Here is a 57,671-nt window from a genome sequence, read left to right as displayed (position 1 = left end):
CCGCTCCGGGCGCGGGTGTCATGACCGGTTGGCTGTCTTCGGGAGCGAGCTGTGCGGACAAGCGGTAGTTGTAGTGGGGGTCGGTCTTGTTGAGGGCTGCGACGATGCCGCGGATGCTGGCTAAGGCAGTGGCTGGCTGCAGGACTGTGCTGGGTTCGGTCTCGCCGGTGGCGTTAAGGGCTTGCATCAGTGTTCGTGCGGTATCGAGGACGTACTGTTGGCCGTTGTTGAAGTAGTAGTCGACGACCTGGGGATAGTCGGCTGCCCAGTTGTCGACTGTGGTCAGACCGATCCAGTCGCTGGGAATCCCTGAGTCCGCAGTGAGCTCGGCGAGCCATTCGCGATCTTCCCGTGTTGGGTCGATCGGGCGCACCACGTGCCATGCGGAGACGCGGATGTGTTCCTCCTTGGTAAAGGCGAGAAGGCTGTTCCACGACTTGGTGATCTGGCGCTCCTGGGAGCGATCGCGCGTGGTGGTGAACTTCTTGATCTGGAAAACTTCCCACCGGTGCGGCGCGTGCGGAACGAGGACGTCGATTCCGCCGTCGCCGCGGGAGGGCCGGATGCGCTGGCCTCGCGGATGCTGGCGCAGCACCATCATCGCGATGACGGCTTCGATGTCGTCTCCGCTGTAGCGCTCCCAGGGCACTCGACCCGGCATGACTGGTGCCTTTCTCGATCGGGCATTGCGGCCGGTGGCCGGGTTAGTCGGTGCTGGCCGGCTGGTTTGTGGTCGTGCCGAACAGCGTGTCGAACACGTCGAGGGTCATGCGGGTCGGCCGGATGCTGCCGTCGTCACCGTGAAGATGAAGCGCATAGAGGCTGACGTGTTCGTCGTAGGGCAGGTCCATCCAGCGCGCGAGGAGCTTTTGGCCGTAGAGTGGATGGTCCTGGTTCGCCGGCCGGAACGGGTTCGCCGTCTCCGCCTCGCCGCTGCCCGCTCCGCCGGCCAGGTCCGGCTGGCCGTACCAGCGGTCAGTCTCGTCTTTGACGGCGACTACCACGGGGCCGTGTTTGTCGGCAGCGTTGGCGATCTGCTGCACACGAGTCTTGGTGACACCGAGCTTGCCGGCGATCGTGCCGTACCCTGTGGTCCGGTCCCGCAGCTCGTTGACCGTTGCTTTTTTGATCATCGTGACCGCGCTGCGAGCGGCCACCAGCGCCTGGTCGAGCTCATCGGCGTCGCGCAGCCGCTGGTAGGGGTCGGCGGTAGTGCGGAGCTGGCGAAGCACTTGGTCAAGTGAGACGCGCATAGTTACCTCCTGTAGGTACAGGGGCAACTGTACCCTTTGGGTGGCGTGTGGGCTAGTTTGATCTGGGACTCAATGACTCGGCTGGCCCAGCTCTGCTGTGTTTGAGCTGGTCAACACCCTGATCGGTGACGGTGGGTATGGGGTGAGCGCCCTACGTTGCGGCGGCGTCACGGCTGGGGTGAGGTTGTCCGGCTGCTGGTGCAGTGCACGTATTTGACCGTGCGATATTCGGCGGCGACCTGCCGGCCGTCTGGCCGGTGTCGACTGGCCTGCAGCTGTCCGGTGCACCGCGTCTGACCGAGTCCTTACTCCTCTCCGGGCGGCCGTGTTGTGAGTCGTGCGTGTGCTGCGACTGTGGGGGCATGGAAATCGAGTTGGCGGACGTGGTGGCCTCGGTGCGGGACGAGCTGGTGGCGGCTGCGGCGCGGGGAGCCGGCAGTGATGTCGAGTTTGTGGTGGGGCCCATCGAGCTGGAGTTCGCGGTGGAGATGCGCCGGGACGCCAAGGTGAAAGCAGGGTTCCCGGGTGCCAAGGCGACCCGAACGTGCCGTTCTCGCGTGAGGCCACCCGGACGCCTCTCCAAGGTCGCCGTGATGCGCCGATTGGCTATGTGTTGGATAGGGGCCCGTCATTCGATGCGTCAGCGGTAACGGCGACGCCGAGGCGCGAATTCATGAGGAAGACTGCTTCGGTGAGGATTGTGTTGATGAGCCCTTCTTCGCCGCTGAAGCTGTTGCGGGGGAAGTTGATGCCGCCAACGATGACAACGTGGTCGAACTTTGCGCCGCCTGTGAACGCCGCGCAGTCGAACCTCGCGCCGCCAACGAAAGTCGCGCGTTCGAACTGGACCGAGCCCGCGAATGCAGCGTACTCGAACTCAGCGGGGCCGATGAACTCCGCATAGCGAAAATGAGCGGAGCCAGCGAAATTTGCACGGCCGAACCTGGCGCCGCCTACGAAGGTCGCGCGGGTGAACTGGGCATTGCGCTTGAAGGTCGCGCCGCGGAACCCTAGGGTGCCGACGAACCGGCCGACTCCAATGAAGATCGCGCCGTCGAACTGGGCGGTACCGACGAAGGTTGTTCCCTCGAAAGAATGGCCGCCGGTGAAGGTCACGCCGAGGAACTGGGCGGGGCCGATGAAGGTTGCGTGATCGAACTGGGCGAGGCCTCCGCACTTTGCGCCTTCGAATCGCGCGCCTTTAGCGAAGGTTGCATTGCCGAACTGGACGAGGCCGACGAAGGACGCGCGGCCGAACTGCGAAGCGCTGGCGAACGTCGAGGCCACGAATTGCGCACCCTTAGCGAAAATCGCGCGGTCGAACCAAGCGGTACCGGTAAAGGTCGCGTGACCGAACTCGGCACGCCCGGCGAAGGTCACGCCGCGAAATACGGCATCGCAGGTGAAGGTCGCGTGGTTAAACCAAGCGGGGCCGGTGAAGGTCGCGTGATCGAACTGGGCGAGGTCGGTGAAGGCCACGCCACCGAACCGTGTGGGGCCGACGAAGGTTGCGCCGTCGAACCGCGCTTCACGTACCTGGCAGTCTCCCAGGGAGAAGCTGACCAGATGGGTGTCGGTGAGGTCGAGGTCGATGTCCGCCCAGAACGCCCGGCGGACCGCGGGCTGAAGGTGCTCGCGAAGGATGCGCTGGGCCGTAAGCCGGACTTCTCGTTCCTGCATCCTGCTGTGGTGCGCATCGAGTTGAGCGTCGTCCGCAGCGGTTGGAGGCTGGACGTCGAATGATGTGAAGGGCATCCGCAGGTAGGCGCAGAGGACGTTGACGATGCTCTGGCGCTGGCCGGGGTTGTTGTGGGCCAGGCGCTCTAGGGCGTAGAGCCCGGCCAGTCGGACCGGAGCCTCGGTCGAGCCGAGCTGGTCGGCTGCCTTGGTGTATAGCTCAGTGACGTTCTTCTCCGTCGCGTCACTCTCGCTGTGCTGCTGGCGCCGCACCGCCAAGAGCAACGCGAAGATCCCGGTCGTCCCAGCGCCGATCCCCAGCCCGGTCTTGATTGCCTCGACTCTCGCCGATGCCCTCTTGTCCGCGTCCCTAGTTTGGTCGGCCTCGTCGATCAGCCAACTGGTCGCCCCCCACCCCGCCGCGGCTACTACGACCGCGGCAGCGAACACGACCCACCAGCTCATCCCTGAGGCCCGAGTCCGCGGCGGCCGCTCCCCCCGCCGACGCACCAGGGCGACCGCAAGCCCACCGCTGGCCGCGGCAAACAGAGCCAGCGGCACAGCGAGCGGGCGCGCCCACCGCCCCAGCCCCGCCCAGTCCACCCAGCCGAACAGCACCACCATCCCGACCAGCAGCGCCACCCCACTCAGCGCCAGGGCCCCGCGCGCCTGCGCCCAGCATTCGCGGAGCCACCCTGGCAACGTCAGCTTCCAGAACGTCACGGACGGTGCATCGCGCCAGCGCGAGCAAGCGCTACTTCAGGTGCTGCGCCCACTTCGATTGGCCGACGTCCCGCTGTGGTAAGTGCGGCTTCGCCCGGTCTCGACTTGACAGCGGCCGGGCGGTCTCGCAGTATCCGAACAAGTGTTCGATGTTTCGGGTTCGCTCGCGGCTTCCCCTCGTGGGCGTCTCCGGTGCGTGTTCGTGGTGCTGGAGGTGCGTAGTGGCGGTGCCGGACGTGGTGGCCGGCCTCGCGGCAATCCCCGGCGTCCGCACGGCCGCGCAGCTCGGCGAGCCGAGCCCGGAGCCTTCGGCGCCCGTCGGGTCGCTCCCGGTGACGCCAGCGTTGGCCAAGCTAGTGCCCGACGGCCTGCGGCGCGGCGCGGCGGTGTTGGTCTCGGGCTCGACCGCGCTGGTGCTGGCGTTGCTTGCCGAGGCGACCCGGGAGGGCTCGTGGGCAGCGATCGCTGGCATGCCCGAGGTGGGAGTGGCGGCCGCCGCCGAGCTGGGCGTCGAGCTGGAGCGGCTCGCCCTCATCTCCGCCCCGGGGGCCGAGGTCGCCGCGGTGCTGTCGGCGTTGATCGACGGGTTCGACCTGGTCGTGCTCGGCCCAGCCGTCACCCGAGTGATGCAAGCGCCGCTGGCGCGCCGACTGGGCGGACGGGTCCGCAACCGGGGCGCCGTTCTGCTTGCCGCCGGCCCGTGGCCGGGCGCGGATCTCCAACTGAGGGTGTCGAACCGCCGGTGGCGCGGTCTGACCGGCGACGGCTTCGGCCACCTGGAGTTCCGTGACGTCGTCGCGACCCGCCGTGGCCGCGGCGCCGCTGCGCGTCCGCGCACCGTCGCGCTGCAGCTGCCGGGCCCCGGCGGTGCTGTCGCCGCTGGCGAGGAATCTGCTGGCCGCGGCGTGCGTGAGGTCGCCGGATGATCCGCACGTCGCAGCGGCGTTCGAGCGGGTCGGGACCGTCGCGAGGTGCCAGGTGATCGGCGAGGCCGTCCGCTCGGGTGCGCGCGGCGAGTTCGGTGCGCTGGTCCCAGTCCGGCCGGCGGTTAAGGAGGTCGAGAGGTGCTTGCGTGGGCACTGGTTGACCCTGGACCTCTACGACAAGCTCGCGCCGTTCAGCCAGCGCTACCGGCTGCACGGCTGGCTGTGCGAGGTCTGTCGCGGTCTTGAAGCGTGCGAGCCGGAGGCTCGGCGCCTCGCCGAGTGGGCGCGCCTCGACGTCACCGTCCAGCACTCGCCCGACGCGGCGCCGACCGGCGGGCTCGTCCTGGTGGCCCATCCGCCGGTCGCGGGAACGCTGGCAGGTCGGATCACACTGCACCTGGACGGCACTGAGGTAGGCGCGGTGACGGCGAGCCCGTGCGGGAGATGTCGGACGGCCACCCTCGACTATGTCCATGTCGCCGCCGAGTACCGGCGCCTGGGCTTCGGTCGCACGCTGGTGGCGGCCGCGGTGGCTCGGGCGCCGTCGTACCGATGGACGGCTCCGTTGCCGGACGGCCCGGCGGCGCAGTCGTTCCGTGCTCGGATCGCCATGCGCCGGGCCGGTCCGCCTTGTCCCCACGTCGGAGGCGCGGAGTTCAGGCGATGAGGGCTAAGGGGAATGAGCGGGAATCGATCGTCGAGTAGCGCCTTGCAGTAGAGGCCGACCGCTCGGCGCGCAGGAGCTTGTCGTGAGACATCGCGACCGCGGTGGCCGACCACCAGGAGCGCTCAATTACGCCGCGATTCGCGTGACACTGCCGTAGACGAGGGGGTAGGGCTCGGCGGCACATCGGGGGGCGTTGTGCCGCCGAGCCAGGACTGGCGATGATCGGGACGGTCGGGGGGCGTGCCGGACCGATCACCTCAGCAACCAACAAGAGGGCGTTCGGCGGCCACAATGACGTCCGGCGATGGAGATCACCGAGACGGGTGACGCGCTGGTGTCCGGGTCGCGGAGGCGTGCTGGCGAGGAATCTCCCCGGCATCCGGCGTCACCCGGCACTTCGTGTCGCCATCGGTGGAGACGCGTCGGCGGACTTGAGTCTTCGGAAGCCGGATATGTCCGCGCGGCCGCACCGTATGCACGAGCGAGGTTCGGCGGGGTATCCACCATCAAAGCACTGCGACGGTCTTCGGGCGCAGCTCGTCTTGCGGTGATGTTGTGGGCGTGCCGGACAGACCACTTGGTCGGCCCGAGCGTAACGTCTGCCCAGGCCCAGCCCTGGTCAACGGGGCGCGGGTTGATCGTGGAAATCGGTGAAGGGGTTCGGTGATGGCGCAGAAGGTGCGTGTCGAGGTGCTCGACGATCTGGACGGCGGCGAGGCGGCGGAGACTGTCGCGTTCGGTCTGGATGGGGTGTCGTACGAGATCGACTTGTCGGCGGAGAATGCCGAGGCGTTGCGTGGTGAGTTCGAGCGCTTCGTCCAAGCTGCGCGGCGAGTCGGCGGCCGGCGGATGAAAGTCGCGCTCGGCCAGTCCACCAGCGAGGCCACCAGGTCATCGGGAACCGGCAAGGTTAACTCTCGCGAGTACAACCAGCAGGTGCGCGAGTGGGCCGCGGCGAACGGGTACGAAGTTGCTGAGCGTGGTCGGTTGTCGAGCGAGCTGATCGAAGCCTACGAGACCGCTCGCACAGCGCCTGCCGAGGTTGAGGCGGAACCGGCTGAGAAGCCGGCGCGGAAGCGGGCACCGCGGAAGAGGGCAGCGGTCTGAGGCGGCACGCCGGACCGCGATGACGTCTCGTGCTGGCGGGGCACCAGAGTCAGGTAGCGCGCCGGTGCCCGGGGCCTGGCAGGGCATCGGCCCCCCGAACCTGCCGGGCAGCCGGGCACCGACCGGGACACTTGTATCGGTATTGGACCGTCGAGACGAGTTGCCGGGCGCAGGTGTCCCTCGTACGTGGCTCTATTCCGCGTGCGCCGTGTGATCGGCGAGTTGCTGATTAGCCGCCGCCGTAGTGACGGGAGACGGCGACGCTCGGGCTGGGTGGGTCGGGTGTCGTCAGGTCCTCGCGGTGGTCGTCGAGAAGCTGCTTGATCTGCGAGATCAGGCGATCGGCGTGGTCAAGTGCGGTTAGCTGCTCGGAGGTGTCCTGGTCGTAGCCGGCCTGGCGAAGTTCGGTCAGCAGTGTCCGGTCGAGGTCAGCGAGTGCGCCTTTGAGGTCGCGGAAGTCCAGCGTCACGATGTCGAGGATGCGCGAGCCGCGGTGTCGAGTAAAACAGTCCGCCGCGATCTGGTGACACGCGTTTGGGCGGTTTTCGACGGTGATGATCTGGCCTGCAAGGCTGCGGATTCGCGTCAAATTCTTAGCGGCCGGAGCGCTGTGGTAGTCGTGACGGGCGTGGATGCTGGGGTGGCACGCAATCGATCGCAGCCACTCGATCGGGGGCTTGGTGTCGCTTGTTGGGGACGGGCAGTGTCGAGCTTGTGGAATCGCGTGAGTTTCGGGTACAGCTTCCATCCGACGTGCCGCCGACCCAGTACGCGGTCATTGTGCACGCAGTTGCTGGGGTGCTCGATGCTGCTGGCTTAGTTGCCAGGTCGTCGATCTTCGTAGACGACGTGGCGCACGACGACGACTTGAACGAGGCGTTCGACCAGTTCAGTGCTCTGTATCCATGGAGCGACCGTTGACGTTGCCCCGAACATGGGCTGGCACGTCGAGGTTGAGGTAAAGCTACGCGCGAGCCGCAGGCTGCCACTGCTGTGGCCGTTGCTGAGGAATACCGGCCAGGGCTGCCGCGTGCTGGCGCGCGTTGTCACGCGAAGAGGACGTGGCGATGGTTCCAGGCGAGGTGGAGGGCCGCCGCTGCGCCCGGGGAGAGCCGACCTTCTTCACGTAGGTAGCGCAGCGTGTTTTCTTCGAACGGCAGAGCGCGGGCCGGGACGGTTCCTTCGGAGTTGGTGTTGACGGCGTCGGCGAAGAGGTGGTCGTAAAGGTCGGGGGCGATGACCGCGGCGGTGAGGATGTCGCCGCACAGGGTCAGGGCGTCGAGGGTGACTCCGAGGCACCAGATCTGGATGTCGCCGGCGTCGAGCGCGCGGTCGAGGGTGGCGAAGGGCTCGAGGTCGTCGTAGGCGATCGGGTGGCCGCTGCCGTCGTATTCGTCGTGGCCGAGAAGTTCTTCGGCGAGTTCGCGCTGTATGTTGCGCCAGAGGGAGAAGTCCGCGGCTATGGCCGCTGGGAGAACGCTGGAGGGTTGGAAGATCCCGGCGGGGAGGAGATGGGTCATGCCTCCGCCGCCGGCGACTTTGTTGCCGTCACGCTGATGCAGGACCACGCTGGGTGAGTCGCCTCCGCGGATGGTCAAGGTTCCGACTGCGCCCATCAGCGGGCGGCGGCTGAGGTCGAATGGGTCACCGATGAGGGTTCTGAAGGGGAGCCGCCGCCACGACGGTTTCATGGTGCACAGCTCGTCGTTGTGGTCACGCATCAGGTGCCGCAGCGCGGTTTCGTGAGCGAGGGCTTCGTTGGTGTCCATGGAGTCGAAGAAGCCCATGTGTCCGAAGTGCATCCCGATTTCTGGAGTTGTCCAATCGAGATGCGTCAGGCGGAAGCACAGTCGGTTCTCGAACAGCTTCGGTGGGGTCAGATCGCGGATGACATCGTGGTAGCGGCGGTAGCGATGGCCAGGCGTGGACCAGGGACGCACGGCCGCAGTCTCGGCCTCACCCCCGGTTATCTCCGGCGGTGGGGTGTCGGAGGCAAGAGTCAGCGTGATGTCCTGAAGTGACACCGGGCATCGAGGAAGCCAGCTCTGATGGGCGATGACTCCGGTGTTGTGCAGCCCAGGCAGGCGGAAGTCGGGGTAGAGGCCCTCGGCGGTGATCGCCAAGGCTCGCCGCGTGGTGCCGAGGGCGGCCCTGGTCTCGCGCCAGCGCTGCTGCTCGCGTTCGACTTCCGGGCTGGGGGAGACCGGTTCATCCGCTCCTGTCGGTGCCATGGGTGTGAGTGTGATGGCTGGAGACAGGTGCGGCCGTTTGAACCCCAGCTCAGCGATCGGGACGCCGAAAAATTCGGCAAGCAGCTGCTGGTAGAAACGTTTCGGGAACGTGGTTTCCCCGCACTCCCAGCGGTAGACCGACTTCTTGGTCAACGTCAGCTGAGCGCCATGGCTGGTCGTAGCCAGCCGGTTCAGTTCCTCGGCCAGCTCCTGCTGCGACAGGGCGCGGTTCTCGCGGAGCGCGATCAGCGTTTCGTTGGGTGTGCGGTACGAGGACGAGCCTGCCATGTCCCCACCGTAGGTGACTGACCCCGCTTCGTGACCGTCAACGTCCACGTGTCGTCCCCACCACGTCCACGATTCGGGTACCGCGCGTCCACGGCGCGGGGTCGATCCGTTCTTCGCGCGCTGTTGAACTGGATCTTGTCGTTCCACAGACCGAGGTAGAGCGCCGGGGAACCGGCCTCACGAGGAGGGGCAGTGATCGACTCCAGGCGAACAACACCCTTGGGAAAGCAGATCGTGGTCACCGGCGCCGCGGGTTTCATCGGCTCGCACCTGGTCGACGCGTTGACCGAACGAGGATGCCAGGTCGTCGGCGTGGACCGGCGGAACGTCACCGACGACCCGTTCGCTGCGATGAACCTCGCCGTCGCGGCCGAGAACCCGCAGGTCCGCATCGTTCACGCGGACCTTGCGGAGGCTGACCTGGCTGAGGTGGTGGCCGGCGCGGACACGGTGTTCCACCTGGCCGCTGTCCCGGGTGTGCGCACATCCTGGGGTGATCGGTTCCCCGACTACGTCCGCTCGAACATCACCGCCACCCACCGGCTGCTGACCGCCTGCGAGCAGCAGGGCGTCCGTCGGCTGGTGATCGCCTCATCATCGAGCGTGTACGGCACCTCGACCGCGCCCAGCCGGGAACAGGACCCGACCGGGCCGCTGTCGCCGTACGGTGTCACCAAGCTCGCCGCCGAACAGCTCTGCCTCGCGCACGCGAGCCGGGCCGACACCGCGCTGAGCGTCGTGGCACTGCGGTACTTCACCGTCTACGGCCCGCGCCAACGTCCCGGCATGGCGATCAACCAGCTGCTGCTGAGCGCTCTGACCGGCGCCGTCATTCCGCTCTACGGCGACGGCCGCCAGCGGCGCGAATTCACCTTCGTCTCCGACGTCGTCACCGCGACGCTGGCGGCAGCCGAGGCGGGCGTGAAGGCCGCCGTCGTCAACGTCGGCGGCGGGACCAGCATCACCATGCGGCAGGCAATCCAGCTGGCCGGCGAGGTCACCGGCCGCCCGGTGGCGGTCGCCGAACTCGACGACCAGGCCGGGGACGTGCGCGCCACCGAAGCCGACCTCACCCTGGCCGGCCGTGTCCTCGGCTACCGGCCCGCGGTCGAGCTGCACGACGGTATGGCCGCGCAGGCCGCGTGGCTGACCGCCCTCACCGACACCCAGCGGCACTCCCTGCTCCGCGACCAGCTGGCGGTGACCCGATGATCACCCTGACAGCCGACTCGGCCACCGACCTGTTCCTCGCCGCCAACCAGGCGGTCCGCCGCGACGGGATGATCGTCACCCCGCGCGGCATGGCCACCACCGAAGTCCTCGGCGCCCACCTCTGCCTGACCAACCCGCGGCGCCGCTTCGTCGACGCACCGCCGGCGCGGATCCTCAACCCGGCCTTCGCGGTCGCGGAGACGTTGTGGATCCTGTCCGGCTCGGACGGACCATGGATCTTCCAGTACAACCGCGCCTTGACCCGCTACACCGACGACGGACGTCTGCAAGGCGCCTACGGACCCCGCATGCGGAAGTGGCGCGGCCGTATCGACCAGCTCGACGGGGTCCGCCGCCTGCTGACCCGCGACCCGGACTCGCGGCAGGCCGTGATCCAGCTGTTCGACCCGGAACGCGACACCCGCGGCCATCGCGACGTGCCCTGCACGCTCGGCTACCGGTTCTTCCTGCGCGCCGGACGGCTGCACATGCACACCTCCATGCGCAGCCAAGACCTCTGGCTCGGGTTCCCGTACGACATCTTCGCCGCCACGGTCCTGCAGGAGCTGCTGGCCGGCTGGCTGGGCGCGGAACTGGGGGAGTACCACCACTTCGTCGACTCGCTACACCTCTACGACCAGCACCTCAGCCCCGCCTCGGAGCTGCCCGGTCCGAACGAAGGAAGCCCGCCGCCAAGCATGCCGCCCCTGGCCGTGGCCTGGGAACGAATGCCCGGCCTGCTGGCCGAGGTGATCGCCGGCCGCTGCCCCGACGAGGCCGGAGAGCCGTGGACCACGTTCGCCGCGCTGATGGCCAGCTACGGCACCTGGGCCCATGGCGACCGCGATCAGGCCCGGGCCAGCGCGCACGACGCGCCGGGTGACCTCGGACGGGCGCTGGAACGCTGGTACGACCACCTCACCGCGTCCGCCCGCCCGGCAGCGACGGTCGGGGGCGCATGATGCGGACTCGACACTCGACTTCGCCGGTCGTGCTGGGCGTGTGCGCCTACACCCACGACTCAGCGGCAGCCCTGATCATGGACGGCGAACTGGTCGGCTTCGCCGAGGAGGAGCGCCTCAACGGCCACAAGCACACCAAGGCCTACCCCGGGCGCGCCATCGCATGGCTGCTCGAGAGCAGCAACCTCGTGCCCGAGGACGTCGACCTCGTCGGCTACAACTTCCAGGCGCACCGCTACCTGGGCGCCCTCACCCAGGCGCCGGCCCAAATCCTCAGCCGCGACCGCCGCAGCCGGGTCCCGGCGCGGGCCCGCAGCTTCGCCACCGTCGCCGCCCGCACCCGCACCCGAACCCGGGAACTGGCCTACCGCTTCCCGCGCGCCCGCGTGGCCGCCGGCCAGCACCACCGCGCGCACGGCCTCTACGCCTTCGCCTCCGCCGGCTACGAGCACGCCGCGGTCCTGGTCGCCGACAGCCTCGGCGAGCTGCAGTCAACGACCATCGGCTACGCCCGCCGCACCGGCGCGGGAACGGACTACCGCATCATCGACACCATCGACGATCCCGCGTCCCTCGGCTACGCCTACGGCGCGGTCACCGAACATCTGGGATGGCGCCGGGGCGACGAAGAGGGCACCGTCATGGCCCTGGCCGCGCTCGGTGACCCGGCCCGCTTCCGCGACCTGTTCACCCGCGCGATCCCGCTCACCGACACCGGCTTCACCCTCGACCCGGCGCTGTTGCCGCTGCGGGTCCTCTCCCGCCGCCACCCCCGCATCGCCCCCGCGTTCGCCGCGCGCACCTGCCCGCCGCGGCACCCCGACAGCCCCGTCGAGCAGGTCCACCATGACCTGGCCGCCGCGCTGCAGGAACGCACCGAACAGGTCATGCTCCACCTCGCCCGCCGCGCCCGTGACCTCACCGGCTCCCGCTGGCTGTGCCTCGGCGGCGGTGTCGCGACCAACTGCGTCGCCGTCGGCAAGATCGTCGACGCCGACCTGTTCGACGAGGTCCACGTCCCGCCGGCCCCGGGAGACGCCGGCACCGCCATCGGCGCCGCGCTCGCTGCACACCTGTCCGCCACCGGCACACTCCCGACCGGGGTGGCCGAGCGCTGCTATCTCGGGCCCGCCCACCCGGGCCTGAGGCTGCCGGCCAGCCCCCGGCCCGGCCTGGCCGCGCACCAGCCGGAGGCCCCGGCCCGGTTCCTGGCCCGTCAGCTGGCCGACGGCCGGATCGCCGGTCTCTTCCACGGCCGGCTTGAAGCGGGCCCGCGAGCGCTCGGCAATCGCTCGATCCTCGCTTCCCCGCTGTTGCCCGACGTCGTCTCCCGGCTGAACGACACCGTCAAATTTCGGGAGCCCTTCCGACCATTCGCGCCCGTCGTCCTCGGCGACGCCGCCGCGGAGTACTTCACGGTGCCGCAGCCCACCCCCTACATGTCCATCGCCTCCGGGGTCACCGACCTGGCCCGCGACAAGATCCCCGCGATCGTGCACGCGAACGCCACCGCCCGGGTCCAGACGGTGACCCCGGAGCAGAACCCGTTCCTCGCCGAGGTCCTGTCCGAGTTCGCGGCGATCACCGGCGTGCCCGTCCTGATCAACACCTCGCTCAACGTCAAAGGCAAACCGATCTGCGGCACCCCGGAAATGGCGCTGGACTGCCTCGTCGACAGCGGCCTGGACGCCCTGATGCTGGAAGGCTGGTGGGTCACCAAGTGAAGATCGGCTACAGCTTCTGGGGCTTCCTCGGCCCCGGCATCCGCGACACCCCCGACGGAGGCCGCAGCCACCGCCGCGTCCTCATCGACGGACTCCGCGAGCGCGGTCACCAGCTGGTGTTCCTCCAACCCGACCGCGACTACCTGGAAGCCGGGCTCGACCTGTCCCCGCACTACCGCTGGGACGTTGGGCTCCCGGACATCGACATCCTGTTCCTCGAGTGGCGCTGGCCCATCCCCGGGCGCAACACCACCTGGTGCGGCGCGGTCGGGCACACCTGCGACCTGCACCGCCAGCAGCAGCTGCTCGACCACTACACCCGCGACCGCGGCATCCGCACGATCCTCTGGGACAAGGACCGCACCCTGCCCGCCGACGACCCGCTGCGCTCCACGCCAAACGTGATCGTCTGCGAGGCCGCGCTACACCCCACACCAGGCGCGGTGTCGCTGCTGTTCCCCGTCGCCGATCATGCCCTGGACACCGCCGACCCCGTCGCCCTGGCCAGCCGCGCCCGGGATCTGCCGCTGGTCTACGTCGGGAACCAGTACGACCGCGACGACGCCTTCACCGCCTTCTTCGCCCCCGCCGCCGCCCGGCATGACCACCTCGTCGCCGGCAAGTGGCCCCGCACCGACTCCTGGCCCGGCGTGCGGTTCGTCGGGCGCGTCCCGTTCGACGAGGTCGCCGAGATCCACGGGCGGGCGCTGTGCACGATGCTGCTGCTGCCCCAGCGCTATGCCCAGGCCGGACAGATGACCCAACGGCTCCCGGAAGCTGTACTCGCCGGATGTCTGCCGCTGACACCCGCCGCCATCCGCGATGCAGCACGCTTCACCCCGACCCAGCTTCACGTGCACGACGGCGCCTCCGCAGCCGCCACGATTACCCAGCTGGCCAGCCTCGCCGGCACGACCGAGCACGCCGAGCTGCTCGCCGACTGCCTCACGAGACTGGACCTGTTCCGGGTGTCCCGCCAGCTCGCCGTCCTCGACGCACTGCTGGCCGCGCAACCTACCCGGGGGACGGTCGCATCATGACCGGCCTGCCTCCGCACGGACCCAAATCGCCCCGGGTAGCCTCGCGCGACATGGACAGGATCGCCATCATCGGCTGCGGCGGGTCCGGCAAGACCCACCTGGCCAACCAGCTCGCCTCGCTGCTCAACCTGCCGCTGACCCACCTCGACGCCGTCTACTACGACGCCGACTGGAACACGCTCCCACAGGACGAATTCGCCGAGCTTCAGCGCACGCTCGTGGCCGGGCCACGGTGGCTGCTGGAAGGCAACTACGCCGGCACCCTCCCCATCCGGCTCGCCGCGGCCGACACCGTCATCTTCCTCGACCTGCCCGCGCTCACCTGCCTGGCCGGGATCCTGCAACGCCGGCGGCGCTACCGCGGCGGACAGCACGCCAACGACGGCGTCTATGACCGCATCACCTGGAACTTCGTCCGCTACATCTGGGGCTACCGCAAGACCATGCGCCCCAAGGTGCGCCAACTGCTGGCCGAGCACGGACCCCACGTGCGATTGATCACCCTGACCAGCCGACGCCAGGCCGCGCGCTTCATCGCGCACGTTCGCGCGGAGACCTCAACTCGGACCTAAACCACCCGCCAGGGAGGCGACCCGTCCATGCCCGCCACTCCCTTCACCGACCCCGACCAGATCGCCGGCCCCCTCTACGCAGACCCCACGCGGCTCGCCCGCCGCACCAGCGCCCTGCACGCCGCGAAGATCAGCGGCGACGACGCCACCGCCACCATCACCGCCCTCGCCACCACCACCTCCACCACGGCACCGGTGATCTGCGACATCGGCTGCGGCCGCGGCACCAGCACCCTGCACCTGGCCACCCAGCTGCGGCCACGCCGGCTCATCGCCGTCGACCAATCCGCGGCGCTGCTGGACACCGTGCGCGAACGCCTCACCGCCGCCGGGCACGACGTCGACACGATGTGCGCGGACTTCCACCACCTGCCGCTGCCGGACGGCAGCGTCGATGTCGCGATCGCAGCGTTCTGCCTCTACCACTCGCCGCAGCCGGGCGACGTGATCGCCGAGATCGCTCGATGCCTGGCAACCGGTGGCCGGGCCGTGCTGGTCACCAAGTCCGCGGACAGCTACCAGGAAATCGACCAGCTGATCGCCGAGTCCGGCCTCGACCTCGAGGCGGCCGACCGCCCCAGCCTCTACACGACCTTCCACAGCGGCAACGCCGCCGCCACGACCGCCACCGCCCTGCAGGTACTGCAGACCCAGCACCAGCAGCAGGTCTTCCGCTTCCAGCATCTGGACCACCTCGCCGACTACGTCGCGACCAGCCCCAAGTACACGCTGCCCGCCCACCTGGCCGGGCACCCTCGCCGGCTGGCCGCAGAGCTGCGCCGACGGCTACCCGACCGGCCGATCACCGCGACCTCCACCGTCACCTACGTCCAGGCGGCCCGCCGATGACCACCGAGACGTTCGTCAAGCGCTACTCCGACCAGCACACCGCAGAAGCCGCTGCGGCTCACCGGAGCTGGCTGGCCGGACTCAACTCCGGCGTGCGCATACCCCAGCTGCGCGCGGTCCGGCCCGGCCGGCTCGTGTTCGAGCACCTCGGCGACCGGCACCTCGGGCCCACCGACCTCGACGCAGCCGCTGAAGCACTGGGGAGGATTCACGCCGCCGCGCATACTCACGAACTGCATGCCGCGTCGCTCGACCAGCCGTACACCGCACCCGGCCTGGTGATCACCGACTTCGTCACGCCCCGCGCCGCGGCCCTGCAGCACCTTCCGCTCCCGATCGTGGGGCTGCCGGTCGCGTTCTACAAGGACGCCAACGTCCGCAACTTCCTGCGTACCGGCGACGGGATCGCGCTCGTCGACTTCGACGACCTCACCCTCGCGCCATTCGGCTACGACCTCGCCAAACTCATCATCAGCACCGCGATGACCTTCGGCCGGCTCACAATCGAGCAGATCGACCAAGCACGACAGGTCTACAACACCGAAGCCGGACGAGCCGACACCGCCGCGACCTGCACCGCGGACGCCCTGCGGCTCTACTGCGAATTCCACCACCACCTCACCGCGCGCTACCTGCACCGCAACGGCTACCAGCACCCGTGGCCTCACCTACGTCCCTGGCCCGTCCCGCAGGTGATTCCATGAGCACCCGCCGGCACTCCGACCAGCCCATCGACGCGCACAGCGGCCTGGCTCGCGTGCTGGGCGACGTCACCGCCGAACGAGAAGCCCAGCACGCCGCCCACGGCGTCCAACATCACCTCGCCGACGGCACCGGCGCGGAGTGGCGGGCCTTCGCCGAGCACATGCGCACCGAATGCCAACGGGCCGCCGCCGAAGGCCGCATGACCTGGCGGCACATCCTGCTCGAAGAAGTCGCCGAAGCACTCGCCGAGGAGGAGCCGGACCGCATCCGCGGCGAACTCGTCCAAGCCGCCGCGGTCGCCGTGCAGTGGCTCCAAGCAATCGATCAGCGACCCGCCGGCGGGACCGACGCCGTGGCTCAGCGGCAACAGCAACAAGCTTCCGTTGCCGTCGACGCCCGGTACCACAAGGGTTTGCCTCACTAGGTCGCGCTGCAGCCTGACGGCCCAAGACGTCGACACAGGTCGACGTCGTGCTCACGAACGCGATAGGGAAGGACTTTCCCATGGAGCTTGCTGAACGCATCACCGTCATCGGAAGTGGCTACGTCGGACTCACCACCGGAGCCTGCCTGGCCTCACTCGGACACACCGTCACGTGCATCGATCTCGACGAGCCCACCGTCGCAGCGCTGCGCGCGGGCCGCAGCCACCTTGCCGAACCCGGCATCGAATCGCTGCTGCGCGAAGGACTCGACGCCAACCGGCTCAAGTTCGACACAGCCCCCGACCAAGCGGTCATGGAGGCCAGCTTAATCATGCTGTGCCTCCCCACGCCGTCGGCGCTCGACGGATCGGTTGACCTCACTGCGATCCGCGACACGGTCATCCGTATCCGCGACCTACTGCCGGCTGGAGCCGTGGTGGTCACGAAATCCACCACTCCGGTCGGAACAACGGCCACGATCGGGTCCTGGCTGCGACGCGACGACATCGCGGTTGTGGCGAACCCAGAATTCCTCCGCGAAGGCCACGCCGTCTATGACTTCCTGCACCCCACCCGCATCGTCATCGGAACCGACGACGACGCGGCAGCCAAACGCGTCGCAGGGCTGTACGACGCTATCCGCACCGAAGTGACCATCACCGACCCGGCCACGGCAGAGTTAGTCAAGTACGCGGCGAACTGCTACCTGGCAACAAGATTGTCGTACAACAACTCCATCGCGGAACTGTGCGAAGCATTCGGTGCCGACCACAGCGACCTCGCCTACATCCTTGCCGCGGACCCTCGCATCGGCGGTGACTACCTCAAGCCCGGTCCAGGCTGGGGCGGCCCGTGTCTCCCGAAGGATGCTCGTGCACTTGCCTGGCAGGCCCAGGACGTCGGTGTGCCGTTTCCGATCCTGGACGCGACGATCAGCAGCAACCGGCACCATCTCGACCGAACGATCCACCGGCTACGTGAGGAACTTGGCTGCGAGCTTGCTGGAACACGTGTTGCACTCCTCGGCTTGACCTTCAAAGCCAACACCGACGACCTCCGCAACTCCCCGGCCATGCACGTCGCGCACGCACTCATCGAGCACGGAGCACACGTTACCGCGCACGACCCCGCGATCACGGACGCGATCCACAGGCTTCGTGTCGCCCCGACCGTCCATGCCGCCATAGCCAACGCGGACGCCCTCGTGCTCCTGACCGAGTGGCCCGAATACCGCGGGGTCAACTGGACGACCGTGGCGACGCTGATGACCGGCGAGCTGGTCTTTGACACCCGCAACGCGCTCGACCCCGCGGTTGTTGCCGACGCGGGGCTTCGTTACGTCGGCGTGGGACGCAGGCGAACACCGATGCCGACGTAAGGCAGTACTGCCGTCGTTCGGGCATCGCCAGGTAGCTGGACTCTCCAACGAATGCTGGAACCGACTCAGGACGCGATCCGTTGGACGTTCGACGTGGTCAAATCATCGTCGGCCGGGCTGCTTTCGTTGAGGAGAGTCAAGTGATGGGGATTACCGCGCTGTTGATGATCGACATGCAGAACTCGTACGTCGCGGACGACGGTGTCCGGGACGCGTTGGGCTGGCCGCCGATCTGGCGGTTAGAGGAAACGATCGCCGCCTGCACCGACCTGCTGGCGGCTGCCCGGGCCCAGGGGCTGCCGGTCATCTACTCCCGATCGACCGGCAGCGCGGCCGGGACGCTCGGCGAAAATCCCCGCATCGCGCGGTTGCTGGCTCACCGCGGGCACCTCATTCCTGAGGTGGGCAAGACCGAACGGGAGTGGAAGCGGCGAATCATGGACGCGGTCGCGCCTCGGTCCGGCGAGGTCGTGTTGGATAAGACGCGGGCCAGCTTCTTCGACTACACCGAACTCGATCCGCTGCTTCACAACCTCAACGTGCGGCGACTCGTCGTTGCCGGCTTGCAAACGAACGTGTGCGTCGAAGCGACCGCCCGAGCGGCTCTCGCCCGCAACTTCGAGGTCGCAGTGCCCAGCGACGCGGTGTCAACCGACGGCCCCGCATTGCACGAGGGCGCGCTCAACTCCCTGCGCGTCCTCTATACCGAGGTGGCCCCGTGGCGGGAGATTCTCGCGCTCGACGCGGTTTGGGAACGTGCGTTTGCCACGCCGAACTACGGTCGAGATCCTGCTTACTGGGATGAGACCGTCGTAAACACTCGTTCGTAATCGTGACACTGCAGTTGGTTGCAAGGTGCAGCTCGGTTCCCCAGCAGATGGCAGACGCGAAGGGGAACTGGGTGTTTTGAACACGGGAGCAACCGATTTCAGGTCAGGTCCGAGGTGGCAGTCAGGGTTATTGAATGACTCGTTGACCGCAACGGTCTTCCAGGCGCTGTGGAGCGATATCAGTCGCTGGCGTCTGTCGTCCCTGTTCTGGGACCGCAGCCTAAAGATGTCCGCCCGCCCAAGACTGGGGGTGTACAAAGTGGGGGAAGTTAGTTCCCTGTTGGTTCCAGGCTTCGGAAGTTCGATTGTTGTAAATGCGTCGCAGTCTGTTTCACCTCCCGTGTAGCGGCGCACGCGTTTGAGGATGCCGAGTTTGAGCGCGGCGTCGCGGGCTCGGCGAACGGTCTTGGGGTCGAGGCCTGCTCGCTCGGCCCAGTGGCGTACGGAGATCGAGCCGTTGGTTGTGAGTGCGGCGTGCGCGAATGCGTCGAGGGCAGCATGCAGGCTGCTGACTCGTACGCCGGCGATCGTGTCGTGGCGCCCTCCGGTGCCGGGTCTCTGTGCCAAATGCCGGTCTGCGGCGGCGTGAAGCGCCGCCTGCACTTGCCGGAGTCGATGAGGTGAGGGTTCCCGTACGCGGCCGGTTGCTTGGTGTGGTCCGAGGCGTTTGCGTCGTGGCCGTGTCTCCGTCGTTTCGCGGAGGGCGGGTAACCATCGGCCGCGGCGCCATGTGTCGCGCCCGACGCGGGCAGCTTGGGTGGGAGAAGCCTGGTGGAAGAGGTCCCATGCTTGCTGCTCGGTGAGGCCACGTTCGGCGGCGGCGATGGTGGTGGCGGGTGCCCAGAACCAACGTCGCCAGGCGTTCTGGCCGATCTCGCGAGCCTTGGTGCCGCTGAGGTTGGCGAAGGCCCAGGCGTGCGCGGTGCTCTGGCCTGCGCGGGCAAGGGCGAGGGCGTGGCCGTATTCGCTTTCGGATCTGCTGCGGCCGGAGCCGCGTCGCTGTCTTGGGGGTCGCGTGGCACGCGTTGATGTGGAGGTGACGGGTGGGTCTACGTCGGCTGTCTTGAGGGCGCAGCTCACGACGGGGCTGGGCAGCCCGTGGCGGTGCGGAGAGGAGGTAAGGCGGAGGGTGGAGCGGAGAGTAGTGGAGACGTGCTGCCGGCTGGCGACGGTGCGGACGACGAGCTGGAGCTCCTCGCGCAGGCACGGCGGTGTCTTGATGATGAGGTGGGCGTGGCCAGGGCGGCCGGAGTCGCGGCGCAGCCAAGGCAGCCCGTAGCGGTCGGCCCAGAGCAACAGCTGTTCGGCGACCACGTCACCGGCATCGGCATCGGCGTTGGTGTCGGCCGGGTCGATGTCGATGGCGAGCAGAGGTGGCCGGAGTGTGCCGACGATTGCGCGCGCCGCACTGTCGGTGTTGAGGATGTCCGTGGCGTCGTCGAGATGGTGGGTGATCGTGTGCGCGGCGTTGCCGGTGTCGATCACGATGAACGGGGGGCCGAAGAGCGCTTGGTCGAGGTGTGAGGGCAGGTAGGTGTCGGGCATGGGAAGTCCTCGGGAGCTCGGCGTGGCGGGGGCCAGACGTTGGTCAGCTCGGCATGTCGGCTGGTGGGCGCCAGGGCCAGCGCAGTGGCGGCGCGAGAGCACACAGGCCTGTCGCCACGGTGTCGATGCGGATGATGACGGCGGTCCAGGTCATGCCGATGCCGATGCCGAGCAGGGCGACGTAGTCGCCAGGAGCGACGGCGCCGCGGGCCAGGAGATGGGTGAGTCCGATGATCTGGTCGTTGGGGCCGATGTGGCCCCATTGGTCGCCGGCGTGGCAGAGGGTGCGGTCGGCGGTGATGCCGAGCGGTTGCAGGCAGTGGGTGTCGAGCAGGTGCCGGCCGTAGTGCGGCAGCAGGACCCAGCGCAGCTGGTCGAGGTCGAGCTCGGCGTCGCGGAGGGCTTCGTCGATGACGGCGCGGATGCCGTCGTGATTGCGGCGGGTGATGGAGTCGGTGCCGACGAGGTCGGTGTATTGGCGTTTGCGTTCGTGGATGCGTTCGATGCCGTGTTCGGTGGTGCCGGCGGGGGCGAAGTGGTGGTTGCCGCGGTGGAGTTGTTCGAGGGTGGGGTCTGTGTAGGAGCTGGTGGCGAGGATGGTGGCGTAGCCGGGGTGGCGGCCGAGGATGAGGGCGGAGCCGCCGTCGCCGTAGGCGATGCCGTGGTCGGCGGTGAGGTGGTCGAAGGCGGGTGGGCCGAAGGTTTCGCCGCCGGTGAGCAGGACGGTGTTGAGGTCGGGGCTGCCGGCCAGGACGCGGGCGGAGATGTCGATGCCGCCGACGAGGCTGTTGCTCATGGCGTTGAGCTCGCTGGCGATGCCGCGGCCGGCGGGCAGGCCGAGGCGGGAGCGGATGTAGGCGGCGCGGGACCAGAAGTCGATGCCGCGGCTGCCGCGCCAGATCGCGGTGTGGAAGTGCAGGTCGGGCACCGGGAGCGGGTCGGTGGTGGTGATGGCCATGCTGGCGAGGGCGTTGCGGCCGGCGCGGACGGCGAGATCCATGCCGGTGCTGTCGCGGGCGATCGATATGGCGCGCTGGCTGGTCGCGCCGTGCAGTGTCCGGCTGGGCTCGAGGTCGTCGACGGCGACGATCTCGCCGAGCGCGGCGCCTACGCCGCGCAGATGCAGGTGGCTCCAGTGCATCGTCAGCACCGCCTGACCTGATCTACGTGGGCCGGGATGGCGGCGTGGTCAGCGACGATGGCCTCGACCGAGCAGTGATAGGCCCGCAGGTGATGGGTCTTGATTCCGGCGCAGGCGGCGATTTCGTCGAACGTGAGCGGTCCGCCGGGTTGTGGGTTGGCGAGTAGATCGCGGGCGGTGTCGGTGATCCAGGTACGCATGACGTCTTTCTGATCGAGCCGGTCGGTGTGGCACGCCAGGTGACGGGGAGGCGCCGAACGGGTCTGATTGGCGGGTGGCGTGGTGCTGGGCGGAGGGTGGGAGCGGGCTCAGGTGCGGCGGGCACGGGCGCTGCGCCGGGTCAGCAGGGCCTTGTGGTGGGCGCGGCGCAGGTCGGGGATCTGGTCGCTTAAGGCTTGGTCGAGTTCGGGCATGCGGTGGACGTCGGTGTCGAAGCCGGGGTCGGTGCGGAAGACCAGGGCGAGGACCGAAGCGTTGTTGCTGAGGTTGACCACCGCGTACGGCAGGGTCGCGGGGATGTAGATGATGTCGCCGGCCTGTGGGTGGAAGGCCTGCATGGCGTTGCCGGAGAGGATGGCGACGTGGCCGCTGATGATCGCGATTGCGGTTTCGGTGGTGTCGTGGCGTTGTGGGGCGAGGGTGGTGGCGCCGGGCAGGTGCATCCGGCCGCCGGAGAGTGCGCGGGTGGGCACGATCCCGGTGCGGAGGATCGGGGTGAGCGTCTCGTCTTCGTCGGCAAGCTGGCCAGCCGCGGACGGTATCGGAAGGGTCGTGGTGTCCATCTCGGCAGTCCTCTCGGTGGGTTCAGCGGGCCGGGGTGTCGGTGGTGTGGTGGGCGAGTTCGCAGGCGAGTGCGGCGTTGGCGACTGCGTCGGGAACGAGTCGGCGGCCGTGGCCGCAGGCGGCGGCGACGGCGAGCACGGGCCGGTCCAGTTCGGTTTCGACCAGCCTGAGCGCGCTGCGGGAGCCCTTGGGGTGGGTTTCGTCGACGAGGCCGGCGATGACGTTGATGTCGCGGCGCAGGTGTCGCAGCGCCCGGTAGAACCGCGGATCTGTCGACGGGGCCTGGGTGCCGGTGCACATCGGGATGTGCGCGGCAGGCATCGGGAGCCGCAACCGGTGCAGCTGCTTGTGCAGCGCGTTGAGGAACTGCACGGCAGACACGAGGTCGGTCAGCGCGAACAGGGGCTGGTGGCCGAGGTCGCCGTGGCAGAGGTGGATCCGCCACGTTGCCTCGCGGGGGCCGTCGGCGAAGACCCGGGCGACCTGCTTGGCCAGCGCTCGCACCGCGGCGGGCCACAACGGCCGCGGAGTGCGATCGAGTGTCGCGAGGACGGCGGGGGTCTCGAGCTGGAAAACGACTTGGTTGCCGTGTTGGCGGTGGATCGTGTGGACGTCGTCGAGCACGGCCTGGCGGAACATCGGCAGGTGCGTGACCGCGGCAGCCGGGCTGCCGAAGGTGAACAGCGACAGGTCGTAGGGATTCGGGATCGACACCTGGTGAGGTGGGAAGTCGCGGTCGCCGTGCAGCTGGGCGCGGGCGGCCATGACGGCGTCGGTGTGTGTGGCGCGGCCGAGGGACAGATCGTCGGATTTCAGCCAGTGTCCGTGCTTGAGGCGGTAGGTCGGCATGTCGTCGTAGTTGGCGGAGTGGCCGGTGCGGACGGGTTCGAGCGCGTCGACGTTGGCGAGGCCGTCGAGCCAGTCGATGATCCACCGCGGGTCCGGGTCGCACGGCAGCCCGGTTAACGCCGTGTCGGCGCTGTGGTCGAGGAACCACTGCATCATCTGGCGGTGGTCGCCGGTCAAGACGGCGGGCAGCGAGCCGACGAAGTGCACGGCCCGGACGTCCTCGGAGGAGGCGGCATCGAGCCGGTCATTGCTTGGGTGGCCGAAAACGAGCGTGGACATGGGAATCTCCCCTGGTGGGCGAATGGGATCGGTTGAGTTGTGCGGGCGTGGGGAGGCCGCCCGGCGGGGACTTGGGAAGGGAGGGGGCACGGGACCGCGACGGAGGGATTGAGGTCTGCAGGCCCGCGCGGCCTGGTGGTGGTCAGCCGGTGACGGCGACGTGGCCGGGTTTTGGCTGCGGCTTGGGTGCGGTCCGATCACCCGGGTTGTCGCCCTGCTGGTGCCGTTGGCCCGGCACACCCGGCCGAGAGGTCCCGGGGGCGCCGGGCTTGTGCGTCGGCGCGGGGCGCGTGCCGGTGGGCGGGTTGCCCGTCGGCGGCGGCAGGGTTCCGGCGCCGCAGCTGACCGTCGCCACCGTCACCGTGATCGCCGTGCCTGCGGTCGGCTTGGTCGGTGCCCCGGATTCGTTCGTGCGGGTGGGTGCGGTGCTGGTGGTGACGGTGATGACCCCGGCGGTGCCGTGTCCGCCGGGTGAGATCTTCAGGTTGCCGCTGCCGCTCTTGGGTGCGCTGGTGGTGATGGCGCCGTTGCGGCAGGTCGCGGTGAACGGACCGACGGTGGTTCCGCCGACCCGCACCGACGTGACGCTGGCTTCGGCGAATCCGGCGCCGGCCTGCAGGCTGATGCCGCTGGCCACGACCGCGCCACTCGGCGTGGACACCGACCCGCCGGCGGACTTGATCGCGCCGCTGCTGGACACGCTTGGACGGGCCGAGAGGTGCTCGCCGCCGGAGACGGAGATCCCCGTCGCTGTCGACGTCGTCGCGGCCGCCGCGAGGGCGGGCGGCGCGGCAGTCGCTGGGGTGCAGCTGGACGCGAATGTGCTGAGGGTGCCGATGAGGAGCGCGCCGGCTCCGGCGGCCGCGAGGGCGTTGCGAGTGGTGTTCATGGCTGGTCTCTCCAGAAGTGGTGTCGGTGCGGTCGGGTTAGCGGATGAGGACCGGGGTGCCGATGGGCACCGGGTCGAGGGGATTGGTGAGGGTTGCGAGTGCGTCGGCGGGGATGCGGATGCATCCGTCGCTGGAGGGGCGGCCGAAGACGTCGGTGGTGGGCCAGCCGTGGATGCCGGTGGTGCCGGGGCCGCCGCCGTAGGTGGAGAAGGTTGCCGAGTGGATCCCGAGCGGGAAGATCACCGGGCTGAATTTCTGTTTCGCGTCGGTCATCGAGGCGAGGACGAACGTCCGCCCGGCCGGGGTCGGCGCAGCCGGCGTGCCGACGCCGACGCTCCAGCTGCCGATCTCGTGGTGATCGCGGTAGAGCGTGAGTCGGAACGCGGCCCGGTCGATGACGATCCGGTCGGTCGTCGACCGGATCGTGAGCGTGTTGTCCTGGGTGGACAGCCAGGCGGTGGAGCCGTTGGGTCGGGACGGCAGCAGCACCTGCACCCAGCCCGGTTCGTTGGCGATCACCGGCACCCACGTGTCGGACCCGAGTTGTGTGGTCGGCAGGACGGCGATGGCCGCCCCGCCGGGCCGGTCGAACACCGGCACCGGCTCGGTCGGGTGCACGAGCTGCCCGTCCGGGACCTCCTCAGCTGTCACGTCCTGCGGAGCGGCCGGCACGGTGCTGAAGGTGCTGGCTTCCGGCAGCTCGGCAAGGTTCGGGACGGTGCGGGCCGCCACAACTGGGGCACGCAGCTCGACTCCCAGCTCCGCCTGATCGGCAACGTGTGCGGCGTCGGGCGCGGGCCGCGATGGAGCGAGCAGCACACCCACGGTGCCGACCAGCGCGATCCCGGCCAGCCAAAGGGCGAGCACCCGCCACCTGTTCGGTGCCGGTTGCGGCATCTCGGACATGGAGCAGTCCTTCCTTGAAGGTCGATGAAGGACGCGGCAGGCCCGCCCGCACTTGAACGGGCCTGCCGCGAGAGGTGTGGTTACTGGGAAAGCGCGCCGATGAACCCGCTGCTGGGCGTGCCGAGACCGGTGACGTTGTCCCAGCCGGGACCGCTCTGCAGGTTCTGCGGGCGGGCGTCGAAGTCGATCAGGTAGCTGCCCTGCCCGCCGGGGACGGCGACGCCGCCGAAGGCGTGCATCATCGGCGTCCACACCCCGGCCTTCTGCGGCACGACGTCCGCGATCGCGCTGGAGCCCTTCGAGCTGTAGAGGACCGGAGTCAGCAGCCCGGCCCGGGAGTTGCCGGCGCGGGCCTGCTGAGCGTCGACGACGAGCCCGGCGATCAGCGGCGCGGCGAGCGAGGTGCCGCCGTAGGAGCCGATCCCGAACTGGCCCTTGATGGTCTGCCCGACCAGCATCCCGGTGTAGGAGTCGGCCAGCGCCGCGATGTCCGGCACTGCCCGCTTGCCACCGCTGCCGGGGATGACGCCGGCCTGCCAGTCCGGCGCGTCGTAGAGCGCGGAGGTGCCGCCGCCGGCGCCGGAGGCGAACGGCCCGTCCGCGTCCCGCTGTGGCGACCAGGCGGTGCCGGATTGGGTGTTGCCACTGTTCTCCCACCCGGTCAGCACCTTGGGCTGGTTGTTCTGGTCCAGGCCGACGCTGGTGCCGCCGACCGCCACGACCCAAGGGCTTGACGACGGGAAGCTGGCGGTCGGGTGGCCGACGGGGCCGGAGTTGTTGCCGGCGTCGCCGGTGGACACGGTGATGGTCTGGCCCTGGATCGCTGCCTGCAGCGCCATCGAGTTGAACTGATCCCGTGCCGCCTGCGGCAAGCTGTTCTCGCCGTCGGCATTGCCGTAGCTGTTGCTGATCACGTCCACGGCATTGTCGGTGACGGCCTGGTTGAACGCGTCGTAGATCCCGGTGCCCTTGCAGGTCTTCCCGGCGTAGTAGCGGATCTTCGCGGCCGGGGCGATCGTGTGCGAGGCCTGCACGTCCAGGGTCTGCTCGGCGTTCCACCCTTCGGCGCCGCACTCGGTCGCGTCGGTGAACCCGCCTTGGGGCAGGACCGCGCTGTACTGGCCGTCGGTCAGCGGCGGGACGCCGAGCTGGGCGGCGGCCTGGTTGGTGTCGGCCACGACGGTGTCGGAGTTGTAGGCGCCGACGACACCGATGGTCGTGCCCGCGCCGGTGTTCCCGTTGCTCAGCTTGTACATCGCGCGGATCTGGGTGCCGGTGTAGCCGCAGAGGGCGTTGGACTGGGAACCGGCCGGGTACTTCTGCGGGACGTCGGTGTTGTTCTGCTCGCCCCACCAGCGCGCGCAATGCTGTTCGGCGATCGTCGCGGCTGGTCGGGTGTGCTGGGGTTTGAGGAGAGCGGCGCTGTCGTCCAGGCCGAGCACAGCGGTGATCGACGCGCGCAGCGAGGCCGGCACGGTGACCGGCGATGCCGGGGCCGTGAGCGTGCGGGTGGCGCCGTCGATCCGGGTCCGGAATGCGGCGATCCTCGTACCGAACGCCGACTCCAACGCTGCGGTCGGGCTCTCGGCGTCGACGAAGTGGCGGTTGGCGCTGACTCCGGTCACGTGCAGGCCTTGCGCGGCCATCCAGTGCGACACCTGGTCGACGGTGTCCTGTGTGGCGGCGAATCGGTCAAGGAACTGGTGCGAGGAGAGGAACTTTCCGTGCTCGGTGCTGCCCGGCGTCGCCAGCTGGGCGGCGAGGCGTTCGGCGCCGGCCTGGTCGCGCAGCGCCAGCGCGACCTGGATGTGCCGGACGGTGTTTCCATCAGTCCGGGCGACTTCGGTGCGTGGCGTGGCCCAGGCTGGGATGTTCCCGGCGATGGGCGCGCGGTTGCTGGTGTCGCCGGCGGGGGTGCTGGGTGCCGCGACGGCGGTGGCCACGGTGGAGGCGAGTAGGGCCGCGGTCGCAGCGAGGGCATGCCAAAGACGGCTGTGCATCGAGGTTTCTCCTTGTATCAAAAGGGAAAGCCGTTCAGCGCGGTGTCGTTTGATCGACGTGCGTGCTGAAGGGCGTGCCTCGTGCCGCAGCCAGGGTTACGCGAAGGGGGCTGAGCGGAGACGTCAAGGGACCACAAGACCGGCCGTGCGAAGCCGGTAGTGAAGTTCACTGTTCGAGAAGTCCGAAACACTATCGGACGCGTAAGGTGCGCTACTGTTGAGCTTGCGCTGCCGGAGGTCCGCGAGCGACCTGCGCCCGGCATGACGTGGAGGATGGAAACACGAGAATGCCCCTATTGTCGGGCGGACCGTGCCGGATTCCACGCCTCCCCAGGGTGGAGCACGGGTCTGCCTTGCTGAGGAGAACAGTAACCGGCCGCGCAAGAAAGTGCAAACAGTTGTGGTGGTCTTATCGGGAAACCTTTTCGGATATGTCGTTTGCGCTGCGAGATGTTGCGCGAAGTAGTCGCGTAGGTTCGTAGCGTTAAGGACGCCGTGGCGCATGCTTGCTGCCGGCAGCCCTACTGCCAGTCTTGGTGTGTTCTGGTTTCTGTCGGATGAGTGAAACGGTCGTTCACGGTCTGGCCTTCCTTCTGTGTGGGCAGTGTGTTGACGATTAACCCGATCGGGTGCTTGGTTGTGGAGTAGTCGATCTTCGCAGGCCACAGGTGGTACGACATCTGTCACGGAGGGTGTCACGAGCCGGGTGAGCGCCGTCCGCCGATCGGGCGGGCGGGGAACGCTGGCGTGAGGAGGGGACAGTGCAGGGCATCGAGAGCCGGGAAAAACCCGTGGTCGGCGCAGGCTGGCGTCACCGGATCCATTGCGGTGGATAAGCGCATTCGCAGACCGGCCGGACAACCGCCCGCTGGTGTTCAACTGACGACATTCTTCGGACGATCCCGTGAGCTGGCCGAGGTGTGCGAGCGGCTGAACGCCGGCGATCGCGCGGTGACACTGACCGGATCACCCGGCGTCGGGAAGACGCGATTCGCGGGCGAACTGCTCGTGCATATGAATGAGCACTACGACGCATCGGTGTTCATTCGTCTCGCCGAACTCGGCGCGCATGTCGACATGCTGGACACCGAGCAGCGAATCTGCAACTTGCTCATTGCAGCCTTGCGTATCTCGCATCATCAGCCGAACGTCGACCCCGCGGACGTTCTGATCGAGCACGTCCGTAACCGGCGCGTGCTGATCGTGCTGGACAACTGCGAGCAAGTGCTGGACGCGGCTGCCGAGGTGGTCAACCGGATCATCACCGAGACCGTCATGGTGCAGGTGATCGCCACCAGCCGCGCCTACCTGGATGTCCAGGGAGAGCACCGGGTGCACCTGGGGCCCTTGGCGACCCCCGCCGAGGGCGCCGATCGCGCGGCGGCCGAGCACAGTGACGCGGTAGAGCTGCTCGCCGACCGCGCCGCCGCAGCCGGACGGCCACTGGCCGAACGGGACGACTGGCAGGCCATCGTCGACCTGGTCCGCTGGTCGTCAGGTATTCCGCTGGTCTTGGAACTCATCGCGGCCCAGTTCGGCCGGGGGCGAGCGCCAGCAGTGGTCCTCGATCGCCTGCAAGGCGGCGCGTCGCTGAAGTACGGTCCCGGCGCGCGCGGGGTGCCATCGCATCACCTCGCGCTCGACATCGCGATCACCGAGTCGTGGGACTTGTGTTCGCCGCAGCAGCAACGGGTCTGGGCGCGGCTGACCGTTTTCACCGGTGGGTTCACTCTCGACGCCTCCGAACAGGTCTGCGCCGATGAGTTGATCGACCAGGGCGAAATCCTGGAGACCCTGGATCATCTGGTGCGGCACTCGATCATCGAAGGTGCCTCCGCCGATGGGCGCTACCGCCAGCACACGTTTCTGCGTGAGTACGGCCGGCGCAGGTTGCGCATTCTCGGCGAACTGGACGAGATCAGCGAACGACTCTGCCGCTGGATTGCCGGGCTGGTCCGGCAGGCGGCCGAGCGGTGGTTCGGGCCGGAGGAGGTCCGGTGGCTGGACCTGGTCAACGCCGAATCCCGCAACATCGCCGCAGCTGTGGCATGGTGCTCCGACAACGGCCTGATCGAGCGGGCCTTGGCGATCATGGTGGATGTCCTGCTGACGCGGGCGCCGTTCTTCTTCGCCACCGAGATCCAGGTCTGCCGCCAGGTCGAGGAGCTGCTGGGCGAAGGCCCTGTGGTGGCCTCAGATGTGCGGATCTCGGCGCTGGCGATGGTCGGCTGGGTGTGGATCGCCCTCGGCGAACAAGCTCGCGGGAAGACACTCCTGGACGAATGCGTGCGCCTGGCGCGCGACGCGGGCAAGGACGACGCCCCTGCAGTCCAGTTCGTCGAGGGCGCCTACGAAGCACTGGCCCTCGGGCAGCGCAGCGGTTTCGTGAAGCTGGCGGCCGCCAGCGCCGGTTTCCGCGCTGCGGGTGCCGACGGGGCGGCCTACATGGCGGACCTGATCTACGCCATCACAGCCGGCTTGCTCGGCCCGGCCGACGAGGCGGACCGGATGTCGCAATGCTGCCTATCCGAAGCCCGCCGCCGCGGCGCCGAATGGGCCGTGACATGGGCGGAGTGGACGCGCGGCCTGCCCGCGTGTTCCGAGCCCGTGACCGATAATCCCGAGCCGTTGCGGCGGCAGATCGCCCTCGGCGATCTGTGGGGGCCTGGCTGGTGGGTCGAGAGGAAAGCCTGGGAGTTGGCCAAGGACGGGGACTACGTCGGCGCAGCGCGGCGGATCGGCGGCTCGGACAGCCTGCAGGCCCGCCACGGCGTCCACTACAACGGCCTGACCAGCTTCAAGTCCCACCGCGGTCGGGCGAAGGCCGAGATCGCTTTGGTGCTCGGCCCGGTGGAGACGACGGCGGCCTACCTCGAGGGCAGCCTGCTGGACGACGAGCAGATCGTGGCACTCGCGTTCGACGAAGTCGACTCCCCACCGGAGCCGACGTTGACCGAGCGGCAGTGGACGATCACCCGGCTGGTCGCCAGGGGGTTGAAGAATCCGCAGATCGCGACGATCGTGCGGTTCTCCGTACGCACGGTCGAGACCGAGCTGACCACGATTTATGGCCTGGTGGGCGTGGCGGGACGTCGGGAGCTCGCCGAGTGGTACCGGGCCCGGTCGGCGCCTACTGCTGCTCCCACCGCACCGGCAGGCCCGCGACGCCGCGGATGACCCCGAAGGTTCGCCGCACCGTGGCGCCGGATTGAAGCCGCAGACCTGGCAGGGCGCGCAGCAGTTCGGTGAGCATGACGCGCAGTTCGACGCGGGCGAGGTGCCGGCCTAGGCAGCGGTGCTCGCCGGCGCCCCACCCGAGGTGCTGTGGCCCGCTGTGGTCACGGTCGAGGCGGAAGTGGTCGCCGTCGTCGAAGACCCGTTCGTCGCGGTTGGCGCTGCCCCACGCCAGCAGCAGCCGGTCTCCCGGGAACAGTGGCATGCCGCCGAGGTGAGTCTCGGTGGTGACGGTGCGTCCGGTGGCGGCGACGGCCGGGTCGTAGCGGACCAGCTCCTCGACGAACGCCTCCAGCGTCGCCGGGGCGGAGGTGATGTGCTCCCGCAGTGACGTGTCTTCCAGCAGGCGCAGGAGCGCGGTGGCGCAGGCGTCGGCGGTGGTCAAGTGTCCGGCCGCGACCATCAGCATGGTCATCTTGACCAGCTCGTCATCTTCGGCGGTCCGGCCGTCCACCTGCGCGTTCACCATGACCGAGAGCAGGTCGCCGGTCGGGTGGGTGCGTCGCTGGTGGATCTGCCCGCGAAGGAAGTCCGCGTAAATCCGGCCTGCCTGCTGGGCCTCGGTGAGCGTCTCGGCGTTGTAGAGGGCACGGACGTGCTCGGACAGCCACGCGCGTTCGAGCTCGGCCAGCCCGAGCACTCGCCCGATCACCAGCGGCGGCACCTGGCGGACGTAGGCTCCGACAAGATCCGCAGCGCCGTGCGGGATCAGCTCCTGCAGTACTTCCCGGCACACTGCCCGCACGTACTGCGCTTGCGTGGCCGCGGCGGCCGGTGTGAAGAATGTCTGGAGGAGTCGCCGCCACTGGTGGTGATGGTCGTCGTCGGTCTCGAACATCGGCGCGACGGCTTCGCGCATCCCGGTGACGACCGCGGCCGCGCCCAGCCCGTCGACGCAGGCACTGAACCGATCCGAGGCACGTGCGGCCTCCCGGATCTCGGCGTACCCGGTGACCAGCACGAACCCGTCCAGCTCCCCGCTGCGCGCCACCGGGCACCCGCGCCGGATCGCCCCCAGCGTGTCGTAGGCGGTCTCGGCGACGGCCGGATCGAGGTGACTGAACGACCACGCCACATCCGCCGGATCGGTCCCCGACACCTGCGCTGCAGCGCCCCCCGCTTCCAGAACCATACCCACCTGGTTACTGGCCGTGAATGACGCAGGTCAAGGGGGTTCTGTGGGGCATGTGGAAGAGAATGTGGACCCCGCAGCGCCGGCATGTGGCCCGAATGTGGCACGAAGCGGCGTTAGTTGCGGAGCGTGTCCGTCACTATGGCTCCAACGCCCTGAACAGCCGCGATGAAGATCATCGACGGTGGTGGGCGAGCAATGGGTGCCGGCGGGGGCCGGCTGGAAACGTCGAAGGCACACAGGGGTGAAAGTGAGCACGACCGAGCACGGGGATCAGGAGTTCTTCCGGCGCTGCGAAACCATCATCAGCGCTCTGCCGATCTGTCATCCGTTCGAATTGCGGGCCTTCCTGGACGCGCTGGGACAGCAACAGGGCATGTCCGTGATCCTGGGCCGAATGCCGCTGAGACGAGGCGGGGTCAGTGGTCTGCTGGCGCGTACGCGTGAGGAGTGCTGGCTGACGGTCGTGGCGAAAGCAGTACCGGCGCACGCCGCGCACATCGCCTTCCACGAGATCGGGCACTGGATCCTCGGCCATCCCGGTAACTACGCGTGCGGCCGCCGCACACGCCCGGACGACCGGTGGGAGGTCGAAGCCGAGCAGTTCGCGTGCCTGCTGCGGGAACGCGTGAAGGCCGGGGCGGCGCGACATCGCGATCGGCTGCCGGGCCGGACGGCTCTGCGGGCGGCGTTCGGTTCGCGTCGGCACCTGTGCGCCGATGCCTGACGCGGTCTCACTCCTCTGGCTCGGCGCCGCGGCCGCGGGCGTAGTCGAGGCGGCCCGCAAAGCGGTGGTCAACCGGGGTAGCGGCTACGCGCTCAGCCGGCACTTCCTGACCGCCGGCATCGCCTGTATGGCGTTGTCCCTGGCCGCCGGAGCGCCGGTGACTTTGGACTGGATCGACCGCCTGACGGGCCTGCACAACGCCGCGGTCGTGGCACAGAACGTGCTGGCGATGCTGGCGATGGTCTTCACCGCCGGGTTCCTGCACACCCTGGGACAACTACGCCTGCCCATGCCGGCGGTGATTACGATCTTCGTGGTCTGCGCGGCAGCGATGGTCACCCTGTACACAGTGGCTGGGGCGCACACGTCCTTTTTCGCCTCGCCCCGGAACCCGACCTGGCCATCGCAGCTCTACTCCGCCATCTACCTGGGCTACCTGGTCGGCTGGCTCGCACTGCTCCTGCTGGGCCTGACCGTGGTGGCCCGCGGCGAGGTAGCCGGGGTGCGCGGCGGCGTCGCCCTAGCCCAGCTGGGCGTCGCGGTATCGCTCGTCGGGTTGTCCTGGAGGCTCGGTGTCGTGCTGCGGCTGCTGGTCGACCCGCACCATCCGCCCCGCGGGGCTCATTTCGGAGTGTTCACCGACGGAGCCGGCTTGGTGCTGTTCGTCGCCGGGTCGCTGTTCGCCGCGGCGACCCGACGGCTATTCGACTGGCTCGACCGGCGCCGCACTCAGCGCCGGGACGCCGCGATCGAGCGCCTGTGGAAACGCCTGCGGGTCCTGCTCGCCCACCGCCGGCCGCCCCCGCTGACCCTGACCCAGAAGCTGGTCGAGATCGAAGACGCGCTGCTGATCGTCGAGCAACTCATCGACGATCGAATCCGTCGCGCGATCCGCGACGACCTGCACACGCTTGCCCTCTACGTCTATGTCCCACCAGGGACGGCGACAGCCGTCGACATCGAGATCGCGATCGCCGCCGTCGTCGCGCATCTGTCACATCTGTCCGCGGAGCATCTGCCCGGCGAGGACGACGACGCCGAGTCCCGGGCATGGTGGCCGGAGACCGAACGCTTGCATGTCGACGACGTCGCCAGGACCCGGTGGCTGGCCGAGGTCGGCGACGCACTGACCCACCGCCGAGTGCAGCGTATAGCCGCGGGAATCACCGTGACACACCGCAGGCTCCGGAAAGCAGGACTGCCGAGCCGGTAGATCGGCGAGGTCAAGAAGCGGGATTGTCGCGTGCGCCCCGGCGCAATCGCGCGATTTCTTCCACCACCCGCAGCAGCTGCTTGCGGTCGGCGTCGGAGGCATCGCCGATCGAGCTGGTGATGTCGCGTGCGTTGAATCCGACCAGGCCGAGCTCGGTCATCAGCTCATGGGTCTTGCGTGCTACTTCGTCATCGGGCGGGGCAAAGTCGGTGGCCGGGACGGTGGGGTCGAGCAAGTCCGGGTGGATGCGCCAAAACTCGGCCAACGCTCGGGTGATCGCGGGGCGGCTGTTCTGCCGGATTCCGGCCTTGAAGTTGCGTAGAGCCTGCTCGGCCAGCGGCAGCCCCGTCCGGTCCCGCGCCCACTGGGCCACCAACGGCGGCCGCGCGGTGAAGGTCAGGAATGTTGGGTCACCCTCGGCGGTGAGCCGATCGATCACGTCGGGATCGACGACCGGGTCCCCACGCAGGAGGTAGTAGGTCGAAGCGTGGTCGAACAGGTACGTCAACCGTTCGGCGAAGGTGTCCAGGTTCAACAACGCGACGGTGAGTTTCTCCTGGTCGGCTGCCCGGCGGCGCGGGATCGGCGAGTGCAGCTCGGCCGACGGTGGCACGGCTGGGGCGTTGTCCTCAGGCCCTGAATCGTCGTCGGATGCTCGTGCCATGTCCGCCCCCGTAACGTGTCGGCATCAGTAAATGCGGAGCGTCGAGCCCGCATTGGCAGACATTTGACATACCGCACGTTGTGTCTACCATCGAAGTAAGCACCACGCTTGTTGCGAGTATCTTCGGAACGTCCAGAGAAAGCAACCCACGCCACCCCAACCAGGGGGTTGGAGCACGGTCCCGCTGTGACCGCCGCACCCTTCACCGGCGCAACCATCACCGCTGAGGGGAGGCCCGTCGTGATCACCTCCGAGAACCTACCTGCGGACGCTCATTCCCCTGTGGACTCGCCGGAGAGCGAGAAGCAGCCGGCCACGCCTGCGGGGGAGACGGCCGCGCTGGTCGACTGGTCGCCGTTCGGCCGGGTCGTGCCGGTCCTGGCGGCCTCTCCCGGTGCCGGGGCTACGAGCACCGCCGTCGCGATCGCCGATGCGCTCCAGCTGGCGGGCCGGTCGGTCCTGCTCGTCGACGCGGGCGATCCGGTCCGATCCGGACTGGGAAGTGCTGCGCGGTCTGATGGGCCGCGGCGGGTCGGGCCCAGCCCCGCCGCAGGTATCCGGTTCTCCTGGCGTGCCCGCGCAGTCCTGGCGCGCTTGGACGTGGCCGATCTCGCTGCTGAGCCGGTGCTGTTCCCGTCACCGCCGTACTGGCATCCCGGCGGTCGCGGGGTCGACGTGACCGTTGTCGACATCGGCCACGACCCCTGGCGGTTGGCCACTGACCCCGCGCTCGGACCGGGCCAGTGGCTGCGTGTCGGCAGTCCCTCACCGATACCCGCTCTGGTGGTCCGGCCCACGGTTCCCGCGCTCGCGCATGCCGAACAGGTCTTGGCCCGATTGGAGCCGTGGGTGCGAGCCGCGGCGGTAACCCCGCCCACGCAACTGCTCGTCGTGGGCGCCCGCCGATGGCCGAAAGGCGTGGCCGGCACCGCGGGCCGCCGCACCAGCGTCCTGTTACCCGACGCTGTGTTCTTTCCGCACGAGCGTGACGTCGCCACGCACGGCATCACGGCCAACGTGACACCTGCTGCGCTTCGCTCACCCGCCGAACGGCTGCTCCGTTCCTGGCACCTGCTGCAGCCGCCGACACACCGCCTGGCGCTGCGGCGGCCGCTGATCGCCCGCGATCGCGTCTCCGACTCCCGCTGAGCCCACTCGTCGTTCAGCTGAGAAGAACTTCAACGCCCTCCCACTTGATCCGCCTGACGTGACGTCGGGCGGTGCGATGTGGAGGGCGCGATGTCCGCGCACAGTGTCATCGACTGGCTCGTCCAGATCCCGAACCCGACACCCGTACAGCCCGAGGTCGGTGGCGACAAGATCCTAGGGCTGCTCAACAACGTCAAGTGGGGCGCGGGAGTCGCACTCGTCGCCGGGTTCTTCATCGGCCTGATCGTCTGGGCCGGCGGCCGTTGGGTCGACCATCACCGCGCCGGGAAAGTCGGCGTCGTCATGATGCTCTGCGCCATCGCCGGCGCGATCCTCTACGGCATCGGCTGGTCGCTGATCAACAGCTTCGCGGGCGGCTGAGCCATGTTCACGTCCACGGAATCGCTGCGCCCTCGTACGCGAACGCGCCGCCTGATCATCATCGTCGGTCTGCTCGTCGTCGCGGTCGCCGTGGTGCTGGTTGCCCGGCAGGCGACGGCACTATCGTCGTCCCCGCCGGCCGCGCCTCCGCCCGGCGGCGCACCCTCGCGGACGCCCACAGCGCCGGTCGACGAGGCGACCGCGCTGGCCGAGCGCCCCATGCTCACCTTGCCGCCCGAAGCGGCACTGCCCCATGAACTCACGACCGCCACGGCCGGGCCGCCGATCACCGTCCCGCGACCGGCTCCGATCGCGAACCGCGTAATCTCCGACGGGTTCCCGGCCACTGCGGAAGGCGCGCTCGGCTGGCTGACCGACTTCAACAAGACAGCGCTGCGCGGCGGTGACCCGGCCACCTACCTGCGGGCCTACGGGGAATCCGAGCTCCCGCACGCCCCCGCTCCGCAAGGCAGCGGCCTGCTCGCGCTGCTGACCTCCTTCCGCGACGAAGCGGGCATCCGCCCAGGCGAGCTCAAGCCAGGCCTGACGGTGACCTACGACGTCACGCAGGGCTTGATCAAGGGCACCGCCGACGGCGGCCGGTTCGCGGTGGTCTGCACGCTCGGGCAGCTGAGTTTCGACTTCCAGGGCCAGAGCACGCGCATGGGCATCGGCGACTGCCAGGCCCTGCGCTGGACCGGCACGGCTTGGCGGATCGCTCCCGGCGCTCGCGCCGCCTACGCCGCGTCCGCGTGGCCGGGCAGCGCCGAATCGGTCGCGGCCGGCTACCGGCCCCTGAACCAGGGCGGCGCCCGATGACGCCTGCGGAGCTGGAGTTGCTGAAGGCGCTGGGCAGGCTGGCCGGCGCGGGGGTCAAAGCGACCGCCGCCGGGGTCCTCGAGCCGCTCATGGCAGCGACCTGGGCCGCGGCCTTGTTCATCCTGCGGACCGCGTTCCAGCTGGTCGACCAGTTCTCCCTCTTCACCGTGTCCACTACAGACGGGCCGGTGTCCATTCTGTGGCCGATGACGCTATGGATTTCCGGGGCCATCGCACTGGGGATGTTCTTCTGGCAGATCATCACCACCGTCCTGCACGGCGGCCGCGGCTTCATTCGCCTGATCACCGGCCCGATCCAGTACGGCATCGCCATCGCTGTCACTGTCGGCGTGGTCGCGGCGTTCCTCGCCGCCGCCGACGGTCTGACCGAAGCGATCCTGTCCACCGGGCTGCGGGTGGGGAACTTCCGCGACGCGTTGAACATGACCGGCTTCACCGACACCCTGTCCGATGAAGTCAAGAACGTCGTGCTCGGTCTCGCCGGCGCCTTCGGCGTCATCCCAGCCGGGCTGGGGTTCTCGTTCGAGGCGGTGTTCCGCGAGGCGGCCATTTATGTGCTGGTCGGCACGATTCCCATCGCCGCGGCCGGGCTGGTGGCGGATGCGACCGTGCGGTGGTACTGGAAAGTCGTTCGCTGGTGCCTGGTTGCCATCGTGATGAAGCCGGCCTTGGCGTTCGTCCTGGTGCTGGCCGTCGCGATCGTCGGCGGCGCGCAGGGCCTGTCCGGGCTGCTGGCCGGAATCGGGGTGCTGTTCGTTGCCCTGTGCGTTCCACTGGTGCTGTTCAAGCTTTTCGCGTTCATCGACCGCGACGCCGATCCCCAAGGCGCCTTCCGGGACAAGCTCTCGGACGCGCGGTTGGACTCCTACGGCGCCAACAGCATCGCCGGGCGCATGGCCGGAGCGATCTCGAAGAAGGCTCGTAAAGAGATGGGCAACAACGACAAGAGCGGCGACAGCGAAGATGGCAGCGATAGTCAGGAGCAGGCGAACGTCGACCGCTTCGACCTGGCTGCCGCCGAGGAGACCATGAACTCCGGACCGCCCGAGGGGGTCGGCGAGGCGAGCGCATCCGACGGTGCGGGCGGGGGCGGCACAGATTCCCACGACGATGCGCCCGAAGCCGACACCCCCGGCAGCGGCGACGGGGGTGATCGGGGCGGTGACCCGGCCACCAGCGTGACTGACCCGCCCGCCCCCGAGGCCGCCGGTATGGGCGGCGCAGGCGTGACCGGGTCCGTCGACGACGGTGATGACGGCGGGCAATCGCCACCCCCGGATCCGCCCGGCGATACCGGTCCGCCTACAGCGCCGACTCCGAAGCCCCCGGACGGTCCGCCCCCGGACGACGGCGGCGGCGCGGCGGCCGGTGAGGCCGAGGAAGCGGCGGTGCTGCTGTGAGCGCCGCGACCCGTATCTACAAAGGACTGTCCCGCAAGGAGCGCGCGGGCTGGATTGTCGGGCTGACGCCCGTGCAGGCGTTTGTGTGTGTCGGACTCGCCGTCCCCGTCATTCTCGCGGTGTCGGCTGGGCGTTTCGGGCAGGCACTTGTCTTGGGCGGGCTCTGCGGCACGGTGGCGGCGCTGCTGGTGGTGCCGGTTCGCGGCCGGCCGGCGCTGCGGTGGCTGGGGAATCTGCTGCTCTACCGCGCCGGGATCGCGCTGGGGTGGTCGCGGTGGCAGTCGCGCGCGGTCGCCGGGGAGGCTGAGGATCTGGATGAGCCGGATCTGCCCGGGGTGCTGGCCCGGCTGCGGTTCCCCGACGGGCCGCCGCTGCGCGACGTCGGCCGCGTCTGCTTGATCCACGACACCGCCGACGGACGGTGGGGTGCTACTGCCCGGCTGACCCACGCCGGCGTCGGGATGCTGTCGGACGCGCAATGCGAGCGGCTGGCCAACCGGCTGGGCAACCTGCTGTTGTCGATCGGGCACCGGGAGGTCATCGACCGGATGAGCCTGCTGGTGCGCACCGTGCCCGACGACGGAGCGGACTATCAGGCGTGGCGAGCTGAACACGACGTCCCCGACGCTCCCGTACTTGCTCGCCGAGCGTCTGAGGAGCTGGACCGGCTGGTCGGGGCCGTGTCAGTCCGGCACGAAGTCTTCGTCACCCTCTCCGGCACCGAAGACGCCCTGCGGCGCCCGGCCGCGGCGGCCGGAGGTGGGGTCGCTGGTCGGGCCGCGGTGCTCTACCGCGTGCTGGACGGGCTCGAGGACAAGCTGAAGTCCCTCGGCGCCACCGGCGTCAAATGGCTCTCGGGCCCGGAGCTGGCGGGGGCGATCCGCACCGGCTTCAACCCGGCCGCCGCGGCCGGTCTTGCCGCGTGCCGCCACCAGAACAGCGTTAACGCTGGCGTGCGCTGGGCCACGGCGGGCCCCGTGCACGCCCCGGCGCCGTCGGCGAGGGCCTACTACCACGATGGCTTCGCGACCGTCTCCTATTCGGTGCTGATGCCCGAGGCCGGGACGGTGTTCGGGTCACTCGGCGGGCTGCTGGCGGTCAAGACAGCCGGCGAGCGCCGCAGCCTCGCCATCCACTACGAGACCCTGTCCCAGCACCGCTCGCGCAGGGCCGTGCAACGGCTGCGGTTCCGCACCGGTGTGGTGCGGGACTGGAAGTCGGCGAAGGGGTTCAACTCCGGCGCCGCAGAGGCCCGTGAGGCCGGCGGGGCGCGTGCGCAGGAGCACGCGGTCGCGGCCGGTCATGGCATCGTCCGCTTCGCCGTCGCCGCCGCGGTCACGATTCCCCAGACCTGGAACGTCGAGGACCACGCGGCCAAATTGGAGAACGACATCGCCGGGCGGTTCCAGCTGCTGCGGATGGAACTGGCCCAGGATGCCGGGTTCGTCGCCGCGGTGTTGCCGGTCGGTGTGGGGCTGCCGCGGCTGCGCGGCGGTGCATCGTGAGCCGCCGCGACGGCGAGCGGACCGCCGCGGAACTGCTCGCCACTTTCGGGCCCGCTGTCGGCACGCGGTCGCCGAGGCGTCGGCGTCCGGACGATCGCGGCGCGCGGGTGAACCGCCGGGCGGCACCGCGGCGGGGCTTCGCCCGGCCAGGGTACGGCTGGTCGCCCGTGGCGGCGCCGCTGCAGGTCTATCAGGCAGGAACCCACGAGATCGGTGGCCTTTTTCCCCTGCTGGCGGCGAGCCCGCTGCCGGCGGTCGGCGCGCGGATGGGCTACGACGTCCACTCCGGCGGCGCGTTCTACCTGCATCCGGTCGAGTTCGTCCTCCGCTCCATCTGCACCAACCCGAACATGGTCCTGTTCGGCGAGCCCGGCCGCGGCAAGAGCTCCACGGTGGTGGCGTTCCTGCTGCGGATGATGCTCAGCGGCGTCCGCACCCTGATCTCCGGCGACGTCAAAGGCGAATACACCCCGCTGCTGCACGCGCTCGGGGTCACGCCGATCATGCTGGGCCGGGGCAGCAGCGCTCGCCTGAACGCTCTCGACCTCGGTCCGCTTGCCGCGTGCTGGGACGCGTGGTCGACCGCTCGGCAACGCGACGAGCTGGACGGGGTTCTCGGCCGGTGGGTGCAGCTGCTGGTTGCGCTGGCCGAAGCCCAGGGCTACCGGCCCACCGTCACCGACGAAGCCGCCCTCTCGGCGGTGCTGCGGCAGCTGCTCGGCGTCAGCGACGGCTACACCCGCCTGGTTCCGATCACCATCCCCGACGTCCACCGAGTACTGTCTGACCCGGACGAGCAGCTGTGGTCGAGCCTGCGGTTCGCCGGCCGCCGCCAATTCCTGGACCACCTGCGCTCGATCACCGACGCGCTGGCCAACCTGATCAGCGGACCGTTGGCGGGGTTGTTCGACGCTGCAACCAATTTCACCGTCGACTGGGACGCCCCGATCCAGAGCCTGGACCTGTCCCGGCTGCGCACGCGCGGCGATCAGGCGGTCGCGGTCGCCTTGACCTGCCTGGGTTCGTGGTCGTCGCTGGCCACGGATCTACAGGAGGACGGGGAGCTGCGGATCGTCGTCCGCGACGAGATCTGGCGACAGCTCCGGCTCGGGCTTCGCGCCGTTCAAGCGGTGGACAGCGAGCTGCGCTTGTCCCGGGCGGAACGCAAGATCCAGGTGCTGGTCAGCCACAAGCCCGGCGACTTCCTCTCCGTCGGCGCGACCGGGTCTCAAGAGGTCGCGATCGCCCGTGACTTGCTGGCTCTGTGCTCGATCCGTGTTCTTTTTGGACAGTCGACGCGGGTGGCGAGCGAACTGGCTGATGTCCTTGCCCTGTCCGAGAAGGAACAGGAGGCCACGACCGGCTGGGCCAATGACCGTCAAGGGCGCGCGTTGTGGAAGATCGAGAACCGGACCGGGCTTCGGATTCAGACCGTGCTCAGCCGGATCGAGCGGCAGATCTTCGACACCAATTCCCAGTTGGTCCGGAAGTCGAATCCGCCGGCTCACAGCGATTCCGTGGAGATGTCGTCGTGAGGCCCGACGGGATGGTAGCTGCCGTGGCCGGCGCGCTGGTCGGGCTGGTGATGCTGCCGATCCTCGCCGTGGCCCTGTTTGTCGTACCCGTGGCGACCGCGACGATCGTGCAACTATCCGGCTGCGACCAGGGCGGCCCGGGCGGCGGCTCGGTCGTGGTCGACCGCCAGCAGCTGGGCGCCGACGAGATGGACATCGCCCGCACCATCGTCGACGTTGTCCAGCAACGCCGGCTCCCGCGCCGGGCCGCGGTTCTCGCGGTCGCCACCGCGATGGTCGAGTCCGGGCTGCGCAACCTCGACTACGGCGACCGCGACTCGCTCGGGGTGTTCCAGCAACGCCCGAGCCAAGGCTGGGGCACCCGCCAGCAGATCCTCAACCCCGTCTACGCCACCGGCAAGTTCCTCGACGCTCTCATCGCCCTGCCCGGCTGGGACACCATGGTACCGGGACAAGCCGAGCAGGCGGTGCAGCACAGTGGCTTTCCGGACCGCTACGCCCCGCGCGAGCCGGCCGCGGCGGCGATCGTGGATCGTTTTTGGACCGGCCCCGATAATCCGACCCCGCCCACGCCACCCGGCGGCACGGAAGCAGTGCAGGCGAAGGCACTGTGCCCGGACCAGGATGGATCCGACGTTCCCCGCGAACCCGGGCAGGTCGACCCGACGAAGCTGCCACCCGGGTTCACGCTGCCGGATGATGTCCGCCAGCGCGCCGCAGTCGGGTTCGCCCTGGGGCAGCTCGGCAAACCGTACGTGTGGGGCGCGAAGGGCCCGGACGCCTATGACTGCTCCGGGTTGATGCTCGCGTCCTGGGCCGCGGCCGGTGTCGGGATTCCGGCCGGTACGGTCAGCCAGGTCCACGCCGGCCACTCCGTCTCGTCGCTGGAGCAGGTGCAGCCCGGGGATCTGCTGTTCATCCCCGGTGCGCTGGGCACTGCGCAGGTGCCCCGGCACGTCGGGATGTACGCCGGGCACGGTCTGATCGTCGACGCCTACGACAGCGACACCGGCGTCATCCTCGAGTCCCTCTCCGCGTGGACCTTGAAGATCGTCGCGATTCGCCGGATCGCCGGCCCCAGTTCGCCCTCCCCGCCACCGGGAGGGAGCCCACTCCGATGACCGTCGCAGTGGTGCCGCTCTCCCGCTGTCCGGGAGGAGCGGCCAATGCCGCGCACACGCACCGACACCCTCAATTTGGACCGCGACGTCGCTTTGATGGGCCTCGCGGTCGCCGCCCTGGCCGTCCTGTGCGCGCTCGGCGTGACCGTCGTCGCCGCGGCCGTTCTGGTGACCGGATTCTTCTCCGGCACGTGGACATGGCCCCCGATCACCACGTGGGCGGGCTTTGCCCTCACGGTCGTCTTCCACGCCGCTGACCCAGGACCGCGCCTGCCGGTCCCGTGGTCGGGCGCGGTCAGCGATCACCAGCTGGCGTTCTATATCTGGTTCACCACGATCACCATGCTCACCGCGGGCCTGACCGTCGGCGCCGCGATCCCGGTCTGGCGACGGGTGGCCCCGACCGATTTAGGCCACGCCACCCGCCGTGAGATCGCCAAGGCCCTGTCGGTCACAGCCGCACGCAAGACCGCGAGGTGGACCCGCGGTGACCTTACCGACGAGCAACGTCGGACCGCGCCCGTTGAGCAGATCGCGGTCCCGCTGCACCAGTGGCCCCGACGCCAGCAGCTGGTCACTTCGCTGGAGACCCCGACGGGGACGATCGCGCCGACCCGCTCGGGCAAGAGCCGCACCGACCTGGTGCACAAGGTCCTCGCCGCCCCGGGTGCCCTGGTGGCGTCGACAACGAAGAACGACCTCGCCGAGTGGTGCCTGATGGCCCGCACCCGCCGCCCCACTGCTGGGCCGGTGCTGGTGATCGACGCGACCGGCACGCTGTCCTGGCCGGCCCACGCTCGTTGGTCGCCGGTCACCGGCTGCGCCGACCCGGCGGTCGCGCTGCGGCGGGCGGAGACGCTGATCGAAGCTTCGTCGCTTGGGCTGGAGAACGTCGGCGGCAACGACGCGGTGTTCCGCGGCCGGGCCACGATCGTCATGCAGGCCTACCTGCTCGCCGCCGCCACCCACCACCGCACCGTCGATCATCTCGTGCGGTGGTCGATCGCCAAACCCGCCGACCGGGAACCCGTCGAGCTGCTGGAGCGGCAGTATCCGCAGCTGGCGCAGAACCTGGAGTCGGAGATCGGGATGGTCGCTGAGACCTCCGACGCGGTCTGGATGAGCGTGCGGCGCGTGATCGAGCCGTTCATGAACCCCGCCATCCGCTTCTTCGCCACCCCGAGCCCGGCCGAGGAATTGAACATCGACAAGTTCCTGCGTCGCCGCGGCAGCCTGTTCATCATCGCGGGGGAGCACCAGGCCCCGCAGGCGCGACCGGTGCTGACCGCGCTGGTCGAGCAGATCCTCACCACCGCCCAGGACACCGCGCTGCGTCACGAACGCCGCCGGCTGGAGCCGCCGACGACCGCGATCCTGGATGAGCTGTTCGCCGGGACGCCGGTGCCGCGGCTGCCGGCGATCATCGCCGACTCCGCCGGCCGCGGGGTGCTGATCCACTGGTCCGCGCAGTCGCGCTCCCAGCTGGACGAGCTCTACGGCGAGCCGGGTCGGCTGCAGCTGATCGACAATACCCTCACTCTGACCGCGTTCCCGGGGCTGAAGGACGACAAGACGCTGGAGTGGTTGTCCACGCTGTCCGGGCAGCATCGTCGCCGGACTCATCAGCACCACAGTGACGGGCTGTTCAGCGTCGGGCGCGGCGCCAGCGGCGAGGAAACCGTTCCGACTCTGCGCGCCGGCGACATCCGCACCCTCGATCGCGGCCGGGTACTGATCCTGCACGGCAACCTCCGCCCGATTATCGGCCACACCGTTGACGTCGAGCAACGCCTCGACTGGCCCCAGCTGCAGGCCGACGTCGCGGTAATCCGTTCCGGTCGGGTCGCGATCACGCCCGACGGCTACCCGCTGACGCTGCCCGGCGTGGGTGATCTGCGATGAGCGACGACGACATCCCCGCACGTCCTGACGACGACGCCGATCACGATGGGCAGCCTACGGACGAGCCGGAAGAACCGCAGCCGCGATCATTGGAAGAGCTCAACGAGGTGGTCGCTGGGCTGGAGACCGTGACGAAGGTCCTGGGCCGGCAGATCGACCAGTTGTCGGAAAAGCTCGCGGAGCTGACTGAAGAGCCGGAGAGCGATCCGCGGCTAGCGCGGTGGCTGACGTTCCTTCCACCCGAGGCAGCCGAAGACAAGCAGCACCGCGGAGAAACGCCGCTGTTCACGATCGCGCACTTCGTGCAGTACTACAATCAGACCTACGTCGGCAATCCCGGCACACGCGCCCTCGCCATCCCCGATTGCTGGCTGGACCATCCCGGACTGGTCGCCGAGATTGCCACCCTCGCCTACACTTGGCGCGAAGCTCATCTGGGTAAGAGAGCCACGGCGCGTGATGCGCAGTACTGGCACGACCATTGGCGGCCCGGTTTCGCCGAGCGCATGGCGACCGAGTGGGTTCATCAGCGCTGCCGTTCCGACGGCCACAAGACCGCCGGTGCACCGGCCCGTTTCGATCGCTTCACCCTGGAACATCGCGGACAGCAGGCACGGCAGCTGCCGGGAGCGGCGTCAACGACCCGCTGAGCGCGCCCGATCGGCCATGATTGCGCACGCGCGCCGCCCGGCCCTGGCGTGCGCCTCGGCTACCCGGTTCGCGCGCGTGTCGGTGATTGCGCTCTATGTTGCGTGCGTGGCCGGCGCGAACTGGCTGGCCGAGCACGTCGGTGCCATCGGCGTCGGATTCGGACTGCACGCCGCGGCCGCGGTGTACGCGGCGGGCCCGGTGGTCGTTGTGCGGGACTGGGTGCAACACCTCACCGGGCTGTGGGTGTTGTTGCTGGCGGTCGCCGCGGGCACGTTGCTGTCGTATGTGGTCGGGGGCCCGGCCATCGCGACCGCGTCCGGGGTATCCTTCGCCGCCAGCGAATTACTCGGCGCCGCCGTCTATACCGCCGTCGTCCGACGCCGGGGTGTCGTCGTGGCCGTGGTCAGCAGCGGGACTGTCGGCGTCGTCGTCGATTCGCTGCTGTTCCCAGCGATCGCGTTTGCCTCACTTGCACTGATGCCGGGGCACCTGCTGGGCAAGGCCTACGGCGTTCTCGCCGGGACGATACTGACCGCTGCTGTGCGACCTCGGATATGAGGCTTCTGCTGGGAACACACCGGCCGCACTGGCTCGGGCTGCTTTGACGTGCCGCTGTTCGTGTCCGACCGGACCCTGCGACACTACAAGACGCTCCCGGTTGCCTCGTGTGACTGAGCCTGCGATTCCGTAGGTTTTCCAGCTCGTTCGGCGCCGTCTCAACTGCCCGACGAACCGCGGCTGTCACATCCGGCCCGTGGTTTCGACGGCTTACCTCCCCGGCCCGTACCGGAAGGCGGTTTGCTTGACTGGACGACGAGCTTGCGTTGAATCAGCTGTCGTGGTCTGTGCGAGAGAGTGCTGTTCTCAGCTGGGCGATGCGAGCGTGTGTGTCATCGAGTTCGGTGAACTTGTCGAGCGCTTCCACCCAATACGCAACTGCTGCGTCCAGCTGACCGGTCTCGTGAAGGGCGTCGCCGAGATCGGCCAAAGTTTCGGCCTCGCCTTCGACAGTGCCGAGCTGTCGGCGTATCAGGAGAGACTGCCGGTAGCACGTGATCGCCTGGTCGAGCCGGTCGAGTTGGCGGTAGACCTGCCCGAGGTGATGCAGGACGCCAGCCTCAGCGTGATGGTCCTGGCATTCTCCGTAGAGTTCTGCGGCTTCCTGCCAGCACTCGGCAGCGTCTGCCCATTCACCCATGCCTCGGTAGGTGCTGCCGAGGTTGTTCATTTGGCCAGCCTGACCGTGGCGGTAGTCAAGACTGCGCCAAATGTCGAGTGCCTCGCGATGACAATGCAAGGCCTGCTGCCATTGTTCGAGATCGGAGTGGAGGTTTCCGAGGTTACCGAGTTTACCGGCTTCGGCGTCGCGATCGCCGATCTCTCGAGCGATCCTCAGTGCTTGTCGGTAATAGTCGGCAGCGTCTTCGAAATGCCCGCCACTTTTGCGCAGGGCGTGGTGCAGGCCGATACCATTCAAGGCGCCGGCTTCGCCACGCCGGTCGCCCAGTTCGCGGTAGATTTCCAAGGCTTGACTGTAACAAACCAGGCTGTCCTCATGTTCATTCAACCCCCCGTGCCAGTGACCGAGGCTCAACAGCGCCCTGGCTTCGCCGTGCCGATCATCCAGCTTACGGTAGATTTCCAGGGCTCGCTGACAGTGATGTTTTGCTTTGACATGCATACTAAGTCGCCAGAAGGCCATGCTCAAGCCGTGGTGGATACGACCTTCACTGCTCCTATCACCCATTCTGCGGGCGGCGACCAGGGCAAGTTGATGTGTGGTGAGCAAGTCGTTGACGTGCAGACGCAGGGAAAGGAACTCGTACAAGGTGTTCGACAAAGCGACCGCCTCGACGTAGCGTTCCGTGTCGTAGGCGAGCGTGACTGCGCCTACAAGATTGGGGCGCTCGATGTCCAACCAGTTCAGCGCCTGCCTCTGACTTGTGAATCGGCGACGGCTATCCGAAACGACAGCCGAGGTATCGATGTAGCTGATTGCTGCCTCGCTAGTCGTCACATAGTAGCGGAGGAGCCGGTCGAGGGCTGGGTCGCGAGTCTCATCATTTGTGGCCCGCTCAGCCGCGTAGAGCCGCAGGAGATCGTGCATGCGCCAGCGCCCTCGGGTAGCGCCGGGTTGCACCAGATGTGCACGACGCAGTTGACCGATCAGTCGGCGGCCCTCGGCGACATCAAGGCCGGCCAGCGAGGCTGCCGCCTCGGTACTGACCTCCGGACTGGGGTTGAGCACCAGCAGGCGAAACAGTTGCGCAGTTCCAGGAGCAAGGTGCTGGTAGGACAGGTCGAAAGCGGACCGGACACTGAGGCTTCCGTCGTAGTTGAGTTCTTCGAGGCGATGCTGTTCTGCGGCCAATGTTTCAGTCAGTTCGGCCACGGGTTGGTCGGGATCCGCGGCGAGCAGCGCTGCGGCGATGCGAATGGCGAGCGGCAGTCCACCGCACAGTTGCCCCAGCCGACGCGCGGCCTGGGGGTCAGTGCGGACTCGGTCGTCTTCGGGGTCGGCGGCGGTCAGTGCTTGCTGGAGCAGTTCCACTGCGTGATCTGCGGACAAGACGGCGATCTCGAAAAGACGCGCCCCGTCCAGATCGGCCAGGTTGTGGCGGCTGGTGATCAGTACCCGGTGTTTGCCAATGCCGGGCAGGAGCGGGCGGACCTGCTCGGCACTGAAGGCGTTGTCGAGAATGACGAGCGTGCGCTGCCCGGCTGCATCGCGGTTGGCGAGCAGGGAACGCCACAGCCGTTCCCGATCAGGCTGATCAGCTGGGATGCGCTCATTGGGAATACCGAGCGCGCCCAACATGCTCGCCAGGGCGGTGGTTGGCAGAACGCGCCGGTCAGGCGGGTCGTAGCCACGCAGGTCCACCATCAACACTCCGCCGGGCAGCCATCCTGCGCCGATGGCGTCGTGGGCGGCGCGGACGACGATCGCGGTCTTACCTACCCCAGGCAGACCGGCAATCGCCGAAACGATCATGGGGCTATCTGGGGCGTCTGCGGTAGCCGGGTCGAGTGCCTTGGCCAGCCTGGCGAGCTCAGCGTGTCGACCGACGAAGGCAGGCTGGGCCGGCAAGCCCGAGACCGCGACCGGCGTGGCGGTCGGCAGAGACACCGCGATGTCTCTGCCTTGGATCACATTCCCGATCACCGCGCCGCTGATCTCGTTGCGCGTGTCTGGCCGCTCGCTCACACGCCCAGTATGGCAACGTCGACGCTTTGCCGATGCCGATTTTCACGAACTGTGCCGGAGCGGCCCAACCACGGCGACCTCGTTCGAGTGCTGCTAAGCACCACCCGCTCGGCTTGCATGTCGTCACTCCGATGGGGCGCGGCGGTCATGCCCGGCGTCTCGTGAGGGACCAGATCCTGGAGAACGGCGGGTTCAGCCAGCTTCACAATGTGGAACGTGGGCATGCGGCTCGAGTCCGCGTGAGTACGCGGTGCGGATTCACCGTTACTGCGGTGAGATCGGCCGCCTGCTCTAGGCCGCGTCACAAGATTACATGTGCGAAAGCACGATCCTCGCGCGCACGGGACTCGATGTTGCACAGCATCAAGAACTGACAATCAGCAACTATCTGGAGCTGCGGTCCTTCGACGCGGAACTGCCGTTCATGCCCGTCCTGCAAGGTCAGTCCATCGACGACTATCACCGCTGCGCCGATCGCTACGAGCAGCGCGGGGTCGACCTCGCCACGGCCCCCTGGTGGGTGTCGGCAGTATCTGCCGACGCCAGTACACCGCCGAAGTCGAGTCGATACTGCGCTCGCTCGCACAGCGGCTACCGGCTGCACGCATTCGGAGCGAAATACCTGGGACTGGCACGCTACGCCGACATCATCGCCAGCAGCAACTCTCTGGCCTGGTCCTTCGCCGCGCGGTGGCAGCCGCCCCTGTCCGAATGCCACGGCCACCGCCGATGCAACAACTGTGTGACTTTCGCGCTCCGCTGGCGGCGCAAAGTACTCGACACGACCGAAGCTGCCGAAAGCAAGACCGTAACTGCAGCGTCGCTCGGCGGTGTTGAGTTATAGTTACGCTGTTCGGCACATCTCATTCGCAGCCGGTGCTACTGGAGGTATTCCCGCTATGGCGCAGAAAGTTCTCGTAAAGATGGTCGACGACATCGACGGCGAGGCGGCGAACCAGACGGTGCCGTTCAGTCTGGACGGGGTGAGTTACGAGATTGACCTGTCCGATGCCAACGCCGCAGCGCTGCGCGATGAACTCGCCCGCTACATCGGGGCAGGGCGCCGTGTCGGCGGCCGCAAGGTGCGGCTGGCAGCCGGAGAATCCACCCAGGCGAAGAAGACCGGCACCGCCGCCGCGGACCGTGAGCGGTCCCGCCGGATCCGTGAGTGGGCCAACGCCAACGGCTATTCGGTGTCTGACCGCGGTCGCCTCTCCGCGGAGATCATCGAGGCGTTCGACGCGAACGACGGCCAGCCCATCGTCGTCGACGAACCCGCCCCGGCGGCGCGCAAGCGCGCTCCGCGCAAGAACGTCGCGGCCGCAAAGAAGTAGAACTCCGACTGACAGCACGAAACATCGACGCTAGAGGACGTCCGGCGAAGACGGCCACGTGACCGTCGGCGCCGGACGTTGCTGACGGGCAGCTCAGTAGCTGAGCCCGCGGTGGACATTTTCGCCGTAACCGTGGTCCTGGCCATCGACCAGTTCGTCTTCCAATTCGGTGCGCCGCGCGGCCGAGGCGGTTTCCGCCTCGGCGTCCTTTTCCTGTTCCTTCTCTGCGGTGACTTCGGCGTTGAACCTGGCGACGTAGGCGTCGACGCCGTCGCGCAGTGATTCGCGGGTCAGCATCTCCTCCGATGCGGCGTCTTCGCGGTCGGGTGTGGTCATCAGGTGCCTCCATTGTCGGGTGATGTCCCGCCAGGCGTCGGCGCGAAGGTCGTTGCCGGCGGGTGGGTTGCCGAGCGGGGAGGCAGCATCGGCAGTGGTGATGCTGTACGTTTCACGATACGCCGCAGCCAGCCCGACAACGTGGTCCCACCGCCGCGCGAGCGCAGCATCGTCGTGTCGGGCACCGAACCGCGCGAGCCACGCCGGTTGTTCCCGCACAGCCTGGTCCCGCAGCTGGTCGGTTCGTGCGGTGATCTCCGCGTTCATGGTCGCCAGTCGTTCCAGCGAACCGTGGTAGTTCGCGGCGTGCGCGAGATCGGGTTGGGCCTGCCAGGGCAGCGCGCAGTGGTGCCCGGCGCCGGCGTCGTGCTGGCGGACAAGTGCGCTCACAAGCGCGACCCCGGTTGCCCTCGGGGCGGTGTTCTCGGCACCGATCGTCCTCGCCGCGATCTGGTGGACGGCGTCGATGAGCGCGGCGTCGGGGTCGAGTCCTGCGGTGGCGCCACCGGCGGCGTGGCGCCACACGATGCCCCACCGCTCCTCGGTGACTGCAGCCTCGGGCAGATGCGCGGCGACGATCTGCCGCCAGCGGTCGATCTGCCCGTCGGTCGCCGGGGCGATCCTCGCGGGCGCATCATGGATCCCGACGTGGTCGTTAATCCGTTTGGCGAGCACCGCAGCCGGGTCGTCCGCCCAACTGAATCCGCGGTCGTCGACCAGGTCACGGACGAGACGCTCGGCCTGCCACCCTCGGTCCTGGGCGCGCGCCAGCGCCGCCAGCGCGGCGGGCTCGGCACCGGCATTGACCGCGCCCGGGACGTAGCGGGCGAGGACGTCGAGGTAGCGGTCTTCATCTCCGTCACGGGCCAGCAGCTCGTAGCGGCGCACCAGCACGTTCAACGGCTCGAGTGCGACGCGGTCCTCGGCGTGATCGAACTCGGAGAACACGTCGTCCAGCTCGGTGGTGTGAGCCGTCGATCGTGGCTTCGTGGGTGCGGATGATGCGGACGCTGGCGTCTGCCCGATGGTGTCCCAGCGCTCGCTCAGGGTGCGCCAGGCGTGCGCCCTCGCGCCGTGACTATCGGGATCCGCACCTAGTGGCGCGTCGCCCTCGATACGGAAGGTCTCGCGGTAGGCGGCGACCAGCCCGACCAGGTCGTCCCAGTCCGCAGCCGCGATCGGATTGTCCGGCCGCGGCCCGAGCCCCGAGACCCATCCCGGCTGTTCGCGGATCACCGCGGCACGCAGGTGCTCGACGCGGTCGGCGATCGCGAGGTTCATCTCGTGCAGGTACTGGGCGTGCCCGGGATGGTGACGCACGTGGGCGAAGTCAGGGCGGGCCAGCCACGGAACGGCCCGCTGATGGGCCTCGCCCCGCTCACCGCGGCGCTGCAGCTCGGCGGCCAGCGCGGCGTCGGCGTACCGGTCATCCGGCATGGGATCCGGCACCGCTGGGCGCGCGGCGAGCTGATGGGCGACGACGGTCAGCGCGGCGTCGACGTCGAACCCGAGCGCCAGCGCACCGGCGGCGCGGGCCCAGATTTTCTCCCATTCCGGGTCTTCGACGGCGATGTGCGGGGCGATCGCGTCGATGATTCCCCGCCAGTGCGTCACGTCGGCCGGCTGCGGTGGCCCGGTGGCAGAGGGCGGCTGACGACGTTCGAGGTGCTTCTGGATCCGGGCTTGCAGGGCCGCGCCGGGGTTGTCGGCCTCGTCCAGGGATTGGCGCCAGCGCATGACGGTGGCGAGGAGGGGATCGGGTTCCCAGCCGAGGTCGTGGGCGTTGCGGAGAGTCTGAATGAGTGCCGGCTCACTCTCGAGATCGAGCGTGGACGGCGCCCGGTGGGCGAGGATGGCGCGGTAGCGGTCCTCGTCACGGTAGGTGGCGGTGTAGTTGTAGCGGAGTACGAGCGTGCCCATCGACACCGCCTCGTCCTGCTTTTCCCGCAACGTCTGAGTGGCGGAGACCTCGGCGCCAGAGTGGTTCAGCACGCCGGTGAGCACCGACTCCGGAGACACCGGCTCGGGGGTTTCCCGGTGCTGGTCAATGACGTGATGATGGGTGACGACGTAGGCAAAATTGCGCAGCATGGCGCGTGTGATGCCCGGGTAGAACTGCTCGCGGGTCATCGTCGGCGGCACCAGCAGGTGGGCGTTGCCGGTGCTGGTCATACCCTGCACCCGGTTGACCGTGGCCGCGTAAGCGAGCTCCACGTGCGCCTGAACGTACCCGGCTGGCAGGGTGATCGCGGCTTTGTGCACCCGGTGCTGCACGGTGATCTTGCCGCTGGCGTGGACTGCGGTGACGGTCCAGACGTCGCCGTTCTTGACGAAGTCCCGTCCGCCGAACAGCGACAGCAGCCGCTGGTTGTGGCGGGTGACGACCCAGTCCCCGACCCCGGCAGTGGTCGCGTCGTGCAGTTCCACCTCTCGGCCACGATCGACCGCACCGCGGGCGAGGCGTCGTTCGCGTGCGTCGATGTTGAGCGCGACGGTGTCTTCGTTGGTCGGGACGATCAGCAGCGCCTGCACGCCGGCGTCGAGATCGGCTTGCCAGTGCGAGCGGGCGGCGTCACGCATCGTCTCCAGCGACCCGTCGGAGACCCGGCCGTTCTCGAAGTAGTACTCGAGCCCCTTCGGACTGCCGGCCCGGATCTGCAGCGACGCCGCGGCCTGCTCCTTGCGGTCGTCGCCCCGGAAACGCACGATCTCCCGGAACCGCACGGCGCCGACGTCGTGGGCGATCAGCCGGATCGCACCACCGGCTTCGACCGCGGCCAGCTGCGCGTCATCTCCGATCAGCCGCACATCGGCGCCGTTGGTCAGCGCGTACTTCACGACCTTGTGCAGCGTGTGGGTGCCGGCCATCGCCGCCTCATCGACGATCACCAGGTCGCCAGCTTCCATCGGGAACGCGCGGTGGGCGAACCCGAACCGCAGTGCGGTGGTCAGCTGGTGCAGTGTGTGCGGCTTCGCCCCGATCGACGCGCCGAGCTCCTGGGCCGCGCGGGCGGAGGGGCCGAAGGCGTAGACGCGGTGTCCGGTGCGCCGCCACGCGGTCGCCAGAACCTTCATCGCTGAGGTCTTCCCGGCCCCGGCTGGTGCCAAGGCGAGCTGCAGGCGGCGCCCGGAGCGGGCGAACTGGCGCACCATCTCCGCCTGCCCGGTGTTCAATCCCTGACCGGCGAGGGCTTTCTCGACGGTGTCGGTACGCAGGCGGTGCCCGCCGCCGCGGCGCGCCCACGCGACCAAGTCGCCTTCGGCGGCGAGGGTCGCGGTGGTGGTGTATCGGGTCGAGTTGTGCTCCACGAACACCGACTCGCCGTCCCTCCGCCGCAGCGAGGCTGGCTCGTTGACCGCGGTCGGCCCAACGAGAGCGAGGGTGTCGGGCTGGGCCAGGACGGTGTCGACGACGTCGACGATCAGCTGTCCCCGCTTGTCGACGGGCATCCGCAGGTGCGCGGACTGGCGGTGGGCTTCGGCGGCGAGGTTCCACCAGGAGAAGTGCGCGTAGTTGTCCGACACCACCTCCCGCGTGACCTGGGCGAGTTTCGCGATGTCGACCGCGTCCGGCTCCGCGCGTCCGCTGAGGAACACCGTCCGGCTCAGCGCGTCCAGGACCTCGGCGGGAAAGATGCCAAGCGCGTGCTCGCGCCACGCCGCGTGGTGTTCCGGCAGCGTCTTCGGCGGTTGCTTGCCGGGGCGGTTGTCGTACTGGGCGGCCCGGTCGATGGCGAAGATTTCTTTCGGCGTCGGCTCCTTCCCGTGCTTGGCCCGGAACTCCACGATGCGTTTCGCCCGGGCGGCTTCGAACTGACGATGCCGCTGGGAGAACAGCTTCACCAGCTCGACCGGAATCCCGTCGAGCTGCCACACTGGACGTTTCATGTCGACGCCTTCGGCGCCCCGTTGCACCCAGGAGGCGCCCTGTTCGCGGAAGAGGTCGCGCAGGCGGTTGTCGAAGTACTCCGACGCGGTGACGGTCGCGGCCAGCACGGTGCGGCCGTCGAGTGCGGTCCATTCACCGTCGTCGCTGCGCTGCACCTTCGAGGAGATCAGGGCGTGGATGTGCAGGTGTGGATCGGAGGCGCGGGAATCCCAGTGCTCGAACAACGCCGCGACGATGCCGTTGACGTCGACCTGCGCTTCGCCCATGTTCCCGCGGCGGGTGAACGCGACGTTGCCCTCCACCCAGGACAACGTGTCGCGGGCGGCTTGGCGGACCAGGCCGGCGATCAGTTCCCGCTCCGCGGGTTGCGCCATCGCCCACGCAATCGACACCGACTTGTCCGGCGCGAACACCATCTCGAAGCCCGACACCGCCGACTTGACGTTGCGTTTCTGCTCCGCAAGCCACTCGTTCAGCTCCGTGTCGCCGGCAGGGCTCTTACCGTCGTGGGCTTTGCGGTAAGCCTGCAGCTGCACACCGCGGCGCAGCTCGGCACGTTTCTGCGCGGATATCGGCGCGCCGACCGGGCGCCCGTGCATACGGTTGTAGTCCTTATAGGCCTGCGACACCTGTGAGCGCAGGTGATCCAGCGCGGAGTACTGCGGGAACCGGCGCCCCAGCCGAGTGGCGTTCAGCGCCTCTTCGGCGGTGGCGCCGTTGGCGATCATCTCGGCTTCGATGGCGTCGGCGTGCGGGTGACGGCCTTCGCCGAAGAGGGCGTTCATCTGGGCAGGGGTGACTGCGCCGGAGAGTCCTAAGTGCTCTGCTCCGGCGCCGAACCATTGGCCTGCCGGGTAACCACGGGAGAGGTAGTAGTCACTTAACAGCTCGCCGGGTGCGAGCTCACGGCTGCGATCGGCGCACGCCACCGTGTTCGTGAGGTACTCATGACCACCAGGGCTCAGCTTCCGCAAGCCCATCATGTCCACACCAGACTACGCCGAAAAGGCGGCGTCGCCCACCCGGTTCAGAACGTCTGCAAGACGTGCTGTGTGCGGGGTAGGGGGCAGGCTGGGGTGAGGTGGTGGCGGTGGCGTGGTCGGCGGGGTGAGTGGGTGGCGGGGAAGGTGCAGGGTGGGGTGTGGTGGTGGGCGGGGTGCGGTAGGTGGGGTGGGTTGGTGGGGCGTGGCGGTGGTGAGCGAATTTGCAGTCGAGCGCCGGCGCCTGCACTAAGGCGCCCTTGGCGCCGTCTGCCGGCGCCTGCGCGGTCCCTGGCTGTGCCGACACAGGAAAGCGGCCGCCGATCGTAAGATCGGCGGCCGCAGTCGCGTGTGGAGAGTCGCTAGCTTGGGTTCGACTGCGTGAGGTGGTCCAGCTCGCGGCGGATGGCGGCGGCAGTGACGACCTCGGCCGTGTCGCCCTTTGCGATCGTGAGCGGCCTGGCGTCGCGCGCGAGTAGTGCGCGCAGGAACGCGGCGACGGCGGCGGGTGCGTCGGTCGGGATCATGTCGGCGGCGGCTAGCTCGCGGTCGATGTCGGCGAGGATGTCGTGGAAGGTGCGCACGGTGGCGGCTCCTGGTTCGAGGTGGGGCGGGGGCACCCGGTTTCGGGTGCCCCCGCGTGTGGCGGGTGGTCAGGCGACGGCGGCGAGTTCGCGCGACGGCGCGAACGTGATCAGCGGCGGCACGTCGCGGTCCCGGCACATCTCGCACCGGCGGTCACCGGTCTGCGCGCGCTGCTCGGCGGGGGTGCGTTCGAGGTTGCACGCCACGCACAATCCGCCCGGCGCGACCGGGAGCAAGGCAAGCCGCTCGTAGTCCTCGTCGGACAGTGCGTAGCCGGTCAGGTCGGTTGTGGCGTCGCTGCTGTCGTCCAGGTCGGCGTGACGCTGCCGCTCCTGCTCGTAGAGGTCCACCGCGCGCTCGTCCTTGCGGACGAAACCGGCGGTCGGGATCGCCTGCTCAATCTGCCGCCACCGCTCGTCAAACTGGGCTTCTGCCTCCCCGATGACGTAACGGTCGCCCGCCTGCTTCTCGATCGGCTCGCGCCCGGCCTTTGCCCTGCTCGTGGCCTTGGTCTTCGGCTTTGCCTCGGCGGCGGGCGTGGTCACCGGCGCGGTGCCTTCGGCCGCTGCGGGAGGCGTGGCCGGTTCTCCGGTGACGGTGTGCTCCCCGGGCACGGGGCGCTGCGCGGCTTCGGCTTCTCGGCGGCAGGCATCGGAGCAGTACCGCATCTCGGGGAGTCCGGCGAGATTGCCGTCACAGTTGCCGCACCGGTGGATGTCACCGGAGTTGGCTTCGGTGGTCTGCTGGCGGGCGGCGGTGCGTGCGCGCGCGTGCTCGGCGCGGGCTTTGCTGGCGTAGACGCACGTCAGGACGAGCGTGCGCAGGTCATCGGAGAGGCCGGGCCAGAGAGTGTGAGCGGTCTGGATGGCTTCGACGATGGCGGGGTGCGTGGCGCTGGGGTTCTTGAGCAGCGTGGCGCACGTGGTGAACGCGTGCTGCTGGCTGCCGCCGGTAGCGGCGTTGAGCCACCGCAAACCGTTGAGCGCGTCGGCGATACGCGGCGGGGTCTCGCGCAGCATCACCGTCACGTCGTTGACCTCGGTCACGGCGACGGCCCGGCGGGTCTGGCTGCTGTAGACGCACAGGTTGATCAGCTCGCGTTCGGTCTCGCCGTAGCTGTCCCACTCGGTGTGAGCGGTGCGTACGGCGGCGAGGATGTCACCGTTGATCGCGGCGTCGGTGTTGAGCAGGGTGGCGCACGCGGCGAGGATCGCGGGCGGGTTCTCGCCGCTGTCGGTGAAGGCGGCCCGTAGTTCGGTGAGGGCGGTCCGGACGCGCGGGGGCTGCGCCTGCAACGCCTGCACGGCGCGGGTGATGCTGGGGAGGTGCTTACGGTAAATGGTCGCAACCATAGTAATTGTCCTTGCTTGTTGAATGAGTTCGGTTCTCGGGTTTGCCGTCCCGGTCACCTTGCGATGTTAATATTACCGCTCGGCTGTCGTCTATTCCACTCGAAATAGGGTTTTCATGTGACTATTTCAGGCAATTCAGCGGGACTGGTTGATGTCCCTTGTTTGATTTGGTGTTCGGCTCGCCTTTGGGTGGTCACGCGTGTGCTGACGGCGGTTGCGTGGCGCTGTGGTGCTGCTGGTCGGCGAAGTAGGGGTGACCATATGCTGAGTGGGTGGTGGGTGGCCCCGAAGCACCCGGGGCAGGCCCCCGGCCTGCCCTTAATGCCTGGCCTAGGGAGTAGGGGCCCCGAATGCAAGGGTGGGGCCTCGAACTATTTTTGGCCACGCTTTTCGGTCAAAAATAGTTTGGGGTGCCCTTGCATTCGGGGGGACGACCGATACAATTTCGGGGCCACCCACCACCCGCGGACGCGACCGATCCATCTCACGGGTGCGTCCCTGCTGGTGCTCTGGATCTAGGCGGCTGACCAGCGGAAACGGTTTCCCTTGTGGCCGGCCACGGGTGTGGTGGCCTGCGGGTATGCTCGTCCTAGCGTTCCGCGGGCTTGCTTGTCCCTGAGTCGGAGCGTCAGCGGGCCGCCGCGAGTTTTGCCGCTCGCCGCTTCGGTGGCGTGGCCCTTCGGGGCTGCTGCGGCGGTACCGCGCCCTTCTTCTCGCTCGTCGGCTGTTGTCGTGAACACGGTCGACGCTGTCGGTCGCCTTGTCGGCGGTGCGAGCGCTGTCCCGCCGGTGTGCCGCGGTGACGCCGGTGCCGCGGGTAGGCTGGGCGGTAGAACCGCAGCCCTCCCCGCGCGGGAGGTGCGTCATGGTTGAACGTCAAAGTAAGGCGCCGAGGCGGATGCGTCGGTCGTCGGCGACGCTGGCGCGGCTGGAGGCGGCGCGGGGCCGCCGCGTCGAGCAACTGGAGCGCGAGCGTGAGAACGAGGCGCGGGTGGATGCTGCTCTGGGTCCGTTCGCGGAGGCGGTGACGGCGATCGAGGCGGTGGAGCGCCGGCGTGAGGACCGCATCGGCGCGCTGGGGGCGCAGCTGGAGCGGAAGCTGGCAGAGCTGGACCGGCAGCGCGCGGCGAAGGTCGCGGAGTTCGAGCGGTCGGCTGAGCAGGTTCGCGCGGATGCGGAGATGGAGATCGGCGAGTGGCGCGCGGTGATGGCGACCTCGGTCGCGGAGATCCGCGCGGCGGATGTTGGCGCGGCGGAGACAGCGGCGCTGCTGGGGATCTCGGCGAAGGCGGTCACCGCGTTGTCGCGTAGTGCTGCGGCAGCGTCGGAGGTCGGCGGCCAGCGGAGCGACGCGGACTCCACGCTCGCTGAAGCAGTGGACGCGGCAACCTCGGATGATGAGCGGGCTGTCGAAGCGCCCACGGGCGAGCAAGTCGAGCCGTCCGAACGAGATTCAGGGGTCGATGTTCCGGCAGACTGATTCGGTCGGGGCCGCTGGGCACGAGAAGAGGGGGGGGGGGGCCCTCCGCGTGGGGCGCCCCCCCGGGGGGTGGGGGCGGGGGCGGCGGGCGGGG

The 57,671-nt window shown here is 68.8% G+C and carries 49 protein-coding genes (1 of these 49 running past the window's edge); 31 read left to right on the top strand and 18 right to left on the bottom strand.

The window, feature by feature from the left end; genetic code table 11:
* Both AB0J55_RS28565 and AB0J55_RS28560 read right to left on the bottom strand, forming a co-directional pair.
* Positions 1–649, bottom strand: the 5' portion of a protein-coding gene (locus tag AB0J55_RS28565) for a hypothetical protein (RefSeq protein ID WP_364254950.1). The gene continues 1,085 nt to the left of window position 1, outside the view; the window shows 649 of its 1,734 coding nt (coding positions 1–649); it begins with the start codon at positions 647–649; the stop codon falls past the left edge of the window.
* 55 nt (positions 650–704) lie between these two features.
* Positions 705–1,253: a hypothetical protein gene (locus tag AB0J55_RS28560; RefSeq protein ID WP_364254947.1), complete on the bottom strand. Its 549-nt coding sequence runs from the start codon at positions 1,251–1,253 to the stop codon at positions 705–707.
* Positions 1,254–1,615: 362 nt separating this feature from the next.
* Here AB0J55_RS28560 and AB0J55_RS28555 point away from each other — a divergent pair, with 362 nt between their 5' ends.
* Positions 1,616–1,903: a trypco2 family protein gene (locus AB0J55_RS28555; RefSeq protein ID WP_364254944.1), complete on the top strand. Its 288-nt coding sequence runs from the start codon at positions 1,616–1,618 to the stop codon at positions 1,901–1,903.
* Here the strand turns inward: AB0J55_RS28555 and AB0J55_RS28550 are convergent.
* Entirely contained in the window at positions 1,860–3,653 is a 1,794-nt protein-coding gene (locus AB0J55_RS28550) for a pentapeptide repeat-containing protein (RefSeq protein ID WP_364254941.1), read from the bottom strand. The genes AB0J55_RS28555 and AB0J55_RS28550 overlap by 44 nt on opposite strands.
* Positions 3,654–3,874: 221 nt before the next feature.
* On the opposite strand from AB0J55_RS28550, the gene AB0J55_RS28545 reads away from it, so the two are divergent.
* The 3 genes from AB0J55_RS28545 to AB0J55_RS28535 all read left to right on the top strand — a co-directional run bounded on the left by AB0J55_RS28545 (position 3,875) and on the right by AB0J55_RS28535 (position 6,353).
* Complete coding sequence (locus AB0J55_RS28545; protein WP_364254938.1) at positions 3,875–4,579, top strand: hypothetical protein; 705 nt, start codon at positions 3,875–3,877, stop codon at positions 4,577–4,579.
* 52 nt (positions 4,580–4,631) lie between these two features.
* Positions 4,632–5,246: a GNAT family N-acetyltransferase gene (locus AB0J55_RS28540; protein WP_364254935.1), complete on the top strand. Its 615-nt coding sequence runs from the start codon at positions 4,632–4,634 to the stop codon at positions 5,244–5,246.
* Positions 5,247–5,912: 666 nt separating this feature from the next.
* Complete coding sequence (locus tag AB0J55_RS28535) at positions 5,913–6,353, top strand: Lsr2 family protein (RefSeq protein ID WP_364254932.1); 441 nt, start codon at positions 5,913–5,915, stop codon at positions 6,351–6,353.
* 229 nt (positions 6,354–6,582) lie between these two features.
* Here AB0J55_RS28535 and AB0J55_RS28530 read toward each other — a convergent pair whose 3' ends face one another.
* Positions 6,583–6,942: a hypothetical protein gene (locus tag AB0J55_RS28530; protein ID WP_364254929.1), complete on the bottom strand. Its 360-nt coding sequence runs from the start codon at positions 6,940–6,942 to the stop codon at positions 6,583–6,585.
* 457 nt (positions 6,943–7,399) lie between these two features.
* Entirely contained in the window at positions 7,400–8,872 is a 1,473-nt protein-coding gene (locus tag AB0J55_RS28525; protein WP_364254926.1) for a helix-turn-helix transcriptional regulator, read from the bottom strand.
* A gap of 192 nt (positions 8,873–9,064) precedes the next feature.
* Here AB0J55_RS28525 and AB0J55_RS28520 point away from each other — a divergent pair, with 192 nt between their 5' ends.
* From AB0J55_RS28520 to AB0J55_RS28470, 11 genes are all read left to right on the top strand, one after another.
* Complete coding sequence (locus AB0J55_RS28520; RefSeq protein WP_364254923.1) at positions 9,065–10,084, top strand: NAD-dependent epimerase/dehydratase family protein; 1,020 nt, start codon at positions 9,065–9,067, stop codon at positions 10,082–10,084.
* A complete protein-coding gene (locus tag AB0J55_RS28515; protein WP_364254920.1) occupies positions 10,081–11,046 on the top strand; it encodes a thymidylate synthase in 966 nt (321 codons plus the stop codon). Before AB0J55_RS28520 ends, AB0J55_RS28515 begins: the two co-directional genes overlap by 4 nt.
* Positions 11,043–12,770, top strand: coding sequence for a carbamoyltransferase C-terminal domain-containing protein (locus AB0J55_RS28510; RefSeq protein WP_364254917.1), 1,728 nt, complete (start codon positions 11,043–11,045; stop codon positions 12,768–12,770). The genes AB0J55_RS28515 and AB0J55_RS28510 overlap by 4 nt, the downstream gene beginning before the upstream one ends.
* Positions 12,755–13,810, top strand: coding sequence for a hypothetical protein (locus AB0J55_RS28505; RefSeq protein WP_364254914.1), 1,056 nt, complete (start codon positions 12,755–12,757; stop codon positions 13,808–13,810). The genes AB0J55_RS28510 and AB0J55_RS28505 overlap by 16 nt, the downstream gene beginning before the upstream one ends.
* Positions 13,811–13,860: 50 nt before the next feature.
* Positions 13,861–14,382 carry a DNA topology modulation protein FlaR gene (locus tag AB0J55_RS28500; RefSeq protein WP_364254911.1) on the top strand — a complete coding sequence of 174 codons (522 nt, stop codon included), beginning with the start codon at positions 13,861–13,863 and terminating at the stop codon, positions 14,380–14,382.
* A gap of 27 nt (positions 14,383–14,409) precedes the next feature.
* A complete protein-coding gene (locus AB0J55_RS28495; protein ID WP_364254908.1) occupies positions 14,410–15,231 on the top strand; it encodes a class I SAM-dependent methyltransferase in 822 nt (273 codons plus the stop codon).
* Positions 15,228–15,935 carry a phosphotransferase gene (locus AB0J55_RS28490; protein ID WP_364254905.1) on the top strand — a complete coding sequence of 236 codons (708 nt, stop codon included), beginning with the start codon at positions 15,228–15,230 and terminating at the stop codon, positions 15,933–15,935. Before AB0J55_RS28495 ends, AB0J55_RS28490 begins: the two co-directional genes overlap by 4 nt.
* Entirely contained in the window at positions 15,932–16,360 is a 429-nt protein-coding gene (locus AB0J55_RS28485; protein ID WP_364254902.1) for a hypothetical protein, read from the top strand. The genes AB0J55_RS28490 and AB0J55_RS28485 overlap by 4 nt, the downstream gene beginning before the upstream one ends.
* An 80-nt stretch (positions 16,361–16,440) precedes the next feature.
* On the top strand, positions 16,441–17,739 hold the full coding sequence (locus tag AB0J55_RS28480) for a UDP-glucose/GDP-mannose dehydrogenase family protein (protein WP_364254899.1): 1,299 nt from the start codon (positions 16,441–16,443) through the stop codon (positions 17,737–17,739).
* Positions 17,740–17,882: 143 nt separating this feature from the next.
* Positions 17,883–18,569, top strand: a complete 687-nt coding sequence (locus tag AB0J55_RS28475; protein ID WP_364255558.1) for an isochorismatase family cysteine hydrolase — start codon at positions 17,883–17,885, stop codon at positions 18,567–18,569.
* 1,152 nt (positions 18,570–19,721) lie between these two features.
* Positions 19,722–20,093, top strand: coding sequence for a hypothetical protein (locus tag AB0J55_RS28470; RefSeq protein ID WP_364254896.1), 372 nt, complete (start codon positions 19,722–19,724; stop codon positions 20,091–20,093).
* A 64-nt stretch (positions 20,094–20,157) separates the two neighbouring features.
* Here the strand turns inward: AB0J55_RS28470 and AB0J55_RS28465 are convergent, their stop codons facing one another.
* The 7 genes from AB0J55_RS28465 to AB0J55_RS28435 form a co-directional block, all read right to left on the bottom strand.
* Positions 20,158–21,255: a 3-oxoacyl-[acyl-carrier-protein] synthase III C-terminal domain-containing protein gene (locus AB0J55_RS28465; RefSeq protein WP_364255555.1), complete on the bottom strand. Its 1,098-nt coding sequence runs from the start codon at positions 21,253–21,255 to the stop codon at positions 20,158–20,160.
* Positions 21,256–21,257: 2 nt separating this feature from the next.
* Positions 21,258–21,455: a hypothetical protein gene (locus AB0J55_RS28460; protein WP_364254893.1), complete on the bottom strand. Its 198-nt coding sequence runs from the start codon at positions 21,453–21,455 to the stop codon at positions 21,258–21,260.
* Between the two features lie 108 nt (positions 21,456–21,563).
* Positions 21,564–22,037 carry a hypothetical protein gene (locus tag AB0J55_RS28455; protein ID WP_364254890.1) on the bottom strand — a complete coding sequence of 158 codons (474 nt, stop codon included), beginning with the start codon at positions 22,035–22,037 and terminating at the stop codon, positions 21,564–21,566.
* Between the two features lie 22 nt (positions 22,038–22,059).
* Complete coding sequence (locus AB0J55_RS28450) at positions 22,060–23,166, bottom strand: hypothetical protein (RefSeq protein WP_364254887.1); 1,107 nt, start codon at positions 23,164–23,166, stop codon at positions 22,060–22,062.
* 142 nt (positions 23,167–23,308) lie between these two features.
* Positions 23,309–24,055, bottom strand: a complete 747-nt coding sequence (locus tag AB0J55_RS28445; protein ID WP_364254884.1) for a hypothetical protein — start codon at positions 24,053–24,055, stop codon at positions 23,309–23,311.
* Between the two features lie 37 nt (positions 24,056–24,092).
* Positions 24,093–24,962, bottom strand: coding sequence for a L,D-transpeptidase (locus AB0J55_RS28440; protein ID WP_364254881.1), 870 nt, complete (start codon positions 24,960–24,962; stop codon positions 24,093–24,095).
* Between the two features lie 80 nt (positions 24,963–25,042).
* Positions 25,043–26,962 (bottom strand): S53 family peptidase, encoded by a 1,920-nt coding sequence (locus tag AB0J55_RS28435; protein WP_364254878.1) that lies wholly within the window; start codon positions 26,960–26,962, stop codon positions 25,043–25,045.
* 828 nt (positions 26,963–27,790) lie between these two features.
* Between AB0J55_RS28435 and AB0J55_RS28430 the strand changes: the two genes are divergently transcribed.
* A complete protein-coding gene (locus AB0J55_RS28430; RefSeq protein ID WP_364254875.1) occupies positions 27,791–30,139 on the top strand; it encodes a LuxR C-terminal-related transcriptional regulator in 2,349 nt (782 codons plus the stop codon).
* On the opposite strand, the gene AB0J55_RS28425 is transcribed toward AB0J55_RS28430, so the two are convergent.
* Complete coding sequence (locus AB0J55_RS28425; protein ID WP_364254872.1) at positions 30,093–31,328, bottom strand: cytochrome P450; 1,236 nt, start codon at positions 31,326–31,328, stop codon at positions 30,093–30,095. The two genes, AB0J55_RS28430 and AB0J55_RS28425, sit on opposite strands and share 47 nt — an antisense overlap.
* A 250-nt stretch (positions 31,329–31,578) precedes the next feature.
* On the opposite strand from AB0J55_RS28425, the gene AB0J55_RS28420 reads away from it, so the two are divergent.
* Together AB0J55_RS28420 and AB0J55_RS28415 are read left to right on the top strand one after the other, a co-directional pair.
* Complete coding sequence (locus tag AB0J55_RS28420; protein ID WP_364254869.1) at positions 31,579–32,055, top strand: hypothetical protein; 477 nt, start codon at positions 31,579–31,581, stop codon at positions 32,053–32,055.
* Positions 32,048–33,268 carry a hypothetical protein gene (locus tag AB0J55_RS28415; RefSeq protein WP_364254866.1) on the top strand — a complete coding sequence of 407 codons (1,221 nt, stop codon included), beginning with the start codon at positions 32,048–32,050 and terminating at the stop codon, positions 33,266–33,268. Before AB0J55_RS28420 ends, AB0J55_RS28415 begins: the two co-directional genes overlap by 8 nt.
* Positions 33,269–33,278: 10 nt before the next feature.
* Here the strand turns inward: AB0J55_RS28415 and AB0J55_RS28410 are convergent, their stop codons facing one another.
* The gene (locus AB0J55_RS28410; RefSeq protein WP_364254862.1) at positions 33,279–33,932 is read right to left on the bottom strand and encodes a hypothetical protein; all 654 of its coding nucleotides are present in this window, start codon (positions 33,930–33,932) and stop codon (positions 33,279–33,281) included.
* Between the two features lie 186 nt (positions 33,933–34,118).
* On the opposite strand from AB0J55_RS28410, the gene AB0J55_RS28405 reads away from it, so the two are divergent.
* The 10 genes from AB0J55_RS28405 to AB0J55_RS28360 all read left to right on the top strand — a co-directional run bounded on the left by AB0J55_RS28405 (position 34,119) and on the right by AB0J55_RS28360 (position 44,974).
* A complete protein-coding gene (locus AB0J55_RS28405; protein ID WP_364254859.1) occupies positions 34,119–35,081 on the top strand; it encodes a hypothetical protein in 963 nt (320 codons plus the stop codon).
* Positions 35,082–35,171: 90 nt separating this feature from the next.
* Entirely contained in the window at positions 35,172–35,462 is a 291-nt protein-coding gene (locus tag AB0J55_RS28400) for a hypothetical protein (RefSeq protein ID WP_364254856.1), read from the top strand.
* Positions 35,463–35,465: 3 nt separating this feature from the next.
* A complete protein-coding gene (locus AB0J55_RS28395) occupies positions 35,466–36,281 on the top strand; it encodes a hypothetical protein (RefSeq protein WP_364254854.1) in 816 nt (271 codons plus the stop codon).
* Positions 36,278–37,702, top strand: coding sequence for a hypothetical protein (locus AB0J55_RS28390; RefSeq protein ID WP_364254851.1), 1,425 nt, complete (start codon positions 36,278–36,280; stop codon positions 37,700–37,702). Before AB0J55_RS28395 ends, AB0J55_RS28390 begins: the two co-directional genes overlap by 4 nt.
* A complete protein-coding gene (locus AB0J55_RS28385) occupies positions 37,699–39,207 on the top strand; it encodes an SCO6880 family protein (RefSeq protein WP_364254848.1) in 1,509 nt (502 codons plus the stop codon). Before AB0J55_RS28390 ends, AB0J55_RS28385 begins: the two co-directional genes overlap by 4 nt.
* Positions 39,204–40,742 (top strand): ATP-binding protein, encoded by a 1,539-nt coding sequence (locus AB0J55_RS28380; RefSeq protein ID WP_364254845.1) that lies wholly within the window; start codon positions 39,204–39,206, stop codon positions 40,740–40,742. Before AB0J55_RS28385 ends, AB0J55_RS28380 begins: the two co-directional genes overlap by 4 nt.
* A complete protein-coding gene (locus tag AB0J55_RS28375) occupies positions 40,739–41,863 on the top strand; it encodes a C40 family peptidase (protein ID WP_364254842.1) in 1,125 nt (374 codons plus the stop codon). Before AB0J55_RS28380 ends, AB0J55_RS28375 begins: the two co-directional genes overlap by 4 nt.
* 45 nt (positions 41,864–41,908) lie before the next feature.
* Positions 41,909–43,765: a TraM recognition domain-containing protein gene (locus AB0J55_RS28370; protein WP_364254839.1), complete on the top strand. Its 1,857-nt coding sequence runs from the start codon at positions 41,909–41,911 to the stop codon at positions 43,763–43,765.
* Positions 43,762–44,415 (top strand): hypothetical protein, encoded by a 654-nt coding sequence (locus tag AB0J55_RS28365; RefSeq protein WP_364254836.1) that lies wholly within the window; start codon positions 43,762–43,764, stop codon positions 44,413–44,415. The genes AB0J55_RS28370 and AB0J55_RS28365 overlap by 4 nt, the downstream gene beginning before the upstream one ends.
* 16 nt (positions 44,416–44,431) lie before the next feature.
* Complete coding sequence (locus AB0J55_RS28360) at positions 44,432–44,974, top strand: hypothetical protein (RefSeq protein ID WP_364254833.1); 543 nt, start codon at positions 44,432–44,434, stop codon at positions 44,972–44,974.
* 271 nt (positions 44,975–45,245) lie between these two features.
* On the opposite strand, the gene AB0J55_RS28355 is transcribed toward AB0J55_RS28360, so the two are convergent.
* Positions 45,246–47,621, bottom strand: a complete 2,376-nt coding sequence (locus AB0J55_RS28355) for a tetratricopeptide repeat protein (RefSeq protein ID WP_364254830.1) — start codon at positions 47,619–47,621, stop codon at positions 45,246–45,248.
* 313 nt (positions 47,622–47,934) lie between these two features.
* Between AB0J55_RS28355 and AB0J55_RS28350 the strand changes: the two genes are divergently transcribed.
* Both AB0J55_RS28350 and AB0J55_RS28345 read left to right on the top strand, forming a co-directional pair.
* Positions 47,935–48,465 carry a hypothetical protein gene (locus tag AB0J55_RS28350; RefSeq protein ID WP_364254827.1) on the top strand — a complete coding sequence of 177 codons (531 nt, stop codon included), beginning with the start codon at positions 47,935–47,937 and terminating at the stop codon, positions 48,463–48,465.
* 55 nt (positions 48,466–48,520) lie between these two features.
* Positions 48,521–48,955, top strand: coding sequence for an Lsr2 family protein (locus AB0J55_RS28345; RefSeq protein WP_364254824.1), 435 nt, complete (start codon positions 48,521–48,523; stop codon positions 48,953–48,955).
* A 93-nt stretch (positions 48,956–49,048) separates the two neighbouring features.
* Here AB0J55_RS28345 and mobF read toward each other — a convergent pair whose 3' ends face one another.
* The 3 genes from mobF to AB0J55_RS28330 all read right to left on the bottom strand — a co-directional run bounded on the left by mobF (position 49,049) and on the right by AB0J55_RS28330 (position 56,097).
* Positions 49,049–54,160, bottom strand: a complete 5,112-nt coding sequence (gene mobF / locus AB0J55_RS28340; protein ID WP_364255552.1) for a MobF family relaxase — start codon at positions 54,158–54,160, stop codon at positions 49,049–49,051.
* A 362-nt stretch (positions 54,161–54,522) separates the two neighbouring features.
* On the bottom strand, positions 54,523–54,744 hold the full coding sequence (locus AB0J55_RS28335) for a hypothetical protein (RefSeq protein ID WP_364254821.1): 222 nt from the start codon (positions 54,742–54,744) through the stop codon (positions 54,523–54,525).
* A 69-nt stretch (positions 54,745–54,813) separates the two neighbouring features.
* A complete protein-coding gene (locus AB0J55_RS28330; RefSeq protein WP_364254819.1) occupies positions 54,814–56,097 on the bottom strand; it encodes a hypothetical protein in 1,284 nt (427 codons plus the stop codon).
* 865 nt (positions 56,098–56,962) lie between these two features.
* On the opposite strand from AB0J55_RS28330, the gene AB0J55_RS28325 reads away from it, so the two are divergent.
* Positions 56,963–57,577 carry a hypothetical protein gene (locus AB0J55_RS28325; protein WP_364254816.1) on the top strand — a complete coding sequence of 205 codons (615 nt, stop codon included), beginning with the start codon at positions 56,963–56,965 and terminating at the stop codon, positions 57,575–57,577.
* The last annotated feature ends 94 nt before the right edge of the window (positions 57,578–57,671 follow it).

Origin of the sequence: Amycolatopsis sp. NPDC049688 (genome assembly GCF_040674975.1) — a bacterium.
In the GTDB taxonomy this organism is placed as follows: domain Bacteria; phylum Actinomycetota; class Actinomycetes; order Mycobacteriales; family Pseudonocardiaceae; genus Amycolatopsis.
Note: the sequence above shows the minus strand (reverse complement) of the source record. Positions and strands in the feature narration are given on the sequence as shown.

What these genes read in the sequence shown, in the direction of transcription:
- AB0J55_RS28325 (WP_364254816.1), top strand. Translation starts at nt 56,963, where the DNA reads ATGGTTGAACGTCAAAGTAAGGCGCCGAGGCGGATGCGTCGGTCGTCG.
- AB0J55_RS28410 (WP_364254862.1), bottom strand. Translation starts at nt 33,932, where the DNA reads ATGGCACGAGCATCCGACGACGATTCAGGGCCTGAGGACAACGCCCCA.
- AB0J55_RS28480 (WP_364254899.1), top strand. Translation starts at nt 16,441, where the DNA reads ATGGAGCTTGCTGAACGCATCACCGTCATCGGAAGTGGCTACGTCGGA.
- AB0J55_RS28465 (WP_364255555.1), bottom strand. Translation starts at nt 21,255, where the DNA reads ATGCACTGGAGCCACCTGCATCTGCGCGGCGTAGGCGCCGCGCTCGGC.
- AB0J55_RS28500 (WP_364254911.1), top strand. Translation starts at nt 13,861, where the DNA reads ATGGACAGGATCGCCATCATCGGCTGCGGCGGGTCCGGCAAGACCCAC.
- AB0J55_RS28515 (WP_364254920.1), top strand. Translation starts at nt 10,081, where the DNA reads ATGATCACCCTGACAGCCGACTCGGCCACCGACCTGTTCCTCGCCGCC.
- AB0J55_RS28510 (WP_364254917.1), top strand. Translation starts at nt 11,043, where the DNA reads ATGATGCGGACTCGACACTCGACTTCGCCGGTCGTGCTGGGCGTGTGC.
- AB0J55_RS28440 (WP_364254881.1), bottom strand. Translation starts at nt 24,962, where the DNA reads ATGTCCGAGATGCCGCAACCGGCACCGAACAGGTGGCGGGTGCTCGCC.
- AB0J55_RS28390 (WP_364254851.1), top strand. Translation starts at nt 36,278, where the DNA reads ATGACGCCTGCGGAGCTGGAGTTGCTGAAGGCGCTGGGCAGGCTGGCC.
- AB0J55_RS28445 (WP_364254884.1), bottom strand. Translation starts at nt 24,055, where the DNA reads ATGAACACCACTCGCAACGCCCTCGCGGCCGCCGGAGCCGGCGCGCTC.
- AB0J55_RS28490 (WP_364254905.1), top strand. Translation starts at nt 15,228, where the DNA reads ATGACCACCGAGACGTTCGTCAAGCGCTACTCCGACCAGCACACCGCA.
- AB0J55_RS28350 (WP_364254827.1), top strand. Translation starts at nt 47,935, where the DNA reads ATGTGCGAAAGCACGATCCTCGCGCGCACGGGACTCGATGTTGCACAG.
- AB0J55_RS28360 (WP_364254833.1), top strand. Translation starts at nt 44,432, where the DNA reads ATGATTGCGCACGCGCGCCGCCCGGCCCTGGCGTGCGCCTCGGCTACC.
- AB0J55_RS28485 (WP_364254902.1), top strand. Translation starts at nt 15,932, where the DNA reads ATGAGCACCCGCCGGCACTCCGACCAGCCCATCGACGCGCACAGCGGC.
- AB0J55_RS28460 (WP_364254893.1), bottom strand. Translation starts at nt 21,455, where the DNA reads ATGCGTACCTGGATCACCGACACCGCCCGCGATCTACTCGCCAACCCA.
- AB0J55_RS28330 (WP_364254819.1), bottom strand. Translation starts at nt 56,097, where the DNA reads ATGGTTGCGACCATTTACCGTAAGCACCTCCCCAGCATCACCCGCGCC.
- mobF (WP_364255552.1), bottom strand. Translation starts at nt 54,160, where the DNA reads ATGGGCTTGCGGAAGCTGAGCCCTGGTGGTCATGAGTACCTCACGAAC.
- AB0J55_RS28365 (WP_364254836.1), top strand. Translation starts at nt 43,762, where the DNA reads ATGAGCGACGACGACATCCCCGCACGTCCTGACGACGACGCCGATCAC.
- AB0J55_RS28495 (WP_364254908.1), top strand. Translation starts at nt 14,410, where the DNA reads ATGCCCGCCACTCCCTTCACCGACCCCGACCAGATCGCCGGCCCCCTC.
- AB0J55_RS28345 (WP_364254824.1), top strand. Translation starts at nt 48,521, where the DNA reads ATGGCGCAGAAAGTTCTCGTAAAGATGGTCGACGACATCGACGGCGAG.
- AB0J55_RS28525 (WP_364254926.1), bottom strand. Translation starts at nt 8,872, where the DNA reads ATGGCAGGCTCGTCCTCGTACCGCACACCCAACGAAACGCTGATCGCG.
- AB0J55_RS28425 (WP_364254872.1), bottom strand. Translation starts at nt 31,328, where the DNA reads ATGGTTCTGGAAGCGGGGGGCGCTGCAGCGCAGGTGTCGGGGACCGAT.
- AB0J55_RS28555 (WP_364254944.1), top strand. Translation starts at nt 1,616, where the DNA reads ATGGAAATCGAGTTGGCGGACGTGGTGGCCTCGGTGCGGGACGAGCTG.
- AB0J55_RS28415 (WP_364254866.1), top strand. Translation starts at nt 32,048, where the DNA reads ATGCCTGACGCGGTCTCACTCCTCTGGCTCGGCGCCGCGGCCGCGGGC.
- AB0J55_RS28535 (WP_364254932.1), top strand. Translation starts at nt 5,913, where the DNA reads ATGGCGCAGAAGGTGCGTGTCGAGGTGCTCGACGATCTGGACGGCGGC.
- AB0J55_RS28450 (WP_364254887.1), bottom strand. Translation starts at nt 23,166, where the DNA reads ATGTCCACGCTCGTTTTCGGCCACCCAAGCAATGACCGGCTCGATGCC.
- AB0J55_RS28560 (WP_364254947.1), bottom strand. Translation starts at nt 1,253, where the DNA reads ATGCGCGTCTCACTTGACCAAGTGCTTCGCCAGCTCCGCACTACCGCC.
- AB0J55_RS28370 (WP_364254839.1), top strand. Translation starts at nt 41,909, where the DNA reads ATGCCGCGCACACGCACCGACACCCTCAATTTGGACCGCGACGTCGCT.
- AB0J55_RS28435 (WP_364254878.1), bottom strand. Translation starts at nt 26,962, where the DNA reads ATGCACAGCCGTCTTTGGCATGCCCTCGCTGCGACCGCGGCCCTACTC.
- AB0J55_RS28455 (WP_364254890.1), bottom strand. Translation starts at nt 22,037, where the DNA reads ATGGACACCACGACCCTTCCGATACCGTCCGCGGCTGGCCAGCTTGCC.
- AB0J55_RS28475 (WP_364255558.1), top strand. Translation starts at nt 17,883, where the DNA reads ATGGGGATTACCGCGCTGTTGATGATCGACATGCAGAACTCGTACGTC.
- AB0J55_RS28395 (WP_364254854.1), top strand. Translation starts at nt 35,466, where the DNA reads ATGTTCACGTCCACGGAATCGCTGCGCCCTCGTACGCGAACGCGCCGC.
- AB0J55_RS28400 (WP_364254856.1), top strand. Translation starts at nt 35,172, where the DNA reads ATGTCCGCGCACAGTGTCATCGACTGGCTCGTCCAGATCCCGAACCCG.